Below are 55,725 nucleotides of genomic sequence, written 5' to 3'. Positions count from 1 at the left end.
TATCGTCCAGATCCGTTCGCCCAAGCTGCCGTTCGGTGACGGTTATCGCTGGCCGAGCTCGGCGCGCAAATGGGGCGCATGGGTATCGGCTCTGAACCCGGCGATTATCGAGGCAGGCGATCCTTACACGGCGGGCCAAGGGGCTATCGAGGCCGGTCAGCGGGTCGGCGTGCCCGTCATCGGATTCTGCCACTCTGATCCCGCTGCCCTTGCGGCACTTCATTTTGGTGAATGGGCCAAAAAACCCGTCCAGCGCCGCTGGGCCAAGCTGTTCTCCCAGTTCGACCGTGTGGTCTCGCCCAGCCGCTTTATTGCAAGTCGTCTGGAAGAAGCCGGCGTGCCCGATATCGTCATCCGGCCTCTAGGCGTTGAAATCGACACCTTCCGACCCGATCGTCGCGACCGCGATTGGCTGCTTAAAAAGACGGGTCTGCCGTCGCACGCTCGCTTGCTGTGTTTTGCAGGACGACCTGCGCGCGAGAAGAATATCGACGTGCTGATCGACGCTGTTCAAGCGCTGGGCGATCCCTATTACCTCGTTTTGGTCGGTGCGGGCGCGGGCCTGCCCGCCGAGGATCGGGTCATCTCGCTGGACTATGAAAAAGATCCCCGCGCCGTCGCGCGCATTGTCGCCAGTTGCGATGCCTTTGTGCATGCCAACGACAAGGAGCCGTTTGGCCTGATCGTGTTGGAGGCCATGGCGTGCGGTAGGCCAGTCGTGGGCGTCAATGCGGGCGGCGTGGCCGAAACCGTCGATTCCAGCGTCGGTCAACTGGCACGTTCGGCAGATCCTGATGATTATGCCCAGGCGATCGAAGCGCTGTTTCAGCGCGACATCGAAGCCTTGGGGCAGGCGGCCCGTCAGAAGACCGTCGAACAGTTCGCTTGGTCGCGCGTGTTCGAGGAACTGTCCATGCTCTACGCCGAGACCAGCGGCTGCGCAGAGTTTGCGATGCCGGGAGTGCAACAGCCCGTCAACTGACGGGCGAAGCCTCTCACCGAGGATCACAGCGACCAAAGTCTGATTTTAAGGAGAGGGGGAAGGGCGGTGTGCGCCACTCCGTCTTCAATCAGATTGAAGGGGAGTGGCGCGAGTGACGGGGCTCGAACCCGCGACCTCCGGCGTGACAGGCCGGCACTCTAACCAACTGAGCTACACCCGCGTTTCCCGGCCGGAGCGGCGATGCGCTGCGGCGAGGGCGGTCGTTTATGCGGGGCAGGGCTGCGCGTCAAGCGGCAACCCTGTGGATAAATGCACTTTTCTGAAATTTCAGCAGATTGTCCGCCAAAAACACGCTTCAAGGTCGGGGAGTAGACGTCGGTGAACCGTCTATTGCGGCGGCAACCCGCTTAAAAACCGCACCTTATATAAGGAACTCCTCGGCCCCCTGTGCGTCCTCTTCAGTCAGGCCATTTTGCATAACAGCGTTGCAGAATGAGCGCTCTGTTTTTGCGAACGTTTCTCAATGTGCGCTTATTGGCCAGAGGGGTTTGAACCGTGGCGGAGTTGGGTCTAAGAAGCGCCGAATCCGCCCCCTCTAACCGGCGGGCGAGGCAGCTCGAATGAACGCATTTCTTTTAGAATACCTTCCGATCGTTGTTTTCCTCGGCATCGCTGTGATCCTGGGCTCTCTCTTCATGATTGCCGCCTGGGTTCTGGCCCCGAAGAATCCGGACACCGAGAAGCTCTCGGCCTACGAGTGCGGCTTTAACGCCTTCGACGACGCGCGCATGAAGTTCGACGTCCGGTTCTATCTGGTGTCGATCCTGTTCATCATCTTCGACCTCGAAATCGCCTTCCTGTTCCCGTGGGCCGTTTCGATCTTCGATCTCTCGCACGGCGAGATGGTCTTTGCTTTCTGGTCGATGATGATCTTCCTCGGCGTGCTGACCGTGGGCTTCATCTACGAATGGAAGAAGGGAGCACTGGAATGGCAGTGATCACGCCTTCGTCGTCGGTTATCGCACCGGCTTCTCCGCTGGTGCCGGCCGGTAGCGCCGCGCGCTCGACCGTTGAGGGCTACGACCCCAAGGTCCACGACAAGTTTTTCGAGGCTGTGAACACCGAACTGGGTGAGCGCGGCTTTCTGACCACGTCTCTCGACGACGTCATCACCTGGGCTCGTACGGGTTCGCTGATGTGGATGTCGTTCGGTCTGGCCTGCTGCGCCGTGGAAATGATCCAGCTGTCGATGCCGCGCTTCGACCTGGAGCGTTTCGGCACGGCTCCGCGTGGTTCGCCGCGCCAGTCGGACCTGATGATCGTGGCCGGTACCCTGACCAACAAGATGGCTCCGGCCCTGCGCAAGGTCTATGACCAGATGCCAGATCCGCGCTACGTCATCTCGATGGGCTCGTGCGCCAATGGCGGCGGCTACTACCACTATTCCTACAGCGTCGTTCGTGGTTGCGACCGCGTGGTGCCGGTTGACGTTTACGTCCCAGGATGCCCGCCGACCTCGGAAGCCCTGCTGTACGGCATCCTGCAACTGCAGAAGAAGATCCGCCGCACGGGGAGCATCGAACGATGAGCGAACTCGTCCGCGTGGCCGAGCGTGAATCGGCCCTGACCCCGCTGGGTACGGAAATGGTGGCGGCTCTCGGTGTCGAGGCCGTCGTTGCCTTTGGTGAACTGACGCTGATCGCTCCGCGCGAACAGATCGTGGAGGTCATGAAGGGCCTGCGCGACCAATTCGGCTTCCAGCAACTGATGGACGTCTGCGGTGCCGACTATCCGGACCGCAAGGAGCGCTTCGAGGTGGTGTACCACCTGTTGTCGTTGACCCGTGCAGCCCGACTGCGCGTCAAGGTCTCGACCGATGAAGTGCAGCCGGTGCCTTCGGTAACCTCGGTCTATCCGTCGGCTGGCTGGTTCGAGCGCGAAGCCTTCGACATGTACGGCATGATCTTCTCGGATCACCCGGACATGCGCCGTATCCTGACCGACTACGGTTTCCAGGGTCACCCGCTGCGCAAAGACTTCCCGATGACGGGCTATGTCGAAGTTCGTTACGACGAAGAGCAGAAGCGCGTGGTCTATGAGCCGGTGAAGCTGGCTCAGGAATATCGTACCTTTGATTTCCTCTCGCCGTGGGAAGGAGCCGACTATCCGGCTCCGGTCCTGCCGGGCGACGAGAAAGCGGGAGCCTGAGCCTATGGCTGACGGACACAACACCCCCGCGCGTCCTCTGGGTGCCGCCATCGATCCGTTCGAGGATTACGAAGACGGCCTGACCCCGCACGCCCGTGCGATGGACGACCGCAAATTCACCATCAACTTCGGCCCGCAACACCCGGCTGCGCACGGTGTGCTGCGTCTGGTGCTGGAACTGGACGGCGAGCTGGTCACGCGCGTTGACCCGCACATCGGCCTGCTGCACCGCGGCACCGAAAAGCTGATGGAATCGCGGACCTATCTGCAGAACATTCCGTATCTGGATCGTCTCGACTACGTGTCGCCGATGAACCAGGAGCACGCCTTCTGCTTGGCTATCGAGCGCCTGTTGGGCGTGGAAGTTCCGTACCGTGGTCAGCTGATCCGCGTACTGTATTCGGAAATCGGCCGCATCCTGAACCACCTGCTGAACTCGACCATGCAAGCCATGGACGTGGGCGCTCTAACCCCGCCTCTGTGGGGCCACGAAGAGCGCGAGAAGCTGATGGTCTTCTACGAGCGCGCCTGCGGTGCGCGTCTGCACGCCAACTATTTCCGTCCGGGCGGCGTCCATCAGGACCTGACGCCCGAACTGATCGACGACATCGACCTGTGGTGTAAGGAATTCCCGAAGGCCCTCGACGATATCGAGAAGCTGGTTACGGAAAACCGTATCTTCAAGCAGCGTAACGTCGACATTGGCGTCGTCTCGAAAGAACAGGCCATGGCCTGGGGCTTCTCGGGCGTGATGCTGCGTGGCTCGGACATCCCGTGGGATATCCGCAAGGCCATGCCTTACGACTGCTACGCCGACATGGAATTCGACATTGTCGTCGGCAAGAACGGCGACTGCTGGGACCGTTACCTGTGCCGCGTCGAAGAGATGCGCCAGTCTGTTCGCATCATGGAGCAGTGCATCCATAAGCTGCGCAACTGCCCGGGTGAGCCGGTTCTGGCCGAAGATCACAAGATCACCCCGCCGCGTCGTGGCGAGATGAAGCGCTCGATGGAAGCGCTGATCCACCACTTCAAGCTCTATACCGAGGGCTTCAAAACGCCTGAGGGTGAAGTGTACGCAGCCGTCGAAGCGCCGAAGGGCGAGTTCGGCGTCTATCTGGTGTCGGATGGCACCAACAAACCTTACCGCGTCAAGCTGTCTGCACCGGGCTTCCGCCACCTGCAGGCCATGGACTGGATGAACCGCGGCCACATGCTGGCTGACGTGTCGGCCATCCTTGGTTCGCTCGACATGGTGTTCGGAGAAGTGGACCGATGAGCGTTCGTCGTCTGGCCAAAGACCAACCCGTTTTCTTCGAGTTCTCGAAGGAGACGATGGAAAAGGCCCAGTGGTGGATCAAGAAATACCCCGAGGGCCGTCGCCAATCGGCGGTGATCCCGATCCTGTGGCTCGTTCAAAAGCAGGAAGGCTGGGTCTCGGAGCCCGCCATCCGCGCCATCGCCGAGCTGCTGGGCATGGCCTACATCCGCGTTCTGGAAGTGGCCACCTTCTACACCATGTTCCAGCTGGAGCCGGTGGGTAAGGTTGCCTTGATCCAGGTCTGCGGCACCACCCAGTGCATGATCCGTGGCTCGCAAGACCTGATGCGCGTTTGCAAGGAAAAGATCGGCCCGAAGGACACCCTGTCCGCCGACGGCCGCTTCACCTGGCAGGAAGTCGAGTGCCTTGGTGCTTGCTCCAACGCGCCGATGGCCCAGATCAACGACTACTACTACGAAGACCTGACGCCCGAGAACATGGCCCAGATCATCGACGATTTTGCCGCTGGCAAGCCGCCGAAGCCGGGCCCGTACAACGGTCGTCACAACTCGGCACCGATCGGTGGGGCCAAGGTCCTGCTGGATCCGAAACTGTACGACGGTTCGGCGGCCAAGCCGATCAAGAAGCTGCCGAACTCCGAACCGGCAAAGGCTGACGCTTGATGGCACGGCCCGATCTCGAATCTCCTGAAGGCAGAGCCGCCTACCGCGCTGAACTGAAGCGCGTGGGCTGGAAGTACCGTCTGGGCGGCTTTGTGCTGATCGTGGTCGCGGCCCTGCTGGTAGTAATCGCTCGGGATGGCAAATTCGGCCTGACCGAAGATGCGGTGAAGGTTGCATACGGCATGTTGTTTGCCGGTTGGGCACTGGTTATCACGGCCATTTTCCAACGCACCCGCCACCACAAACGCCGCATGGCGGAAGGACTTTAAGGAACCATGGTCGGAATCCTCGAAGACAAGGATCGGATCTTCACCAACCTCTACGGCTTCCATGATTGGGGTCTTGAGGGGGCGAAGCAGCGCGGCGCGTGGAACGCCACCAAGGACATGCTGGACCTTGGCCGCGACTGGATCATCAACAATGTGAAGGCCTCGGGTCTTCGCGGCCGTGGCGGCGCCGGTTTCTCGACCGGTCTGAAGTGGTCGTTCATGCCGAAGGAAGTGAAGGACCGTCCTCACTACCTCGTCATCAACGCCGACGAGTCCGAGCCCGCGACCTGTAAAGACCGCGAGATCATGCGTCATGATCCGCATCTGCTGATCGAAGGCGCTCTGATCGCCTCGTTCGCGATGCAGGCCCATGCTTGCTACATCTATCTGCGTGGCGAATACGTGTTCGAGCGGGAGCGCATGGAAGCCGCCGTCAAGCAGGCCTATGAGGCCAAGCTGATCGGCGACAACAACGTCCATGGCTGGGACTTCCACGTCTATATCCACCACGGCGCTGGCGCTTACATCTGCGGTGAAGAGACCGCACTGCTGGAGTCGCTGGAAGGCAAGAAGGGTCAGCCCCGCCTGAAGCCGCCGTTCCCGGCTGGCGCAGGCCTGTACGGCTGCCCGACGACCGTGAACAACGTGGAGTCGATCGCCGTGGTCGGCACCATCCTGCGCCGTGGCGCGGATTGGTTCGCTGCCATTGGCCGTCCGAACAATACCGGCACCAAGCTGATGTCGCTGGCCGGTCACGTAAACACCCCGTGCGTGGTCGAAGAGGCCATGTCCATCCCGCTGCGCCAGCTGATCGAAGATCATGGCGGCGGCGTGCGCGGTGGCTGGGAAAACCTGAAGGCCATCATTCCGGGCGGCGCTTCGTGCCCGGTGATCACCCGCGAACAGGCCGAAGTCGCTCTGATGGACTTCGATTCCATGCGCGAGCAGCGCTCGTCGCTGGGCACCGCCGGTGTGACCGTCATGGACAACTCGACCGACATCGTGAAGGCCATCGCCCGCATCAGCTACTTCTTCAAGCACGAGAGCTGCGGCCAGTGCACGCCGTGCCGTGAAGGCACCGGCTGGATGTGGCGCGTGCTGGAACGCATGGCTATCGGCGATGCCGACCCGTCGGAAATCGACCTGCTGCTGGACGTCGCCAGCCAGGTTGAAGGTCACACCATCTGCGCTCTCGGTGACGCTGCGGCATGGCCTGTCCAAGGCCTGATCCGTCACTTCCGTCACGAGATCGAAGACCGCATCAATCTGTACCGCAACAGCCGCGCGAACTTCGCCGGTCACGCGATTGCGGCGGAGTAAACGTAAATGCCTATCGCCAAGGTAAATGGTGTCGAGGTCGAGTTCGAACCGGGTATGACCGTGCTTCAGGTGGCTGAGCGCGCGGGTCAAGAAATCCCGCGCTTCTGCTACCACGAACGCCTGTCCATCGCCGGCAACTGCCGCATGTGCCTCGTCGAGGTGAAGCCTGGACCGCCGAAGCCGCAAGCTTCGTGCGCCCTTCCGGCTGCCGACGGTCAGGAAATCTTCACCGACACCCCGATGGTCAAAAAGGCCCGCGAAGGTGTGATGGAGTTCCTGCTCATCAACCACCCGCTGGATTGCCCGATCTGCGACCAGGGTGGTGAGTGTGACCTGCAAGACCAAGCCATGGGCTATGGCCGTGACGGTTCTCGCTATGCCGAGAACAAACGCGCGGTCGAAGAAAAGAACATGGGCCCGACGGTGAAGACCTTCATGACGCGCTGCATCCAGTGCACGCGTTGTGTCCGCTTCATCACCGAAGTGGCTGGCGTTCCGGACATCGGCATGATTTCGCGCGGCGAGAGCGCCGAGATCACGACCTATCTGGAAAAGAACATCGACAGCGAGCTGTCGGGCAACGTCAACGACCTGTGCCCGGTGGGCGCGCTGACGCACCGTCCGTGGCAGTACCACTATCGTCCGTGGGAGCTGAAGAAGACCGAGACCATCGATGTGATGGACGCTCTGGGCTCCAACATTCGCGCAGACTATCGCGGTACCGAAGTCATGCGCGTTCTGCCGCGCGTCAACGAAGGCATCAACGAAGAGTGGCTGTCCGACCGTTCGCGTTACGCTGTCGACGGCCTGCAGGCGCGCCGTCTGGACCGTCCGTGGATCCGCGAGAACGGCAAGCTGCGTGCTGCGTCGTGGGATGAAGCCCTTAACGCTGTGGCCGCCAAGCTGAAGTCGGCTCCAGCGAACCGCATCGGCGCGATTGCAGGCGATCTGCAAGACGCTGAATCGATGAAGGCCGTGCTGGATCTGTTCCGCGCGCTGGGCTCGAACAATACCGATTGCCGTCAGGACGGCGCTGCCATCGGCGGCGGTCCGCGCGAAGGGTATCTGTTTAACACTTCGATCCAAGGCATTGAAAACGCTGACGCTATCCTGATCGTGGGGGCCAACCCGCGCACGGAAGCCCCGCTGCTCAACGCCCGTATCCGCAAGGCCTGGCTGAAGGGCGACGTCGAGATCGGCGTCATCGGCCAGAACGCTGACCTGACTTACGGCTACACCTATCTGGGCGAAGGCTCGAAGGTGGCTGGCAAGCTGCCGAAGGCTGCAACCGACTTCCTGATCAAGGCTGAACGCCCGGCGATCATCGTCGGCATGGGCGCTCTGATCGGTGAAAACGGTGCGGCTGTACTGAACGCCATGGGCGCGCTGGCCAAGAAGGTCGGTGCAGTCAAGGATGGCTGGAACGGCTTTAACGTCCTGCACACCGCCGCTTCGCGCGTTGCGGGTCTGGACATGGGCTTCCTGCCGGGCGAGGGCGGTCTGGCTGTCGCCGACATGCTGAAGCCGGGCGCTCTGGACGTTCTGTTCCTGCTGGGCGCTGACGAAGTGGCTGCCAACGGCTCGGACGCTTTCCGCGTCTACCTCGGCTCGCACGGTGACCGTGGCGCTCACAGCGCCGATGTGATCCTGCCGGGTGCCGCCTTTACCGAGAAGTCGGGCCTGTATGTCAACACCGAGGGCCGTGTTCAGCTGGCTGATCGTGTGGTGTTCCCGAAGGGCGAGGCCAAGGAAGACTGGGCCATCATCCGCGCCCTGTCGGAACGCGTGGGTCACACCCTGCCGTACGACACCTTGGACCAACTGCGCACCAAGCTGATGGCTGATGTGCCGTCGTTCGGCCGCATCGACTATCTGGCTCCGTCGGCTTCGTTCGCCGTGGCCTCGCTGGGTGTGAAGGGTGATGTGGGCGATGTTGCCTTCGTTTCCCCGATTGCCGATCCCTATCTGACCAACCCGATTGCGCGCGCCAGCGAAACCATGGCCGAACTGTCCCGTGAACGGGTCGCGCCGGTCGCACTGGCGGCGGAGTAAGACATGGACGCTGCGACTTCCTTCTGGGCTACTCCGGTCGGCTGGACCCTCATCACCGTTGGTGGGATCCTGCTGGTTACCGTCGGTATCCTGATTTCCCTGGCCTTCCTGCTGCTGGCCGACCGCAAGATCTGGGCGGGCGTGCAGCTGCGTAAAGGCCCGAACGTGGTTGGTCCTTTCGGCCTGCTGCAGTCCTTCGCCGACTTCTTCAAGTTCGTGCTGAAAGAGATCGTGGTTCCGGCTGGTTCGGACAAGGTGGTGTTTCTGGCGGCTCCGCTGATCACCTTTGTTCTGGCCTTTATCGCCTGGGCTGTGATCCCGTTTGCTCCGGGCTGGGTCATCGCCGACTTGAACGTCGGCATTCTCTACATTCTGGCGATCTCGTCGCTGGGCGTTTACGGCATCATCATGGGGGGCTGGGCTTCGAACTCGAAGTACCCGTTCCTCGGCTCTCTGCGTTCGGCGGCACAGATGGTGTCGTATGAAGTGTCGATGGGTCTGATCATCATCAACGTCATCCTGCTGACCGGCACGATGAACCTGACCGAGATCGTGACCCAGCAAGCCGGCTACTTCTGGAACTGGCACGTCTTCGGCGGCGGAGCAGGGACTTGGCCGACGATCATCGTTATGATCCCGATGACGATCGTCTTCTTCATCTCGGCTCTGGCTGAAACCAACCGTCCGCCGTTCGACCTTCCGGAAGCGGAATCGGAACTGGTGGCCGGCTATCAGGTCGAATATTCCTCGACCCCGTACCTGCTGTTCATGATCGGCGAATACGCCAACATCGTCTTCATGTGTGCCATGATGACGCTGCTCTTCTGCGGTGGCTGGAACCCCGGCTTCCTGTCCGAAGACTTCATGGCCAGCCTGCCGTCCTTCATCGCCTATGCGATCTATCTGCTGACCTTCATCGTCAAGACGGTGTTCTGGTTCTGCATGATCGCACTGGTTAAGGCGTTCGTACCGCGTTACCGCTATGACCAACTGATGCGTCTGGGCTGGAAGATTTTCCTGCCGGCGTCCTTGGTCGCGGTTGTGTTCGTCGCCGCATGGCGCGTATTCGCGGTCGGAGCTTAAGCCTATGATCCGTTCTGTGGTTATCCTGACTGTCGCGACCTTGGGTCTTGGGGCAGGGGCGTGCAGCTCGTTAGCGCCCTATGACTACTCCAAATCGCGTCAGGGCGAGTCGGCTGAAGCCGGTATCGCCCGTCAGGAAACCGAAGCGCGCGAGCGTCAGGAACGGACCGTTCGCTGCCAGACCATGAGCGAGCGTGATCGCCGGGCCAGCGGGGACTGTTTCTGATGAAACATCACCTCGCCGGACTGGGCGCTCTAGCGCTTTTGGGTTCGACGGCGTGCGCCGCTCCCTATGAGGCTGACCCTGTGTCGGTCTATCAGTGGGAACGTCGCCAACAAGAGATTGAACGGCGTAGCGCTGAACAACAGCGTCTGTGCCAGACTTTGGATAAGGAAAGCGCCCGCTATCAACGCGAGTGCGCCGGAGTGAGATCGTAATGCTGACCCGTATCGTTCAGGCGGCCAAGGGCGCGATGCTGACCGACGTGTTCGGTGCCGTCGGCCTGTCAGTCAAATACATGCTGAAGCCGAAGGCGACGGTGAACTATCCGTTCGAGCGCAACCCGCAGTCGCCGCGCTTCCGTGGCGAACATGCTCTGCGCCGCTATCCGAACGGCGAAGAGCGCTGCATTGCGTGCAAGCTCTGCGAAGCCATCTGTCCCGCACAAGCCATCACCATCGAGGCCGAACCGCGCGCCGACGGCTCGCGCCGTACGACCCGCTACGACATCGACATGGTGAAGTGCATCTACTGCGGCCTGTGCCAAGAGGCCTGCCCGGTGGACGCTATCGTCGAAGGTCCGAACTCCGAGTTCGCGACCGAAACACGCGAAGAACTGCTCTACGACAAGGAACGCCTGCTCGATAACGGCGACCGTTGGGAACGTTTGATCGCGAAGAATCTGGAACTCGACGCCCCGTACCGTTAAACGGAGCGTCGATTCCGCCGTACTGACCCCGTCCGTAGGGCGGGGCCGCAATTCTGGAAGGGTTCAGGCTCCGGTCTGAACCATTGGTTTTGAAGGGGGCATCGTCCCGCACATGCTGCAAGGCCTGGCCTTCTATCTTCTGGCAACGGTTGCCGTGGTCTCCAGCCTTTTGGTGGTGACCGCGCGTAATCCGGTGCACTCCGTCCTCTGGCTGATCCTGACCTTCTTCTCGGCAGCCGGTCTCTTTGTGCTGCTCGGTGCCGAGTTCCTCGCCATGCTGTTGGTGGTGGTTTACGTCGGCGCGGTCGCGGTTCTGTTCCTGTTCGTCGTGATGATGCTGGACGTCGATTTCGTCCGCCTCCGCGAGGGCTATGCCCGCTACCTGCCGCTGGCGGGTATCGTGGCCGCTGTCCTGCTGGCGGAGATGATCATGGTGTCGATCAGCGTCGCCACCTCGGGCGCAGCCAAGGACGCGGTTGAGCCGGTTCTGGCGGCCGCAGGCACCACGAACACCGAGAGCATCGGCCGTGTGCTGTACACGGACTATGTCTACTTCTTCCAGGCTGCGGGCATTGTTCTGCTGATCGCCATGATCGGTGCGATTGTTCTGACCCTGCGCAAGCGTGAGGGCGTTCATCGTCAGGATCTGGCCGCTCAGGCCAACCGCCTCCGTGTCAATGCCGTCGAGATCAAGTCGGCTGCCACCGGTGCTGGCGTGAAACCCGAGGAGCTTCTGTAATGGACATCTCGCTCCAACACTATCTGGCGGTTGCCGCCATCCTGTTCACCATCGGTGTGTTCGGCATCTTCGTGAACCGCAAGAACATCATCATCATCCTGATGTCGATCGAGATGATCCTGCTGGCGGTGAACATCAATTTCGTCGCCTTCTCGACCTACCTCGGCAATGTCGAGGGTCAGCTGATGGCGATGTTCGTGCTGACCGTTGCCGCGGCAGAGGCCGCCGTCGGTCTGGCCATTCTTGTGACCTTCTTCCGTAACCGCGGCGATATCGCTGTGGACGACGCCTCTGTGATGAAGGGCTGATTGGGACCGTGTCTATCCAAACTCTCGTCATTCTAGGCGTCTTCGCCCCGCTGCTGGGGGCGATGATTGCTGGCTTCTTCGGACGCCGGATCGGCGACATTGCCTCTCAGGCAGTGACGACCGGCCTGCTGTTCTTCTCGTGCCTTGTCTCGTGGATTGTGTTCAGCCAGTGGACCTGGGGTGGGCTGGAAGCCTTCACCGTCAAGCTGCTGCCGTTCATCCACGTCGGTGACTTCCAATCGAACTGGTCGATCCGCATCGATGCCATGTCGGCGACCATGCTGATCGTGGTGACCAGTGTCTCGGCGCTCGTTCACCTGTACAGCTGGGGCTATATGAAGGAGGACGACAGCCGTCCGCGCTTCTTTGCCTATCTGTCGCTGTTCACCTTCATGATGCTGTCGCTGGTGACGGCCGCTGACTTCCTGCAGATGTTCTTCGGCTGGGAAGGCGTGGGTCTGGCGTCGTACCTGCTGATCGGCTTCTGGTATAAGAAGCCGTCGGCCACGGCGGCCTCGATCAAGGCCTTCGTCGTCAACCGCGTGGGTGACTTCGGCTTCCTGCTCGGCATGATGACCATCTTCTGGATGTTCGGCACTATCGAGTTCGACAAGCTGTTCCCGCTGATCGAAGCCAAGGCTGGTACCGGTTGGGACTTCCTCGGCTTTACCTGGTCCGCTCTGGATCTGGCCGGTCTGCTGCTGTTCATCGGTGCCATGGGTAAGTCGGCGCAGTTTCTGCTGCACACCTGGCTGCCGGACGCGATGGAAGGCCCGACCCCTGTGTCGGCACTGATCCACGCTGCCACCATGGTGACCGCCGGCGTCTATATGGTCTGCCTGCTGTCGCCGCTGTACGAACACGCTCCGATCGCGGCCCAGTTCATCACCATCATCGGCGGTATCACGGCGATCTTCGCTGCCACCGTCGGCATGATGCAGAACGACATCAAGCGCGTCATCGCTTACTCGACCTGCTCGCAGCTGGGTTACATGTTCTTCGCCATCGGTGTGGGCTCGTACCAGTCGGCCATGTTCCACCTGTTCACCCACGCCTTCTTCAAGGCTCTGCTGTTCCTGGGCGCCGGTTCGGTGATCCACGGCATGCACCACGAACAGGACATGCGTAAGATGGGCGGCCTGATGAAGCTGCTGCCGATCACCTATGCAACCATGATGATCGGCACGATTGCCATCACCGGTCTGGGCATTCCGGGTCTGTGGGGCTTTGCTGGCTTCTATTCGAAGGACTCGATCATCGAGAGCGCCTTTGCCTCGTTCACCGAAGGCCATTCGGTGTTCGCCATGTTCGCCTTCGTGATCGGCCTGTCAGCGGCTCTGCTGACCGCCTACTATTCGTGGCGTCTGGTATTCATGACCTTCCACAACAAACCGCAGTGGAAGGAAGAGGAGGGCGCGCACCACGACGAAGCCCATGCTCACGCTCATGACGATCACCATGCTGCGCACGATGATCACGCGCACGACGTTCATCACCATGGTCCGCTGAAGCCGCACGAAAGCCCGCTGGTGATGATCCTGCCGCTGCTCGTGCTGTCTGTCGGCGCTGTGTTCGCAGGCTGGATCTTCTACCCGCACTTCGTGGGTTACGAGCAGGAAGCCTTCTGGCGTGGCTCGATCTTCACGGCTGAAGCCAACCACGTCCTTCACCAGAGCCACTATGTGCCGCTGTGGGTGAAGTGGTCGCCGTTGATCGTGACCCTGATCGGTACGTTCGCTGCCTTCTGGCTCTATGTCGTGAAGGAAGGTGCCGCCAAGGACATGGCCGCCAAGAAGGGCCCGCTGTACACCTTCCTGTACAACAAGTGGTTCTGGGACGAGCTCTATAACGTCACCTTCGTCAAGGCTACCAAGGCTCTGGGCGACTTCTTCTGGAAGGTGGGCGACGTGAAGATCATCGACGGTCTGGGTCCGAACGGCGCGGCTTGGGCCTCGCTGAAGTCGGGCGGCTTCCTGTCGCGCTTCCAGTCCGGTTTCGTTTACTTCTATGCATTCGTGATGCTGATTGGCGTGGCCGCGTTCCTTGCCTTCGCCATCTTCACGTGGGGAGCCTGAGCCTCGTGCCTCACATTCTGAGCATCGTAACCTTCCTGCCGCTTCTGGGTGCGGCGGCCATTGTGGTCGCCAGCCTCCTGAACAAGGGCACCAAGGAAGCCGCGGCCCCGGCCGCCCGCTGGATCGCGCTGGGCACGACACTCGTCGTGCTCGCGGTCTCCATTCTGCTGACGGCACAGTTCGACCCGTCGAACACCGCGTACCAATTCGTTGAGTACGCGCCGTGGTTCGCCGGTGCGGCCTATCATCTGGGCGTTGACGGGGTCTCGATCCTGTTCGTGCTGCTGACCGCCTTCCTCATGCCGATCTGTGTGATCGCCAGCTGGAAGTCGATCGAGCACCGCGTCGTCGAATATATGACCGCCTTCCTGATCCTGGAGACCCTGGTCATCGGCGTGTTCACCTCGCTGGACCTGTTCCTCTTCTACATGTTCTTCGAAGGCACTCTGGTCCCGATGTATCTGATTATCGGCATCTGGGGTGGCGCGAACCGCATCTACGCTTCGTACAAATTCTTCCTGTACACCCTGCTGGGTTCGGTTCTGATGCTGCTGGCCATGTTGTGGATGTTCCACGAGACCGGCACCTCCAGCATTCCTGAACTGAAGACCTATGACTTCGCGCCGTCGGTTCAGCCGCTGCTGTGGCTCGCCTTCTTCGCCTCGTTCGCGGTGAAGATGCCGATGTGGCCGGTGCACACCTGGCTGCCGGACGCCCACGTTCAGGCTCCGACCGCAGGCTCGGTCATTCTGGCCGGTATCCTGCTGAAGCTGGGCGGCTATGGCTTCATCCTGTTCAACCTGCCGATGTTCCCGCAGGCGTCGGAGATGTTCACCCCGCTGGTGTTCGCGCTGTCGGTGATCGCCGTGGTCTACACCTCGCTGGTCGCCTTCCGTCAGACCGACATCAAGAAGCTGATCGCCTATTCGTCGGTCGCGCACATGGGCTTCGTGACCATGGGTATCTTCGCCGGTAACGACGCAGGCGTGCAGGGTGCCGTGTTCCAGATGCTCAGCCACGGCCTGATTTCTGGCGCGCTCTTCCTCTGCGTCGGCGTGGTCTACGACCGCATGCACACCCGTGAAATCGCCTTCTACGGCGGTCTGACGGCCCGCATGCCTTGGTTCGCAGCCATCTTCCTGCTGTTCACCATGGCCAACGTTGGCCTGCCGGGCACCTCGGGCTTTATTGGTGAAGTGCTGACCATGACCGGTGCCTATCAGGTCTCGACCTGGACGGCTCTGATTGCGGCCTCGGGCGTGATCTTCTCGGCGGTGTACGCCCTGACGCTGTTCCGTAACGTCATGTACGGCCCGATCACCAATCCGAAGCTGGAAGGCATCACCGATATCGACAAGCGCGAGCTGCTGCTGTTCGTGCCGCTGATTATCGGCACCGTGGCTCTGGGTCTGTACCCGAACGCCATCCTCGACATCACGGGGCCTTCGGTTGAGGCCCTGACCACCGCCTATCGCGCAGCCATCGGCGGGTGAGAGCATAATGACTGATTTGTCCTCCGCACTCCAACTGGCCGCCCCCGAGATTACTCTCGCGGTTGGCGGTCTGGTCCTTCTCATGGTCGGCGCGTTCGGCGGTGAGAAGTCCACCCGTCTGGTCTCGGGCCTGTCTGTCCTGCTGCTGCTGGTCGCGACGGCTCTGACCGTTACCGGCCCGCTGGGTCAGGCCTTCAACGGCACCTACATCGCCGACCCGATGGCAGTGTACGGCAAGGCCGTTATCTTCCTGTCGGCGGCTGTGGCCATTGTGCTGGGCGATGGCTGGATGCATCGCAACAACATCGCCAAGTTCGAATACCCTGTCCTGATCACGCTGGCTTCGGTCGGTATGGGCATGATGGCGTCGTCGGGCGACCTGATCTCGCTGTACATCGGCATCGAAATGCACTCGCTGGCTCTGTACGTGCTGGCCGCCTACCGTCGTGACAGCCTGACGGCGTCCGAAGCGGGCCTGAAGTATTTCGTGCTGGGTGCCCTGTCGTCGGGTCTGCTGCTGTATGGTGCGAGCCTGATCTACGGCTTCGCGGGCTCGATGAAGTTCGACGAAATCGCCGCCTTCGCCTCGGCTACTCCGAGCGTTGGCCTGATCTTCGGTCTGGTCTTCCTGATTGCCGGTCTGGCGTTCAAGGTCTCGGCTGCGCCGTTCCACATGTGGACGCCTGACGTGTACCAAGGCGCGCCGACCCCGGTCGTGGCTCTGTTCGCCACGGCACCCAAGGTTGCCGCCATGGTGCTGATCGCCCGCGTGCTGGTCGACGGCTTCAATCTGGCGCATGACCAATGGGCTCAGGTCGTGATCCTGATCTCGCTGATCTCTTTCGCGGTCGGTTCGTTCGGCGGTCTGCTGCAAAAAGACATCCAGCGCCTGCTGGCGTACTCGTCGATCATCAATATCGGCTATGCCCTGCTGGGCGTCGCTACGGGTACCGAACTGGGTATCCAGGCCATGCTGATGTTCATGACCCTGTACGTCATCGACCAGTTCGGCTTCTTCGCCATTCTGCTGTCGCTGAGCCGCGGCGGTCGTCCGATCCGCAACATCGGCGATCTGGCTGGCCTGAAGCAGGACCGTCCGCTGACGGCGATCGCGCTGACTGTACTGGCCCTGTCGGCAGTCGGCATTCCGCCGCTGTCGGGTTTCTGGGGCAAGTTCTTCGTCTTCGGCGCTGCCGCTGACGCAGGCTACTGGATGGCCGGTGCGGCCGGTCTGGTCGCCTCGGTTGTGGCTGCCTTCTACTATCTGCGCATCATCAAGACGATGTGGTTCGACGCTCCGGCTTCGGACATCGCCACCGACAAGGCTCCGGCTGTCCCGCAATACGTGGGCTGGCTGGCTGCAGCCTTCAGCTTCCCGATCGTGATCGTGGCGCTGACCTGGCTGGAGCCGCTGACCAAGGCTGCGGCCGCTGGCGTGGGCGTAGGTTAAGGAGCCTTGGCGGCTCCGGTCCTGATCCTGCAGGAGATCGACTCGACCAATGCCGAAGCGCGCAGGCGCGCCGAGGCTGGCGAGTTCGGTCCCCTGTGGATCGCGGCCCAACGCCAAACCGAAGGGCGCGGGCGCAGGGGCCGTGTCTGGGAAATGCCGACGGGCAATCTGGCCCAGACCCTGCTTCTTACCCTCGATAAATCGCCTCTGGATGCCTCGCAGCTGACCTTTGTGTCGGCGCTGGCTGTCTATGATCTGGTCGCGCACTATGTGCCGCCCAGTCTGGTTTCGATCAAATGGCCCAATGATGTGCTTCTGGATGGCCGCAAGGTGTCCGGCGTGCTGTTGGAAAGCGGATCGCTGGGGGCAGGGGGGCTGTGGGTGGCCATTGGTATTGGGGTGAACCTCAAGGCCGCGCCTGTGAGCACCGAGCGCCCCGCCACCGCGATTGCCGAGCATCTGTCCGCCGATCATTTGTCGCCGCCGGATTTCGAAACCGGTGCAAAGCATTTGGCCGAACGCTTTGATCACTGGCTGTCGGTTTGGCAGACCCAAGGCTTCGGACCGGTGCGTCAGGCATGGATCGATCGCACGCCGGGCCTTTTTGGGCCGTGCATCGCGCGTCTGACCCACGAGACGCTGCACGGCACCGCCGACGGGGTAGAGGCTGATGGTTCGCTTCGGCTGAAGCTGGCGGATGGCTCGATTCGCATTATCTCTGCGGGCGATGTATTTTTCGGAGATAACGGCTGATGCTGTTGGCGATTGAACAAGGCAACACCAATACGCTCTTCGCCGTCCACGATGGCGAGAGCTGGATTGCCCAATGGCGCACGGCGACCGAAGCCACACGCACAGCCGATGAATACGCCGTCTGGCTGCACCAGCTGTTCGAGCTGATGAGCGCCAAGACCGGCCGTCGCCTGAATATGACGGACATGGACGGCTGCATCATCTCGTCTGTCGTGCCGCAATCCATCTTCAATCTGCGCAACCTGTCGCGCCGCTATCTGGAGGTTAACCCTCTGGTCATCGGCGAGAATGCCGACTTGGGTATCGAGGTGCGTATCCCCAAGCCTAGCGAGGCCGGTGCCGACCGTCTGGTGAACGCGATTGGTGCGCTGACAACTTATTCTGGTGACCTGCTGTTGATCGACAGCGGTACGGCCACCACATTTGATATCGTTTCAGCCGGTGACGCGCCGGGCCAAGGGGCCTTCGAGGGCGGCGTCATCGCGCCGGGCATCAATCTTTCCGTGCAGGCTCTGCACGAAGCGGCAGCCAAACTGCCGCGCATCGCTATTCAACGCCCTTCCGTTGTGATCGGCCGCGACACAGTCACCTCGATGCAATCGGGGGTCTTCTGGGGCTATGTGGGCCTCATTGACGGACTGGTGGCGCGCATCAAGGCGGAGTGGGGACGTCCGATGACCGTGGTGGGTACCGGCGGCGTCGCGTCCCTGTTCGAAGGGGCGAGCAACACAATTGACCGGTTTGATCCGGACCTGACCATCCGCGGCCTTTTGGAAATCTGGCGGCGGAACAACCTCCGTTAAGGACTGTATGACCCAAGTAAACCAAGACGAACTCGTTTTCCTGCCGCTGGGCGGCTCGAACGAGGTCGGTATGAATTTGAATGCTTACGGCTTTGGCCCCGAGCATGACCGCAAATGGATTATCGTCGATGTCGGCGTCACCTTCGGTGACCAGTCGACGCCGGGCGTGGATGTTATCGTGCCCGATCCTGCCTTCCTCGAAGGCGAGGAAATTCTGGGCATTGTGCTGACCCACGCGCACGAAGACCACATCGGTGCACTGGCCTGGCTGCTGCCGCGCATTCAGGCCCCGCTGTATGCCACGCCGTTCACCGCCTTCCTGATCCGTGAAAAGCTGCGCGACCGCAATCTGCTGGACGACGCAGAGCTGAACGAGGTCGAACTGGGCGGCAAGGTGAACCTCGGCCCGTTCGAGGTGACCTATGTCACCCTGACGCACTCGATTGCCGAGCCGAACGGCCTGTCGATCAAGACCCCGCTGGGCACTGTGCTGCACACCGGCGACTGGAAGCTGGACGACCAGCCGGTCGTGGGCGAGCGCACCGATGAGGCCTTCATCCGCCAACTGGGCGATGAGGGCGTGCTGGCCATGGTCTGCGATTCCACCAACGTCTTCGTTGAGGGCATGGCGGGGTCGGAAGGTGACGTGCGCCAAAAGCTGGTGGAGCTGATTACTCCGCTGAAAGGCCGCGTGGCTGTTGGCTGCTTCGCCTCGAACGTGGCGCGCATGGACAGCGTGATTCACGCTGCCGAGATGGCTGGCCGCCGTGTGGCACTGGCAGGCCGTTCGATGCACCGCATCACCGCCGCTGCCAAGACGGTCGGCATGCTGAAGGATGTGCAGTTCCTGTCCGAGGAAGAAGCCAAGGTTTGGCCTGCGGACAAGATTCTGTATCTGTGCACCGGCTCTCAGGGCGAAGACCGCGCGGCGCTATCGCGTATCGCCGATGGCACCCACCCGTTCGTGCGACTGGGGCAGGGCGACCACTGCATCTTCTCCTCGCGCGTGATCCCGGGCAATGAGCTGGCCATCGCTCGCCTTCAGGACAAGCTGGCCGAGAAGGGCGTGCGCATCTACACCGAGAAGGACAGCCCCGGCATCCACGTCTCGGGTCACCCGTGCCGTGCCGAACTGCGCCAGATGTATGAGTGGGCGCGTCCCACCATCGCCGTGCCCACCCACGGTCAGCGCCGTCACCTGATCGAGCACGCCAATCTGGCCCGCGATCTGGGCATTCCGCAAACCTGCACCCCGCGCAACGGCGACATGGTGCGGCTGGCCCCCGGCATGGTCGAGATCATCGACGAAGTGCCCGCCGGTCGTCTGTTCGTCGATGGCGGCATGATGGTGGAAGAGCAGGGCGAAGCCCTGCGTGAGCGCCGTCACGCGGCCAACAACGGCATGCTGATTGTGTCGTTCGCGCTGGACCGTCGCGGCAAGATTGTCAGCGACATCGACATCCGCTCAATCGGCCTGCCGGGCGATGAGAAGCACAAACTTGAAGACGTGCTGGACGATCTGGCCGAGCGCGTCGAAGATGTGGTCACCAACCTCAAGGGCTCGGCCCTCGAGGACGAGATGGTGGTCGAACAGGCCGTGGCGCGCACCTTGAAAAAGGCCAGCCAGAAGGTTTGGGGCCGTCGTCCTATCGTCGAAACCGTGGTGCTGAGGCTGTAATGGCGGACCGTCTTTTTCTGCTGAACCCTGACTGGTTCGATGATCAGGGCGGTCCGTGGTACTGCCCGCCCGGCGCGGTGATCGAGGGGGTGCTGAACCTCTATCCTCGCCTGAAGGATGTGACAGAGGTGATCCGTGTGGATCACCCGCGTCCGCGTGCAGCGGTCGTCGAGGTGGTGGGCGAGGCTGACCAGTCCTGCCCGATGCTGGTGTTGGACGGTGAGTTCGACTGGCCCGACGCCTTGGTCAGCGAGGCCACCGGTGCCCGCTATCTGAAGGATGAGAACATCCTGCCTTACTGGGCGGCCCGCTATGGCATTGGCCGCCCGCACCCGTAAGGCCTGATTTGGATCAGCCCGCTGTCACCTTGTGATAGTTGGGCTTATCCAGATCGACGATCTCTACAGAAATCTGGCGCGGCCCATCATACTGGGTCAGGTGCTTGACCATGGTGTCCTGCACGGCCTTGCCCAGCGCCAGTTTCTGTTCCGGCGTGCGCCCGCTGAGAATGCGCAGATCACAGTGAACCATGGCCTGATCGGGCGATCCGTCCGCAATGATCAGGTTTTCGGCCCGCACCACGCGGGTCTTGCACGACGCCAGCGTTGCACCGGTATGTTCGACGCACAGGTTATGGATTTCCAACGCCAGCGCGCGAAAATCGGCGCTGTCGAAATGGGTGGAGTGTTCGAGCGTGATTTGTGGCATGACAGGTCCTGAATAGGGGTGTCGCCATTTACGCCGAGCCGAGCGCGGCGTCACCCAAGCTTTGAACAAAGTGAGGCTGAGTTCATGCCGTTAGGCCCGTTTACGCTTGTCGCCATCTATCTGACGACGTGGTGGATCGTGCTGTTTATGATCCTGCCCATCGGGATGCGCGATCAGGTGGATGCGCCGCCGACCGATGGCAGCCAGTGGGGCGCTCCTGCGAACCCCAATCTGAAGAAGAAGTTCATCACCACCACCTGGGTTTCGGCCATTATCTGGGCCATCATTGTGGGCGTGGTGTGGACGGGCATCATGCCGATTCCGGATATCGACACCTCTCGTCTGCCGGCGTTGTAATCGGCGGAACCGAACGGTCCGCATCGCCCTTTTTCCAGTCCGCGCGTTGCCACGCCCTTCCGGCACGCGCTAATCACGCTGAACTAGTTTCAGGAAAGCCTACCCTCATGCGTCTGTCGCGCTATTTTCTGCCGACCCTCAAGGAAGCCCCCTCTGACGCCCAGATCGTCTCGCATCAGCTGATGCTGCGAGCGGGCATGATCAAGCAGGAGGCCGCAGGCATCTATGCGTGGCTGCCGCTGGGTCTTCGCGTGCTACGCAAGATTGAAAACATCGTCCGCGAAGAGCAGACCAAGGCCGGTGCCGTCGAGCTGTTGATGCCGACGCTGCAACTGGCAGACCTGTGGCGCGAGTCGGGCCGCTATGACGCCTATGGCCCGGAGATGCTGCGCATCACCGACCGTCACGAGCGCGAGCTGTTGTACGGCCCGACCAATGAGGAAATGGTCACCGACATCTTCCGTGGCTACGTCAAATCCTACAAGTCGCTGCCGCTGAACCTCTTCCACATCCAGTGGAAGTTCCGCGACGAGCGCCGTCCGCGCTTTGGCGTTATGCGTGGCCGCGAGTTCCTGATGAAGGACGCCTATTCGTTCGACATCGACGAAGCGTCGGCGCGCATCGCCTATAAGCGTATGTTTGCCGCCTATCTGAACACCTTCTCGCGTCTGGGCCTGAAGGCCGTGCCGATGCGCGCCGACACCGGCCCGATCGGCGGCGACCTGTCGCACGAGTTCATCGTGCTGGCCGACACCGGCGAGAGCGAAGTCTTCTGCGACCGCAAACTGGTGGAAATGGCTCCTCCGGGCCACGACCTGAGCGTCGAGCAACTGAACGCCGTCTTTGACGAGCGCACCGCCCTGTACGCTGCCACCGAGGAAATGCATGACGCGGCGCGCTTCGAAAGCGAAACCGCCGAGGCCGACCGCCTGTCGGCTCGCGGCATCGAGGTGGGCCACATCTTCTACTTCGGCACCAAATACTCGGCCCCGATGAAGGCCAAGGTCGCCGGTCCGGATGGCAAGGACACCGAAGTCCACATGGGCTCGTACGGTGTTGGCGTATCGCGCCTGCTGGGTGCCATCATCGAAGCCAGCCACGACAGCGCGGGCATCATCTGGCCGGACTCGGTCGCGCCGTTCGACGTGGCCGTGATCTCGATGCGCAACAGCGACGAAGCCGTCTCTGCTGCGTGTGAAGAGGCCGTCAAACTGCTGGAAGCTGCCGGCAAGGACGTGCTGTACGACGACACGGACGAGCGTCCGGGCGGCAAGTTCGCCACCGCCGACCTGATCGGTATTCCGTGGCAACTGGTCATTGGTCCCAAGGGCCTGGCCGATGGCGTGGTTGAACTGAAGCGCCGCGCCACCGGTGAAAAACAAACCCTGTCGCTGCAAGCTGCCGTGGAGCTGCTCACGAAATGACCGATAAAGCGACTGGATCCGCTCCGTCGCCGGCCGCCGCTGCCATGGCTGCAAAGCCTGCCGGTCCGTTCTCCGCATGGGAAATCGGACTGGCGCTGCGGTATCTCCGTGCCAAGCGCAAGGAAGGCGGCGTGGCCCTGATCGCCATCATCAGCTTCGTCGGCATCATGCTGGCTGTGGCTGTGCTGATTTCGGTCATGAGCATCATGTCCGGCTTCCGTGGCACGCTGATGGACCGGATCCTGTCGTTCAACGGTCATATGTACGTTCAGGGCCCTGTGCTTTGGGCCGAGGACCGCGATGCCGCGATCGAGCGCATCGGCAATGTGCCGGGTGTGGTTTCCGTGGCCCCACTGACGGAAAACCCCGCCATGTTTCGCGCCATGGGACAGGCCACGGGCGGTGTGGTGCGCGGCGTGCGCCCCGAAGACCTGTCGGGCTTCCCCTATGCCTATGAAAGCCTGAGCGAAGAGGCCCGCGCCAGCTTCGGCAAGGGCGAATGGGGCGGTGACAACATCCTGATCGGGAAGACGCTGGCCGAACAGATGGGCCTGCGTGTCGGCGATCCGATCAGCCTTTATTCGCCCACCGGTGCCGACAGTGCGTTCGGCAATCTGGGCGGTCTGGAAAAGACCTATATCGTCGGCGGCATCTACACCTCGGGCGCAGCGGACTATGACCGCGCCTTCGTCTTCATGCCGCTGGAGCAGGCGCAACTGTTCTTTGGCAAGGAAGGCGTCGTGGACGTGATCGAGTTGAAGGTCGCCGAGCCCGACAAGGTCGAAACCATGATCGGCGCAGTGGCCCGTGCGGCAGGGCAGGGCGCAGTCGTCAGCGACTGGCGTAACCGTCAGGCCGCCATCTGGGGCGCGCTGAAGGTCGAGCGCGTCGCCATGAGCATTATTCTGGGCATGGTGGTCGCCATCGCTGCCATGAACATCATCAGCGGCATCGTCATGCTGGTGAAGAACAAGACCCGTGACATTGCCATCCTGCGCACCATCGGGGCAAGCCAGTCATCGATCCTGCGCATCTTCTTTGTGTCGGGCGCGGCCATCGGTATCGGTGGCACGATTGCGGGTCTGGTTCTGGGCCTCCTGTTCTGCCTGAACATTGGCGCCATCCAGCATTTCCTTGAGGCCTTGCTGGGCGTGCAGCTGTTCAACGCCGACGTCTATATGCTGGATTCCATTCCGGCAGACGTGGACCCGTGGGACGTGACGTGGGTGGCTGTCTTCTCCTTCCTCATGAGCTGTCTGGCCAGCTTGCCGCCGTCGTGGAATGCGTCGCGTATCGATCCGGTGGAGGCTCTGCGCTTTGAATAGACTGTTGAAACGCAAAGCTTCGACCGGCCCCGTCGCGGGCGCACCGACCCTGTCGCTGCGTGACGTGACCCGCACCTATAAGATGGGGCAGGGCGAACTGTCGGTACTCAAGGGCGTCGACCTGGACATTATGCCGGGCGAGGTCATCGGGCTTATCGGGCCGTCGGGTTCGGGCAAGTCGTCGCTGCTGCACGCGGCGGGCCTGCTGGAGCGTCCGACGTCAGGCCGTGTCGCCATTCAGGGCGAGGACGTCACCGATCTGGACGAACGCACCCGCACGCGCCTGCGCCTGTCGCGTATCGGCTTCGTCTATCAGTTCCACCATCTGCTGCCGGAGTTTGACGCCCGCGATAATGTGGCCCTGCCCATGCGTATCGCCGGTTTCAGCGAGGCCGAGGCTCGCGAACGCGCCACCGAAATGCTGACGGCACTGGGGCTGGGCGAACGCGTGACGCACCAACCGGCGCAGTTGTCGGGCGGCGAGCAACAGCGCGTGGCCATTGCCCGTTCTCTGGCCAACCGTCCGGCCTTGCTTCTGGCCGACGAGCCGACCGGCAATCTCGACCCGACCACCAGCCAGACCGTGTTTGAATCCCTGCGCCGACTGGCCAAGGAGGAGGGCGTGGCCGCTCTGATTGCCACCCACAATATGGAACTGGCCGGTCACATGGATCGCGTCTTCGCCCTGAAGGATGGCCATCTGGAAGAGCGACAGGCCCAGAGCCAAGCGTGGTAATTTAATACCAATCACTGGGTATTTTAATACCAACAATGAAAAGTCGTTATAAAGCAAATGGTTGGCGCATTTCCGGCCTGTGGATTGCGTTTGACCTTTTGCGCGAGGCGCATTATCAAGCCCGCCAATGTCCAGTCCCTCGGGACGGACTGTTTTTACGTCTTTAGGACCCTCAATATGCTGAAGAGCACTACGGCTGCACAAAAGCCGGCTGAGGTCGAAAAGAAGTGGATCCATATCGACGCTGAAGGCGTCGTGGTGGGCCGTCTTGCGACCTTCATCGCTAACCGCCTGCGCGGTAAGCACCTGCCGACCTACACCCCGCACGTGGACATGGGCGACTACGTCGTCGTGACCAACGTGGACAAGGTGGTGTTCACCGGCAAGAAGAACACCGACAAAGTCTACTACCGTCACACCGGCCACCCGGGCGGTATCAAGGAAACCACCCCGGAGAAGGTCCTGAACGGCCGTTTCCCGGAGCGCGTCCTTGAGAAGGCCGTTGAGCGCATGCTGCCGAAGGAGTCGCCGCTGGCTCGCAAGCAGATGACTCACCTGCGTCTGTTCGCTGGTGCGACCCACGATCACGAAGCTCAACAGCCCGAAACCATCGACTTCAAGTCGATGTCGGCCAAGAACACCCGGAGCGCCTGATCATGACGGACGTTGCTCAAGAAACCGCCGCTGGCTTCGACGCCCTGAAGGGCCTCGGCACTGAAGCCGCTCCTGTCGTTGCCGAACCGAAGATCGACGCCCTGGGCCGCTCGTATTCGACCGGCAAGCGTAAGAACGCTATCGCCCGCGTGTGGGTGAAGCGCGGCACCGGCAAGATCACCGTGAACGGCAAGGACGTCGCTGACTACTTCGCTCGTCCGGTTCTGCAAATGATGGTGGCTCAGCCGCTGAACGTTGCTGACCGCGCGACCCAGTACGACGTCGTCTGCACCGTGACCGGTTCGGGCCTGTCGGGCCAAGCTGGCGCTATCCGCCACGGCCTGTCGCACGCTCTGACCCACTACGAGCCGGAACTGCGCAAGGTTCTGAAGCCGCACGGCTTCCTGACCCGCGACAGCCGCGTCGTTGAACGTAAGAAGTACGGCCGCGCGAAAGCACGCCGCAGCTTCCAGTTCTCGAAGCGCTAATCGCACCAGCGATTTGGTTTTGGAAAGGGCGTTCCGGAGAAATCCGGGGCGCTCTTTTCTTTTGCGGCTTTGGCGGGACGGCATTATGGAGGCCGTGTCGCACGGTTGCGGCTTAAGGATTAGAGTGAGTTGACCCACACCATCTTCATCGACGGCGAGGCCGGTACGACCGGTCTGGAAATCCGTGAACGTCTGGAAAAGCGTTCGGACCTTCAGCTGCTGCTGCTGGGCGACCGCCGACGCGATGTTGAGGCCCGACGCGAGGCGCTGAACAGCGCCGATGCCGTCATCCTGTGTCTGCCGGACGATGCCGCACGCGAGGCCGTCTCGATGATCGAGAATGATAAGGTGCGGGTGATCGACGCCTCGACCGCCTATCGCGTCGATCCTGAATGGGTCTATGGCTTTGCCGAAATGGACGCCGATCAGCGCGACGCCATTGCCAACTCGACGCGCGTGTCGAACCCCGGCTGCTATCCGACTGGCTTTATCGCCCTGATGCGTCCGCTGGTGAAGGCGGGTCTGGTGCCTGCGGATTATCCGGTCACCATCAACGCTGTGTCGGGCTATTCCGGCGGCGGCAAATCGATGATCGCAGAGTTTGAAGCGGAGGGCGCTTCGACCGCCTTCCGTGGCTATGGCCTGTCGCTGAAGCACAAGCATGTGCCGGAAATGACCAGGCACACCGGCCTGAACCGCCCGGTGTTGTTCTCGCCTGCCGTGGGCAACTATCGCCAAGGCATGCTGGTCGAGGTGCCGCTGCATCTGGCCGCCCTGCCGGAAACGCCGTCGGTCGAGCGCATCCACGGCGCTCTGGTCGAGGCCTATCAGGGCCAGCGCTTTGTCGAGGTTGTCGATCTGGACGCCAGCGAGGACATGACGGGCATCGAACCCGAAGCTCTAAACGGCACCAATATCGTGCGACTGCACGTCTTTGGTGATCGAGGCGGCGAACAGGTGCGTCTGGTCGCCATGCTGGACAATCTGGGCAAGGGCGCATCGGGGGCGGCGGTCCAGAACCTGAACATCATGCTGGGTCTGGACGAGACCACGGGCCTGATCTGACCGGACCGACCATGCATTGAAAAAGCCCCCGATCATGTGATCGGGGGCTTTTTGTATTCATAGCGGTAGAGGGGGCTTAGCCCACCTTCACGCGGACAGCGGCCTCGGGCAGGTCTTCGCCAAAGGCGCGCTGATAGAACTCGGCAATGGTCGGGCGTTCCAGCTCGTCGCACTTGTTCAGGAAGGTCAGGCGGAAGGCCAGACCCACATCGCCGAAGATCTCGACGTTCTGGGCCCAGGTGATGACAGTACGCGGCGACATGACGGTCGAAATGTCGCCGTTCATGAAGGCGTTGCGGGTCATGTCGGCCACACGGACCATGGCGGCGATCTGGCGACGGCCTTCTTCATCAGCGTATTGCGGCACCTTGGCGGCGACGATTTCGGCTTCCACGTCGTGATCCAGATAGTTCAGCGTGGTGACGATGTTCCAGCGGTCCAGCTGGGCTTGGTTGATCTGTTGCGCGCCGTGGTACAGGCCCGTGGTGTCGCCCAGACCCACTGTGTTGGCCGTGGCAAACAGACGGAAATAGGGGTGCGGACGGATCACGCGGTTCTGGTCCAGCAGGGTCAGCGCGCCCTGCGCTTCCAGCACGCGCTGGATCACGAACATGACGTCCGGACGACCGGCATCATATTCGTCGAACACCAGAGCCACGGGACGCTGCAGCGCCCACGGCAGAATGCCCTCGCGGAACTCGGTGATCTGCTTGCCGTCCTTCAGGACGATGGCGTCCTTGCCGATCAGGTCGATCCGGCTGACGTGGCTGTCCAGGTTGATACGCACCAGCGGCCAGTTCAGGCGCGCGGCGACCTGCTCGATGTGGGTCGACTTGCCGGTGCCGTGATAGCCCTGAACCATGACGCGGCGGTCAAAGGCAAAGCCCGCGCAAATGGCGATCGTGGTCTGCGGATCGAACTGATAGCTGGTGTCGATTTCCGGAACGTGGCTGTCACGCTCGTCGAACATCGGCACTTCCATGTCGGAATCAATGCCGAACACCTCGCGCAGGGTCACCTTGCGGTGCGGTGCGAGGGTCAACAGCGGATCGGCGGTTTCGAGCGGAGAGGTCATGGCAATCCCATAGAGCGGGCGAGTTCATGGCTCAACCGCCATAAACGCATACTGTTCGACGATCAGGCGGCGTATCCGGCCTTTTTGAGAGTCTTATAGGCCTTGATCACGTTCTGGAGCTTGGCTTCGGTGGCACGGTCACCGCCGTTGGTGTCGGGGTGGAAGCGTTTGAGAAGCTCGTGATAGCGGGCTTTCACCGCGGCCTTGTCTGTACCGGGTTCAAGATCCAGATCGGCCATGGCCTGACGCTCCAGACGGCCCATGCGGGCTTCGGCCTCGGACATAACAGGGCCGGTCTGCTCGTTTACGCGGCGACCGAACAGGCCAAAGCTGTCATTGAACGAACCTGTGCCAGCGTTATTGCCAGTGCCAAACTTGGCCGCAAAACTGGCTGCCTCACGCGAGTTGCGGCTGGCCTTCATGTCCCAAGTGGGACGCCCACCGGTCATGGCTTCGTTTTCCTGAGCGGCCCGAATCTGCGCCTCGGTCATGCCAGCGTAGAAGTTCCAGCTCTTGTTGTACTGCGAGGCGTGGGCCTGACAGAAGTTATAGAACTCGTTCAGGGCTTCACGCGACTTGGGGGCCTTGGCCGTGGCCGGCTTGGAGCAGTCGGCCCATTCGCAAGGCTTTTCGCCGGGCTTCAGGTGCAGTACGTCTGCCTCCGCCGCTTCCTCTTCAGGCTTGGGCGGCTTCACCCGAATGTCGGTGAAACGGGGTTTGTATTCGAAAGAAGCGGACATCCCTGCAAGTTTAGGCCTGATTTGTGTTGCTTCAAGGACTTGACCTATGGCTGACGGCCCGGTTGCCCAAATTATACGGCAAAAACTGCAATCCGCGCTTTCTCCGCAACGTCTGGAACTGGAAGATGACAGCTGGCGACACGCGGGCCACCACCATGAAGGCGGCATGGATGCCAAAGAGGGCGGCGAAAGCCACTTCAATCTGCTGATCGTGTCAGAGGCTTTTGAGGGTCAGTCGCGGGTGAATCGCCAAAGGGTGATCAATAATCTGTTGGCGGAAGAACTTTCTGGTCCTGTTCACGCCCTTTCAATTCAGGCGCTTACACCTGCAGAACACGTTAAAAGATAACGACGGTCCGCGATTCACGGTGTTTTAGAACCTTTGCCATAGCGTCCCCGTCGACATGGAAACCGGGGACGCGAGGGGGCGGCCAGAATGGTTGGTGGTGAAAGTATCGGACGCGGCTTAGAAGGAGACGCGCCCGGCACAGCGGCTCAGGCTTTGACGGCGATCCTGGAGACGCAGTATCTGCGATATCTGATCATCGCGAGCTGGGCTGTAGCGATGTGGTCGACAGTCGGGATTAAACTGGCTGTCGCATGGTTTGTAGCAACCCTTACCGCTGGGGCTGTGCGTGGATGGACCGAGCGCCGCGCAAGCCGCCGCGAGCGGCAAGGCTGGGGCACAGTCTTTCCGGTTGTAGCGACGCTGACGACCGCCGTCTGGGCGACAGCACCGCTACTGACGTGGTTCTCTTCTGCGCCGTTTGGCCGTGAGATGGCGTTGGTTCTGCTGGCGGCAGGGTATGTGCTGGTTTTTGCCCAGCTGCGAAACTCTCCGCGTCAGGCTGTTCTGATTTCGTCACCTTACGGGGGGGCGGCTTTGATCATAGCGGCTACGCTGTGGGGTAAGCCGGAGTTCTGGGGCTTTATCGCGTCCGGACCTTTGTTACTCGGCGGATTGTTCGTCCTGGTGCTGATGACGATGCTGCGCGAAGAGCGAATTTTGGCCTTTCAGGAGCATCAGACCCATCTGATCGCCGAGCTGGAAGCGGCGCGGGACAAGGCCAATGCGGCCAATACCGCCAAATCCAACTTCCTGGGCGTGATCTCGCATGAACTGCGCACGCCGATGAATGGTGTTCTGGGTGCAGCGCAGTTGCTGAGCGCCTCGCGTCTTGATCCTCAACAGCGCGAAATGCTGGCCATCATCCGCAATTCGGGTGACAGCCTGCTGTCGCTGCTGAACGACATTTTGGATCTAACCAAGATCGAGGCCGGCAAGATGGCCTTCGAAGTCGTTGATGTCGACATGCAGGAACTGCATGACAGGCTGGTATCCCCGTTTGAAGCGCAGGCCCGCGCCAAGGGGCTGGATATGGTGTCGACCTTCGAGGGCGATATTCCCGCCATCGTGCGTGGCGATCCGCTGCGGGTATCGCAGATACTCAGCAATTTGCTGTCAAATGCGATCAAATTCACCGATCGCGGCCAGATCACCTATCGCGTTTTGGGCCGCCGCTTGTCCGATACGCGCATCGCCTTCGAGTTTGCCGTGACCGATACGGGTGCAGGCATTTCGGAAGAGGATGTCAAACGCCTGTTCCAGCCGTTCACCCAAGTTGACAACTCCTCGACGCGCCGTTTTGGCGGCACAGGGCTGGGGCTGACTATTTCGCGTCGTCTGGCAAACATCATGCATGGCGATATCTCGGTGCAGTCTCAGGTCGGACGTGGCTCGACCTTCACCCTGTCGGTCGAGGCCGAAGTGGTGGCTTGGGACCGTGTATCCGACACGGCCGAGGACGCCGAGATGGCGGAGCCAGTCCGTCCCATGAAAGTGCTGGTGGTCGAAGACCATCCCGTTAACCGCATGATCCTTGAGGCATGGATGGGCAGTTCAGGTCATTCGGCCACCACGGCCGAAAACGGACAGGCCGCTGTCGATGTCGCACGGCAGTTGGCCTTTGATCTGATCGTTATGGACGTGAATATGCCCATACTTGACGGCCTGTCGGCCACACGGGCGATCCGCGCCGACAGTCTCAATCAGGATACGCCGGTGATCGTGCTGTCGGCCTCGGCCCGTGCCGAAGATCACGAAGCCGGTCTTTGTGCGGGGGCGGACGCCTATATGAACAAGCCGATCGACTTCCGCCAATTGTCCGCCTTTATGGTTCAGGCTGTCAAAGGGCGCGAAGCGCTGCAAGCGATCTCGAAGGCAATAGAGGTCAAGGATATGGCCGCCTAGGATGAGGCTGGGCTAAAATCGGTGAAAAGGTCTGGCCTCCTGCTTCCTTTTGCGGGCAGAGGCGTTAGCCTTGGTGCCATGACGACTACGCCCACCATTCCAACGGAGGGACTCGCTGCGCCGCTAGAGTCTCTCTCCCAACTCGAAACCAAACTATCTGCCGATGCCGTGGTGATTGCCAAGGCCATCGACCTGTTGGGCACGTTCGCGGTCAATCTGACGGTGGCGTTGATTATCTTCATCGTCACCCTGGTCGCGGCCAAGTGGGCAGCATCGGCGGCGCGTAAAGTGCTGTCGCGCACGCGTGCGGTTCGCCGCGATCCGACTGTGCTGGCCTTTATGGTCCAGATTGTCAGGGTGATCGTGATCGTCATCGGCATGATCGCGGTGCTTCAGCGTCTGGGCGTGCAGACGACTTCCATCATTGCCGTGCTGGGTGCCGCCTCTCTGGCTGTGGGCTTGGCCTTGCAGGGGACACTGTCGAACGTAGCGGCAGGCGTGATGTTGTTGATCCTGCGTCCCTATCGTGTGGGCGAACTGATTGAAATCAGCGGGGTTGGCGGGGCGGTCGTCAAGCTGGACCTGTTCACGACCCAGCTGAGCAATGGCGACAACGATCGCATCATCATCCCCAACTCCAAGGTTCTGTCCGACGTCATTATCAACCGTTCAGGGCAAAGCACCCGCCGTATCGCCCTCAACTTTACCGTCGGGTATGGTGATGATCTGAACAAGGCGCGCAATGTGTTGGCCACCGTGGCCGAAGCCCATCCGTCTGTTCTGAAAACGCCAGAAGTCTGGACGGGCGTGACCGGCCTGTTGGACAGCGCCGTGCAGGTCACTGTTCACGCCTGGGTGCGAGCGCCCGATCACTGGCAGACGTCTGCAGACCTTTGGCAGCAGGGTAAGGAAGCTCTGGATCGTGCGGGCGTCGACATTCCCTATCCCCATCAGGTGCAAGTTAACGCGCCGGATGAGGGAATCAGTCCACACCCTTCATCGAGTAACGATGCTGCTTGATGCGGCTGACTGAGAGATGAGTTTCTTGCGCTACGATTTTTCGTCTGACAACACCGCAGGCATGACCGCTTCGGCGATTGATGCCCTTGTGGCGGCCAATCAGGGCTTCATGGCCAGCTATGGTCATGACGACGTGTCTGCGCGCGCGGCCAAGGCGATCTGCGGTTTGCTGGACGTCGAAGCGGACGTGCGTTTTGTGTTCAGCGGTACCGCAGCCAACGCCATTGGCCTGTCCATGTTGGCTCAGCCCTTCGAGGCGGTGGCTGCGCACCACACCGCCCATATCTGCACCGACGAAACCGGCGCGCCGGGCTTTTTCGGTCATGGTGTGGGTCTGGTCGGCTTGCCGGGTTACTCGGGCAAGATAGAGATCGATGCCCTTTGCGCCGTGCTGGATGAGCCGGTCGTCGGTCACCGCCAACCATTGGCGGCGCTGAGCCTGACCCAGTGCACCGAATATGGCGCGGTCTATAGTGGCGACGAACTGGGCCTGCTGATCCGTACGGCCAAGGCCGCAGGCCTGGGCATCCACATGGATGGGGCGCGTTTGGCCAATGCCGTGGCGGCGGGCTTTGATCCCACGCTGATCGGCACGCTGGGCGTGGATGTATTGAGCTTTGGCGGTGCCAAGGCCGGCGCGCACGGCGTAGAAGCCTTGGTGGTGCTGAACCGCACCCTCACGCGCCGCCTCGACAACCGGTTGAAACAGGCGGGTCAGACGGCGTCCAAGGGGCGGTTGCTGTCGGCACCTTTACTGGGCCTGCTCGAAAGTGGTGACTGGCTGGCGGGCGCGCAGCACGCCAATGCCATGGCACAGAAACTGGCGGACGGGATCGAGAACCAAACCAGCTTTGTCTTGGCCCATCCAGTTGAAACCAATGCGGTGTTTGTTCGCATGAGCGATGAGGCATTGGCTGCTATTCGGGCCAAGGGCTGGGCGGTTTACGCCTTTGACGACGGCTCGATCCGCTTCGTCTGCTCGTGGGCGACCAAGCCGGAAGCGGTCGATGAGCTGCTCGGAGATTTACAGTCTATAGTTTAGGTGGGGGCCACAGCATGGGGGTGTTGAGATCAAGGAGCATCGTCCATGCGGGGTGAACGCAGCGGCCGTAGAGGCGACGTCACCACAAAGGCCAATCAGGCCGGAGCCGATCCGGTGACAGAGGCCCCCAAAACATGGGCGGCTCTGGCCAGCCTAGTGCAACTGGTCCGTCGCTCGCGCGCGCCCCAGCTTTACTGGCGTCTGGCCGGTGCCATTCTGTTGACGCTCGCCGGTAAGGGTTTGGGCGTTGCGGCACCGTTGATGCTGGGCGCGGCGGTCAACCGACTGGCTGCGGGGCAGGGCACCGGCGTCGCTCTCGGGTTGGGCTTTGCCGCGTTTGCTGTGGGTTGGGCCGTTATCCGCTTTCTGTCGTCGGCCACCCCCCAACTCTCCGACGTGGTGTTTGCCCCCGTGCGCGCCGCGGCCCAGCGGCAGACAGCAGCCGATACCTTCTCGCACGCGCTGAACCTCTCGCTGGATTTCCACCAGACCAAGCGTTCGGGCGCACTGTCACGGGTCATGGACCGCGGTGCGCGCGCCGTAGACTTTCTGCTGCGTATTCTGATGTTCAACCTCGGGCCGACGGTGCTGGAGTTGGTGCTGGCGGCGGCGGTGTTGGGCGGGCGTTACAGCTGGCGTTTCGCCGTTGTGGCTGTGCTGGTGGTTCTGGCGTATGCGACCGCCACCTTCATGATGGCCAACTGGCGTCTGGAGCACCGCCGCGCCATGAATACCGCCGATGCCGAGGCTGCGGGCCTGTCGGTCGATGCCCTGCTGAACTATGAGACGGTGAAGTCCTTCGGGGCCGAGAACCGCACGGCCTCGGCTTATGAAGAGTCGCTTGGCACCTATATGAAGGCCTCGCTGAAGGCCAATAATTCGCTGGCAGCGCTGAACCTGATCCAAGCCCTGATTATGAACGTGGGTCTAGGGGCTATGGCGGTGATGGCGGGCTATGAGGCCGCTGCGGGGCGCATGGGGCCGGGGGATGTGACGGCCGCCGTGCTGATCATGATTTCCCTCTATCAGCCGTTGAACATCTTGGGCTTTGCCTATCGTGAAATCCGGCAATCTTTCATAGACATGGAAGAGATGCTTAAGGTGACGCGTCAAAAGGCGCTCGTGGCGGATGCGCCCGACGCCAAGCCCTTGCCCCGCCCGGATGGCGACTGCGGAGCCGAAGTGGTGTTTGACCACGTCAGCTTCAGACATGATGCGCGCGCCAATGGTCTGGACGATGTGTCGTTCACCATCGCGGCTGGCACCACGACGGCTCTGGTGGGGCCTTCAGGCTCGGGCAAGTCGACCATTGTGAAGTTGGCGCTGCGTCTGCTCGATCCCCAATCGGGCTCGGTCAGCGTGGGCGGTCATGACGTTCGTGCGATCACTCAGGCCTCGCTGAGACAATCGGTAGCGTTGGTGCCGCAGGATGTGGCTTTGTTCAACGATACGCTGGCGGCCAATATCGCCTTTGCCAAACCCGAAGCCTCGGAGGCGGAAATTTGGGCGGCTGCCGAAGCGGCCGAGCTGGCCAACTTCATCCGCGGCCTGCCGGACGGGATGCAAACCCGCGTCGGCGAGCGTGGCTTGAAACTGTCGGGGGGCGAGCGCCAGCGCGTCGGCATCGCCCGCGCCTTGCTGGCCGATCCATGCGTGTTGATCCTCGATGAGGCGACCAGCGCCTTGGACAGCCGCACCGAGGCCTCGATCCAGCACACGCTACGCAAGGCGCGGGCAGGGCGAACCACGCTTGTGGTTGCGCACCGCCTGTCAACCATCGTGGATTCCCAGCAAATCTTGGTGCTGAAAGAGGGCCGAATTGTCGAGCGCGGTGCCCACCATGAGTTGGTGGCACGACAGGGCGGCGAATACGCGACCTTGTGGCGCAAGCAGACGCGTGGCGCGTCGGACGCCGGTTAAGCGTCCGTCTCGCCGACCTTTACGCGCAGTACGTCTTTCAGGCTGTCGACCACCTGCTGGCGTGCCTCGACCTCATCGGCGGGCAGGGACATCAGCAGGCGAAAAGCCTGCGCGTGCACGGTGACAATGCGCCAGTCGAATACTTCGGTCTCTGAAGCGGCATCCAGCAGGTCGCATAGATTGATCGCCACGGCGCACAGATCGGTGCGCGCAAAAGGCCCTGCAGCGTCGATCACGCTGCTGGATAAACGATAGGCCGTGTTCACAGCCAGTTTGTTATCTGCCAACGCTGTGGGCGCGGGCAGTGCCGACAGGTCGTGGATGGCCTGCCGGATAATTTCGAGGCTTTGGGCCTCCAGACTGGCCAGCTGGTCGGCGGCCTGCTTCAGTGCGGTACGCGTGCTGATGCCGCCCGGCTGATCAATCAGGCTGGATAGGCGCGAACGGCGTCTGTTGTGGGTGATGACGGTCATAGTGACTGCGATGCCCTCCGTTGCGCTTCGAACTGTTGCTTGCGAATTTCCTCGGCGCGGCGTTCTGGCCCGTTCCAAGGCACATCTTTGAACCGGCGGTCCGGCCCCAAATAATTTCCAACCTCAAGAAATGGTCGGTTGTCTCTGGAAACCCAGACAATTCGTTCGAGAAGAGTCAGCGAACTGAATGGCTTGGTGATCAGGAAGTTGGCACCGCAATCGCGCGCTTCGCTAACTTTGGAGCGACGTACGTGGGCGGCAGTCATGATCACGGGTGCAAAGGCATTCGGCTCCAGTTTGGAGCGGCGCAGCCAGCGTACGAACTCATAGCCACTCATGCCCGGCATATCCGAATCGACCAGTATCAGATCGATCGGTACTTCCTTGGCGATGGCGATAGCATCGGCGGCAGAGTGGCACGCATAGCGGACCTTGAGACCGAATCCGGCCAGCGCCTGAATGGTCAATTCGCGGGCAAAGTCGGAATCGTCGATGACCATGGTCACCGCGCCTTCGAAATTGAACACGGCACTGTCGCGCAATGTCTCGCCCATGCCGGGCGATCGAGACGTCAGGTAGGACACGCCGAGCCAACTCCAAGGCAAAATGAAAGTGTTGCGATTCAAGCATAGGGTTAAAATCCCTAAACAAATCGCAACGCTTCACATGTCGGCGAGGAATGTCTGTGGCTTAGCCCATACGGCCGATGGCGTAGAAACGGTCGGCGCGTTGGGCGCGCAACTGATCGGCGCTCAGCTTGGACAGTCCCTTCAGTTCTTCCTCGAGGGTGTCGCCGACAGCTTTGATGGCCACTTCCGGATCGCGGTGGGCACCGCCCAACGGTTCAGGAATTACGCGGTCCACGATCTTCAGACCCAGCAGGTCGGGGCCGGTGATCTTCATGGCCATAGCGGCTTCCTTGGCGCGCGAACCGTCGCGCCACAGAATGCCCGCTGCGCCTTCCGGCGAGATGACCGAATAGATGGAGTGTTCCAGCATCAGCACGCGGTTAGCGGAGGCGATGGCAATGGCGCCGCCCGAACCGCCCTCACCGGTAACGGTCGAGATATAGGGCACCCCCAGCGTCAGGCCGCGCTCGGTCGAGCGGGCAATGGCCTCGGCCTGACCCCGCTCTTCGGCACCAAGGCCCGGATAGGCACCGGCAGTGTCGACGAAGCTGAGAACCGGCAGGCCGAACTGTTCGGCCATGTCCATCAGGCGAACCGCTTTGCGATAGCCTTCGGGGCGGGCCATGCCGAAATTGTGCTTCAGGCGGGTCTGGGTATCGTGGCCCTTTTCGTGGCCCATGATGACTACGCCCTGACCACGGAATCGGGCCACACCGCCCAGAATCGCCTGGTCGTCGCCAAACTGGCGGTCGCCGTGCAGTTCTTCAAAGTCGGTGAACAGGCCATCGATATAGTCGATGAAGTGCGGACGCTGCGGGTGGCGGGCCACCTGCGTGCGCATCCACGGATCCAGATTGTCATAGGTCTCGCTGCGCAGGGCAGCGGCCTTGGCTTTCAGGGTCTCGATTTCCTCTTCGAAATCACCGCTGGAGGGAGCGAGCTGTGACAGCTCGGCGATCTTGGCTTCCAGTTCAGCAATCGGCTTTTCGAATTCGAGATAGTGCGTGGCCATAAAGCGCCCGTGTAACGACCGCGCCATCTTGGCGCTACGGAAAGTGGCGGACCCTAAAACCCGTCGGGCCACACCGCAAGAGCAAGCTTCATATCAGTTTTTGCGTGCCAGCGGGTGTTTGGATTGGACCACTTGCGACAAATGATCGGTCGCAAGGTGCGTGTAGATCTGGGTTGTAGAGATATCGACGTGCCCCAATAGCGTCTGCACTACGCGCAAATCCGCCCCGCCTTCCAGCAGGTGGGTGGCAAAGGCGTGCCGCAGAACGTGCGGGCTGATGCGCGACGGATCGATGCCGGCAGCCGTTGCGGCCTCGTCCAACAGCTGGGCAAAGCGGCGCGGCGTCAGGTGTCCGGACTTTCCGGTCGAGGGAAACAGCCACGGGCTGGCGGCGGTTTTCGCCTTGGTCTTAGGCTTGGCGTCAGGCGCATTACGCGCTTCCAGCCACGCCTTGATGGCCTCGCGGGCTGAACTGTTCAGCGGCACAAGGCGCTCTTTATTGCCCTTGCCGCGCACGATCAGATAGGCCGGATCGCGTTGGACGGCTTCCAGCTTCAGTCCCATAAGCTCCGACACCCGCATGCCCGAAGCATAGGCCATCTCTACCAGAGCCAGCAGGCGCGTGGCGGAGGCGCTGTCTTTCTGGGCGATGACGTCCAATAGGCGGCCGACCTCCTCGCGCGACAGGCTCTTGGGCAGGGAGCGGCCCTGTTTGGGCGCATCCAGACGCCGTGACGGATCATCTCCGCGCCAGCCCTCGCCCACAGCAAACCGATAGAACTGCCGCACCGATGCGCGCCGCCGTGCCGCCGTCGCTGCCGACAGGCCGCGCTTTGACAGGTCGGCGTACCAGGCCTCGATATCCGTCTGTGCAGCGCCTAAAAGCCCTCCTGCGTGCCCCAGATGCGTTTCGGCATCGGCCAGATCGCGCCCATAGGCCGCCAGAGTGTGCGGCGAGGCATCGCGCTCGACCGCCATCATCTCCAAAAAGGCTTCGATTTGTGGGGTCATTTCATCACGCTCGGGGGGTGTGGTGCCCGTTCATCCGTGTATAGAAGGAGGCGATACGAACATGAACTGCGCCTCGCCCGATTCTGCTATTTTAAACATGAACCGCACCATTGTTTTGGTGGGGCTAATGGGCGTGGGCAAGTCCACGGTGGGCCGCAGGCTGGCGTCGCGGCTGAATCTTCCGTTTGCGGACGGCGATAACGAGATCGAAGCCGCCGCCGGAATGACCGTTTCAGAGATATTCTCGACGCGCGGCGAAGACGAATTCCGCGCGGGCGAGGCGAGGGTGATGAAACGCCTGCTGGAAGGTCCGCCAGTGGTGCTGGCTACGGGCGGCGGGGCGATGATGAACCCGGAAACCCGCGCCCTGATGAAGGATCATTCGGTTTCAGTCTGGATGCGGGCGGATCTGGATGTGATTGCAGAGCGCGTGGCGCGCCGCGATACCCGTCCGCTGTTGCGAAACCGTGATCCGCTGGCGGTACTTAAGGATTTGGCGGAGAAACGCTACCCGATCTATGCCGAGGCCGACCTGACGGTTGATGTCGGCGTCGGATCGCACGGTGTGGCTGTCGAGGCCATGCTTCAAGCGCTGCGACAGTATGCAAAGGACAGGGCGGGCCAATGACCACTTCAATCCGGGTCGAGGGCGGGGCGTTCGCGCCCTACGACGTGATGGTCGGACACGACCTTCTGCCGCAACTGGGACAGATGGTGGCTGATCTTAGGCCCACGCGCTGTGTGATCGTCAGCGACGAGACGGTTGCGGCTATCCACGGTTCGGCAGCGCAGGCATCTTTGGCAGGTGCGGGATACGCCGCAGAGCTGGTGACTGTACCTGCGGGAGAAAGCTCCAAAAGTTTCCAACACTTGGAAACCGTTCTTGATCGCCTGATTGAACTGGGGCTGGACCGCAAGTCGCTAATCGTGACCTTGGGCGGCGGTGTGATTGGCGATCTGGCGGGTTTGGCGGCGGCGCTGTTCATGCGCGGCATCGACTTTATTCAGGTGCCGACCACCCTGCTGGCGCAGGTGGATTCCTCGGTGGGCGGCAAGACGGCCATCGATACCCCGCGCGGCAAGAACCTGATCGGGGCCTTCCATCAGCCGCGCCGCGTGCTGGCCGATATTTCGGTGCTGGCCACACTCCCGGTGCGTCAGGTGCGGTCCGGCTGGGCCGAGGTGCTGAAGCACGGCATGATCTGCGACGCGGCCTTCTTCGACTGGCTTGGGGGCGAGGGGGCTGCCGGGGCGTCGGGAGACAGGCATGCGCTGGAGCGCGCTGTCATTCGCTCGGTCGAGATTAAATCTCAGATCGTGGGCGAGGACGAAAAAGAAGCAGGCCGTCGTGCCCTGCTGAATTTGGGGCACACCTTTGGTCACGCGCTGGAGGTCGAGGTCGGCTTTGACGACACCCTGACCCATGGCGAGGCTGTCGCGGTCGGCTGCTGCATGGCCTTCCGCTATTCGGCGCGTCTGGGCCATTGCTCGGCGGAGGCCGCCGAAAAGGTGGAAGCTGGTACGCGCGCGGCTGGCCTGCCGTCGCGTGTGGGCGATATCGCGCATCGCTTCGATGCGGCCACGGTTCTGGCCCGCATGGCGGGTGACAAGAAGGCCGAAGGCGGGCGTCTGACACTGGTTTTGGCCAAGGGTATCGGAGAGGCGTTTGTGACCCGAGACGTCGATGCAGACGACCTGTTGCAGTTCCTGACCGAGGAAATCGCCTGATGCAGCTGTCTTCGAGGGCTCTGGAAAACGCCTTCGTTCGCTTGGAGCCCTTTGAAGACAGCCATAAGGAACAATTGCGTCCTGCGCTGGATCATGATGCAGACGCATGGAACGGCATGGTCAGCGCCGCCCATGGCGAGCATTTCGACAGTTGGTGGAATGCAGCGGTGACGGCGAGGGATGGCGGCAGTCGTATTCCCTATGTCGTGCGCCGCGTGCCGGATGGCGACATCGTCGGTACGACCAGTCTCTACGAGATCAAGCCCGAGCATCGGCGCTGCGAGATCGGTTCGACCTTCTATCGTCCGGATGTGCGCGGCACCAAGGTCAATCCGGCGGCCAAGCTGTTGCTGCTCCAGCATGCGTTCGATGCTGGCGCGTTACGGGTAGAGATCATCACAGACGCCAACAATGCGGCCAGTCAGGCAGCGATCCGCAAACTGGGTGCCACGTTCGAAGGCATTTTGCGCCAGCACAAGCGCACCTGGACGGGCCGTATGCGTGACACCGTACAGTTCGCCATTCTGGCTGATGAGGAATGGCCAGCGGTCAAGGCGGGGCTAGTGGCGCGTCTGGCCGCCTAGTCGATTGCGCGGCACTCGGTAGGATCACCCACGGCAGGGGTCCATGTCGCCTGACGGCCAGAGCCGCGTAGCTCTACACGGCCCGACTTGTACAGGATGCCGCTTACGGTCGGCTCTTGAACCAGATCATGGGCCAGTCCGTCGGATTTACGCACTGTCGCCATCTGGCGGGGGTTGTCGAAATCGACGGTCAGACGCTCGGCATTTTGGCAGACGTAGGTGGTGCGCAAGGTGCTGTTTAGCGCCATTTCCTGTAGTTCCGCGCCGGTCTGACGATCGTCCTTCAGCGCCTCTTGAGCGCGGGCTTGAACGGCGTCACCGTCATTGGAGGGTGGGGTGGTGGATGGACCGCACGCTGAAAGGCCAGTCGCCAATATGGCAAAGGAAATCGGCAACGGTTTCACGCCACGTCCTCGTCAAGCAGCGGACAGGAATGTCCGTTTCTTGGCTAACGCGGGGGTACCTTGGCGGTTCCTTTGCCGCGCCGTTCGCGAAAGAAGGTTTTCAACATGTTGGCGGCTGGCTCGGCCTGTACGCCAGCCTCGGTTTGCGGTCGCCAGTGGCATGTCGGCTGGTTAAAGAATTTCGGGCCATGGTGGACCGCGCCGCCCTTGGGATCATCGGCCCCCCAGACCACCCGCCCGATGCGCGCATGGCTGATGGCACCGGCGCACATAGCGCAAGGTTCCAGCGTTACATATAAAGTGAGGTCCGTGAGTCGATAATTCTCGACCGTGGCTGCAGCGTCGCGCAGCGCCACGATTTCGGCGTGAGCTGTCGGATCATGGCTTGTGATTGGGCGATTTTGCCCTTTACCTATCACTTCGCCGGTTATTTCGTTCACTATCACCGCGCCGACAGGCACCTCGCCAGCCTCAGCTGCCGCTTGCGCCAAATCGAGCGCCATGCTCATGAACCGCTCATCATGGATCGCCATCCCCGAGACAACGACAAGAAGCCCCGCGCCCGTCAAGATGACGCCTCGCGTGGTCCCCGCAAATTCGCCGATAAGGGCCCGAAATTCGGCTCCGGTGACAAGAAAGACCGCAAGTTTGACGACCGCGGCCCCCGTTCGCGCGATGAGAATCGCCCTGATCGTGGTGACCGCTTCGAGAATCGCGGACCTAAAGGAGGCAAGCCGGCTGGGAAGCCCGCGACCCCGGAACGTACTGAACGTATTGCCAAGGCTTTGGCGCGCGCCGGTATCGCTTCGCGTCGTGAGGTTGAACGCCTGATTGGCCTCGGCAAGGTTGCCGTGAACGGTCGCATCCTCGACACGCCAGCAGTGCTGGTGAAGCGCGATGACGTCATCACCGTCGATGGCAAGCCGGTCGGCGCCGCAGAGGCCACCCGCGTCTGGCGCTATCACAAGCCTGCAGGCCTGATCACCAGCCACAATGACCCTGCCGGTCGTCCGACCGTTTGGGACGCGCTTCCGGCAGATCTGCCGCGCGTGATCTCGGTCGGCCGTCTGGACTTGGCCACCGAGGGTCTGCTGCTGCTGACCAACGACGGTGAGCTGAGCCGCGCACTGGAACTGCCGGACACCGCACTGGTGCGCCAATACCGCGCCCGCGCCCGTGGCCGCATCACGCAAGAGCGTCTGGACAAGCTGAAAGACGGCTGTGAAGTGGACGGCGTCCGCTATGGCCCGATTGAAGCTACCCTCGACAAGGTCAAGGAAAAGGTCGACGGCGACGAGCGTTCGTCTGCCAACCTGTGGATCAGCGTTTCGATCACTGAAGGCAAGAACCGCGAGGTCCGCAAGGTTCTCGAAAGCGTCGGCCTGCAGGTAAACCGCCTGATCCGTCTGGCCTATGGTCCGTTCAACCTTGGCACCCTGCCTGTGAACACGGTCGAGGAAGTCGGCCCGCGCGTGATCCGCGAACTGCTGGCCGACTACATCCGTCCGGAAAACCTGCCGACCGGCAACACTGTCGCAACTCCGGCTCCGATTCCGGGCCGTCGTCCGGCTGGTGCCATCATCAAAGGCCGCTCGGGCTCGGCCATGTCCGATCCGTCGCGCAAGCCCAGCCGAGTCCGAGCCGCAAATCAGGCTGTGGAAGAAGGCGTGCCGGAGAAACCCGCCAAGCCGCTGAAGAAGGAAGGCTGGGCGAAAGCCGCGCCTAAGTTCGAGCACAAGAAAACCTTTAAGCCGCGCGCCCGTCCTGAAGGTGCTGAGGGTGAAGGCTTCGGTGGTGATCGCCCGCGCAAGCCGTTCAACCGCGAGCCGCGTGCCGATCAGTTCATTGATGACCGTCGCAAGCCCGCAGGTCGTTCATTCGGCGACAAGCCGGCAGGCCGTTCGTTCGGTGACAAACCAGCAGGTCGTTCCTTCGGTGACCGTCCGCGTGGCGCCGCCCCGCGTGGTGATCGTCCGTTCGGTGGCAAGCCTTCGGGTGGTCGCCCGTCCGGTGGCAAACCCTTTGGCGGCAAGCCGGGTGGCGGTGCAGGCCGTGGCGGCCCGCGCGGTCGCTCGTAAGGCTAGACGCTTATGAGGATTGTCGCTGGCAGTCTGAAGGGCCGCGCCATTGTTGCGCCGGAGGGGCAGGGCACCCGCCCGACCTCCGACCGCGCACGGCAGGCCATTTTTAACGTGCTGGAACACGCCGCATGGGCTGAAGACGTTCTGGACGGCGCACGGGTTATCGACCTGTACGCCGGTTCAGGCGCGCTCGGCTATGAGGCGATTTCGCGTGGCGCGGCCTTCTGCCTTTTCGTGGAAACGGACGACGGGGCCCGCGGCGCGATTCGCGAGAACATGGACGCCTACGGCCTGTTTGGCCGCACCCGCGTCCATCGTCGCAGCGCGACCGACCTAGGCCCGCGTCCGGGTTCGGCGGGTGAGGCCTTCACTCTGGCCTTCCTTGATCCGCCCTATGCAAAGGGCCTTGGCGAACAAACCCTAGCCAAGCTGCTGGAAGGCAACTGGCTGGCTCCCGATGCGGTGGTGATTTTCGAGCGCGGTTCCGACGAGCCGGAGATCGAAACTCCGGGCTATGAACGCATGGACGAGCGCGATTACGGTGCAGCACGTGTGCTGTTTCTGAAGGTCGCAGCGTCGCAGTAACGCTGATAGGCTGCGGCGCATGATGATTCATCGCCGCAGCCTGATCGCCTCTGCCGCCGCTACGGCGGTGCTCCCCAACATCGCAGCCAGTCAAAACAGCCCGCGCTGGCAGCGTCGGGCCGATATGCCGTGGGCAACGCAGGAGGTGTACTGCGCGGTGCTGGACGGCAAAATCTATGTCGCGGGCGGTCTGATCCGCGATGCGATCACCACCCGCATCAACGACCGTGTCGGCATCTATGATCCGGCGACCGACACTTGGACCGAAGGGCCGCGCCTGCCGCAACCGCGCCATCACCCGATGATGGCGGCTGTTCGCGGTCGTGTCTGGGCCTTTGGCGGCTATGACCGCCGTGAAGGTGGCGAATGGACATCCATGACCGATGTCTGGGCGCTGGATGACGGTCTATGGCAGCCGGTTACCCAGATGCCGCAACCACTGGCCGAGACGGTTGGCGTGACAGTCGGGGACCGCGTGCATCTGGTCACGGGTCGCTCGCCCAAGGACAAGAACGGCGGCTGGTACGATCAGGTCGACGTAACCACCCACATGATCTTCGATGCATCGGATGCGACGTGGCATACTGCCCGTCCGGCACCGCAGGCCCGTAACAGTGCCGCTGCCAGCGTTCATGGTCACCACATCTATGTGGCCGGTGGCCGTATGGTGGAGGGCGGACGCGGGACGGGGCAGCTGGACCGCTATGATACCGAGACCGATAGCTGGATCACGCTGGCCCCGATACCGGTGTCTCCGGCATCGGGCGAACAGGTCGGTGGCGGCCTTGCCATGGCCACGGTTGGTGATCGTCTGGTCGCCTTTGGCGGTGAGTGGCTGACGAGGCCGGGGGGCGTTTTCACCGAGACATGGATCTATGACATTGCGGCTGACCGCTGGGATCGCGGGCCGGATATGGGCGTGCCGCGCCACGGTCTGGCGGGCTGTGCGGTTGATGGCGTAGTTTATGCGTTGGCGGGCGGCGAGGTCTATTCCGGTGGTAAGGCCAGCGGTGTTGTCGAGGCGCTGAGGCTCTAATCGGGCTTTGGCAGCTGCCGCATGGCTGTTAGACGGGGCTGCATCTACCGGTTAGAGAGTTCGTGATGATTCAGCCCACCGCTTCGTTCAAAGACAATCTGCAACGGCTGCCGTCGATTGAGGGGCTGGCCCGTATCGAGCTGGCTGATTCCTCGGGCGCGGTGGTGGCAACCATCGAGAATGCGCCGGGCAAGCAAGGCTCGCTGGCGGTGTATCAATATCTGCAGCAGGTATTCGGTACGCTGAACGCCGGGGCCGCTGCGCATGGCATGGAAGTGTTCGGCGAGCATACCGCCGATGCCGAGGCCCGTCCGGGCGCGCATCCGAACATCGACCGCCTGATCGAGATCGTTGAAGGCGGCGCGCCATTGGCGATCATTCTGATCGCGGCCTGATTAGGACAGGTGGTCCGCCAAGCCCTTGGCGGCGGCTGACACGTCCGCCCAGGTGATGTTGAAGCCGCCTTCATCACCGTAATAGGGGTCTTGGACGCTCTCGCCCTTACGGCCTGCCCAATCCAGCATCAGGCTGAGTTGGGCCGTGCTGTTCGCAGGCATGATGCGTTTCAAATTGGCCAGATTATCGGCGTCCATCGCGACGATGTGGTCGAAGCGGGTGAAGTCCGCAGGCTTCACCTGACGCCCGCGCAGACCGGAAATGTCCACGCCATTGCGCTTGGCGGTGGCGATGGCGCGCGGGTCGGGCTTTTCGTTGATGTGATAGGCGGCGATGCCCGCGCTGTCGGTCACAATGGGAAGCTTGCGGCGGGCAACCTCGGTACGGAACGCGCCCTCGGCCAGCGGCGAGCGGCAGATGTTACCAAGGCAGACAAACAGCACAGACTTGAACATCACCGTCTCCCGAACAGTTTTTCGAGGTCGTTGAGTTTCAGCTCGACATAGGTCGGGCGGCCATGGTTGCACTGGCCGGAGTGGGGCGTAGCCTCCATCTGGCGCAGCAGGGCGTTCATTTCCGGCGCGCTGAGCACGCGGCCCGAACGCACCGAACCGTGGCAGGCCATGGTGCCGCACACCTCGGCCATGCGTTCTTTCAGAGACAGAGCAGAGCCATGCTCGGACAGGTCGTCGGCAATGTCGCGGATGAGACCCTGCACATCGGTATCGCCCAAAATGGCAGGCGTTTCGCGCACGAGAACTGCGCCTGCGCCAAACGGTTCGACGATCAGGCCCAGTTCGGCCAGTTCTTCGGCCTTGGCCGCAATACGCTCGGCTTCGGGGGCTTCAAGTTCGACCACCTCGGGCGTCAGCAAGGCCTGACGGGTGACCTTACCCTCGGCCATCTGCTCTTTCATGCGCTCATAGACGAGGCGTTCATGAGCGGCATGCTGGTCAACGATCACAAGGCCGTCGCGGGTCTGGGCAACGATATAGTTGGCGTGCAACTGTGCCCGCGCCGCGCCCAATGGGTAGTCGATCGGGTCAACCGGTGCGTGCGGATGGGGCGTGATCTGACCGGCATGTTCGGCCTGAACCTCGGCCAGAGTGCGGAAGGTGGGCGCGGCTTGCGGGCCGCTCCATGTATGCTCCACCCGGGCAGAACGCTCGTTCAGGCCGGGGATAATCTGGGCGGCAGCTTCGGGTTTGGACCAACCGGCCCATGCGCTAAAGCCCTGCGCCGACGGTTCGGTCGGTGTGTATTGCCCAAGGATTTGAACGCCCGTGTGCGGCTGAAAGCCGGATAGGGCGTCCGACGCCACGGTGGTCGAGGCGCGGTGGCCCGCCGCGTGAAGCGCGTGTTTCAACGCACCGACGATCAGGCCACGCACCAGTGCCGGATCACGGAAGCGCACCTCGGCCTTGGCGGGGTGCACGTTCACATCGACATAGAGCGGGTCGATGTCGATGAAGAGAACGGCTGCCGGATGGCGGTCTCTCGCAAGGAAGTCGGCATAGGCACCGCGCAGCGCCCCTTGCAGAAGGCGGTCGCGCACAGGGCGGCCATTGACGAACAGGAACTGGTGCGCCGCATTGCCACGCGAATAGGTCGGAAGGCCCGCATAACCGGACAGGCGCGTGCCGTCGCGCTCTTGATCGATCAGCAGGGCATTGGCTTCGAAGTCACGGCCCAAAATAGCGCCAAGGCGGCGCAGTCGGCCTTCATCGCCCTTATGTTCGGCAGGCAGACGCAGGGTCGTCTTGCCGTCCAGCGTCAAGGTGAAGGCGACATCTTCGTGCGCCATCGCCTGACGTTTGATTTCCTCCGAGATCGCCATGGCCTCGGAGCGTTCCGACTTCATAAACTTCAGTCGGGCTGGGGTGGCGTAGAACAGGTCGCGCACTTCGACCCGCGCGCCGTGCGGCCCGGGGAAGGCGGCTGGCGCTACGGGGTGGTGGTGGCCGCCCTCGACCGTGATGGACCAGGCGTCTTGCTGGCCCTGATCGGACTTGGCGCGGGTGGTGATGTTCAAGCGCGCGACCGAGCCGATGGAGGGCAGGGCCTCGCCACGGAAGCCCAACGTGAAGATACGCAGCAGGTCCACATCGCCCGCATCATCGGGCTCCAGCTTGGAGGTGGCGTGCCGCTCTACCGCGATGGGTAGCTCTTCTTTCGAGATACCCTTGCCATCGTCAGCGATCAGAATACGGGTCAGCCCGCCGCCATCTGCCTGTATCTCGATATGGGTCGCGCCCGCATCAATGGCGTTTTCCACCAACTCCTTGATGGCACTGGCAGGGCGTTCGACCACTTCACCGGCGGCGATGCGGTTGACGGTTTCGGTTGGGAGGCGACGAATAGGCATGTGAGTCTCAAGATAGGCCGCCCCCATCGTCTGTGCATCCTCCGTTTGAAAGAAGCGCACATTTCACTGTGATTATTTATCGGAGACGGGTTGCGCATCTAAAACTGATACATATACTGTTACCGTTAAGAGGCGGAATCATCCGTCGCTAAGGCCTTGGGCGCGTTGCTCGGGGCGTTTTTCCATGAGGCCCAACGTGAAGATCAAAGCTGCCTTTATCGCCGTGTCCGCTGCTGCCCTGCTGGCGGCTTGCAACGCTCCGGCCAACAACAATGACGCTCCGGCCGCTGCGGCTACGGCTGCTGCCGCAGGCCCGGTTGAGCTGAAGGCTCCGGCTGGCGTCTATGCTCTGGACCCGACCCACGCCATCCTGCAGACCTCGGTGCTGCACAACTCGATCTCGAACTACACCATTCGTTTCAACAAGATCGATTCAAAGGTCACGCTGGATCCGGCCAATCTGGAAAACAGCACGGTCGAGTTCACCGTTGATCCGACCTCGGTCGATGCCAACTTCCCGGGTGACTATGCCGGTACGCACGCCAACAGCGGCTTCCGTAACTGGAACGAAGACATTGCCAATAATCCGGCGCACCTGAACGCGCGCCAGTTCGGCCAAGTGACCTTTAAATCGACCAAGGTGACCAAGACCGGCGACCGTACGGCTGACGTGGTGGGCGACCTGACCTTCCTGGGTGTCACCAAGCCGGTGACCTTCAAAGCCACTTTCAACGGCGAGATCGAAAGCCACCCGTTCCTGCAGGTTCCGGCCATCGGCTTCGCGGCTGAAGGCACCTTCAAGCGTACCGATTTCGGCATGGCTCTAGGTTATGTCGGTGATGAAGTGACCGTCCGCTTTGACGGCGAGTTCATAAAACAAGCCGACGCCGCTCCGGCAGCTGCGGCCCAATAAGACCCGAAGAGCGGGGGCGGGAGGTCAAAGCCTTCCGCCCTTGTTCGTTTAACGCAATGGGCTCTCCTTGGGCGCACTGCGATGATGAGGCTCCCCCCGATGTCTGCTTCCGCTGTCGCGCGCACAGAGCGCTATTCGTCCGTCGCCATCCTGCTGCACTGGCTGATCGCCATCGCCATCCTGTCCATGATCCCCATGGGATGGTGGATGACGTCGGCTATCGAACAGCCGGATACGCAGGCCTTGGCGTATCGTGTTTTCCAGATTCACAAATCCATCGGCTTCCTGATCTTGGCGCTGACGGTGCTGCGGGTGGCTTGGCGTCTGACGCACCCTGTGCCGCGCCTGCCGCGTGAAATGCTGGGCTGGGAGCAGTTTGCGGCCCGTGCCACCCACGCCGCCTTCTATGCGCTGATGATCGGCCTGCCGCTGACGGGCTGGGCCTATGTGTCCAGTGGCTGGGCGGTTTCGACCGACACTCCGTTGGAAGTCCCGACCAGCTGGTTTGGCCTGTTCGTTATTCCGCATCTAGGCTTTATCGAGAGCGCCAGTGACGCCGTGCGCCGCTCCATCGGCTTCGCCAGCATGAGCGCACACAGCGCCATGGCATGGGGGGCGGTGGTGCTGGTGGCTCTGCACATCGGTGCCGCCCTGAAGCACCAGTTCATTAACCGCGACGGCGTGCTATCGCACATGGTTCCGGTTCTGCCGCATGCCGATGTGTCACTGGCTGACCGCCCGCGTGCGGGCACCAAATGGGCAGAGCGTTTGGTGGGGGCTTCTGCCATCGTCATTCTGGGCGTAGGTGCGGCTATTGCCTCCAAGCCTGCGCCAAGGTCGATTGATACCAGCGCCGCCGCGGCCACTTCGGAACAGGTGGTTGAGACCAGCCTGCAACCGGGTACCGCTCACGCTTGGGCCATCGTCTCAGAGGCCTCTTCGATCAGCTTCAGCGGTACCCACTCCGGTGCGCCCTTCACCGGCAAGTTCACCGAATGGACGGCGGATGTCCGCTTTGATCCGGCGGATCTGACTGGCTCGACCGCGGTGGTCACCGTCAAGACGGCCTCGGCCCTGACCGGTGATGCGACCAAGGACGGGGCATTGAAGGGCGCCGAATGGTTCAACCCGAACCAGTTCCCGGCCGCCTATTTCGAAGCGTCCGAGTTCAGGGCGCTGGGCGGCAATCGCTATGAAGCTACCGGCCAGCTGCGAATCAAATCTGACTCGGTGCCGGTGGTGCTGCCCTTCACCTTTGACGAGGCGAGCGGCAAGGCGACCGTCAGTGGCGAGGTCGAGGTGGATCGCACCGCACTGGACCTCGGCATGGCTTCTGATGCGGCAGGCAGCTGGGTCTCCAAGACCATTACGGTCAAGATCGATGTTCGCGCAGATCGTCAGGGATGAAATCTTACGCAGGTTTCACAGCCGGTGGGTTTGCTAGAGCGCCGGAGTAAAGGTAGAGCAGGGGCCTTTCATTAACTGCCCTAGCTTTAGGCCACGATCATGCACGACATCAGAGCGATCCGAGACAATCCCGCAGCCTATGTGGCGGGCTGGTCGTCGCGCGGTGTCGAGAATGCCCAGTCGGTCGTGGATCGTATTCTGGCTCTGGACATCGAACTTCGAGGCGCGCAGACCACGGGCCAAGAGGCCTTGGCCAAGCGTAATGCCGCTTCCAAGGCCATTGGCGCGGCCATGGGCAAGAAGGATATGGCCGAGGCGGACCGCCTGAAGGCCGAGGTGGAGAGCCTGAAGGCAGTCATCGCCGAAGCGGGCGACGTCGAAGCCACCAAGGGCGGCGAACTGCGTGATCTTCTCGGCGGCCTGAAAAATCTGGCCGCCGCAGACGTACCCGATGGTGCCGATGAAAACGACAATGTCGAAATCAGCAAATGGGGAACGCCGCGTACGGCGGGTCCGGCCAAGGACCACGCCGATCTGGGCGAAGCCCTGAAGCAAGTCGATTTCGAAGCCGCCGCCCGCATGTCGGGCGCGCGCTTTGCCGTGCTTAAGGGCGGCATCGCCCGTCTGGACCGCGCGCTGGGTCAGTTCATGCTGGACCTGCAAACCGGCACCCACGGCTACACCGAGGTGAATCCGCCGCTGCTGGTGCGTGACGATGCCATGTTCGGTACCGGCCAACTGCCCAAGTTCAAGGAAGACCAGTTCCGCGCCGTGGACGGTGATCCGGCTATCAGCGTCGATGAGGAAGCGGGCAACCGCTGGCTCATCCCGACTGCCGAGGTGTCGCTGACCAATCTGGTGCGCGAGCAAGTTCTGAGCGACGAATACGTTGCACAGCCGATCCGTTTGGCGGCGCTGACCTACTGCTTCCGTGCCGAGGCTGGCTCGGCTGGTCGCGACACGCGCGGCCTGATCCGCCAGCATCAGTTCCAGAAGGTCGAGCTGGTCTCGATCTGTAAGCCGGAGGATTCCGAGGCCGAGCACGAGCGTATGACCGCCTGTGCCGAAGCCGTGCTGCAGGCGCTGGAACTGCCCTATCGCAAGGTGCTGCTGTGCAAGGGCGACATGGGCTTCTCGGCGCAAAAGACCTACGATCTCGAGGTGTGGCTGCCGTCGCAGAACACCTATCGCGAGATCAGCTCGTGCTCGAACTGCGGTGACTTCCAGGCCCGCCGTATGGACGCCCGTTTCAAGCGTGCTGGCGAGAAGAAGACCGAGTATCTGCACACCCTGAACGGTTCGGGTCTGGCGGTTGGCCGTACCCTTGTCGCCGTGATGGAAAACTATCAGCAGGAAGACGGCAGCATTGCCGTTCCTGCCGTGCTGCAACCCTATATGGGCGGCCTGACCAAGATCACGGCGGCTTAAAGAGTGACCATGCGTATCCTACTGACCAATGATGACGGCATCGACGCCGAAGGCCTGACCTGTCTGGAAAACATCGCCCGCGCGCTGTCGGACGATGTGTGGATTGTCGCGCCTGCGGTGGAGCAGTCGGGCAAGGGCCGTGGCCTGACCCTGACCGAGCCACTGCGTGTCAACAAGCATGGCGAAAAGCGCTTTTCGGTCACGGGCACGCCGACCGACTGCGTCATTCTGGCGGTCAACGACCTGATGCCCGAAAAGCCCGATCTGGTGCTTTCGGGCGTCAATCGCGGCCACAATGTCGGTGAGGACGTGTCCTACTCGGGCACTGTAGCCGGTGCGCTGCAAGGCATGGCGTTTGGCATCCGCTCCATTGCCCTGTCGCAGTCGCTGGAGCGTTTCCACGATGAGGCTCGCGCCCATTGGGAAACCGCCGAGGCCTTCGGCCCCGGCATCATCCAGCGCCTGCTGGAGCAAAAATGGCCGGATGGCGTGGTGATGAACGTCAACTTCCCCAAACTGCCGCCCGAGCTGGTGAAGGAAGTGGAAATCACCCGTCAGGGCTTCCGCGACATCGGCGAGCTGCACGCCATCCGCCGTCAGGACCTGCGCGGTCGTGACTATTACTGGATGGCCTTCCGAGGCACGCCGCACGAGCATCAGCAAGGCACCGACCTGCGCGCCATGGACGAGGGCCGTATCTCGGTCACGCCTCTGCATATTGATCTGACGCACATGCCGATGATCAATGACCTGAAGAAGGTACTGGGTGGCGCACCGCCGAAGGGACCACACGAGCAATGAGTCTGGAGGACGATCGCGCCGGACGCCTGATCCTTGCGCTACGGCGGCAGGGGGTGGTGGATGCGCGCGTCCTTGCGGCCATGGAGTCGGTGGACCGCTCGCTGTTCGTGCATGAAAAGTTTCTGGATCAGGCGTGGGAAGATCAGGCCCTGCCGATCGACTGCGCCCAGACGATCAGCCAGCCCTTTATTGTCGGACTGATGACGCAGGCCCTGCAAGTGGGGCCGCGTCATCGCGTGCTCGAAATCGGAACGGGCAGTGGCTATCAGTGCGCGGTGCTCAGCCGCATGGCGCGCTTTGTCTATACGGTCGAACGATACAAGAGTTTGCTGACTGAGGCAGAAAGCCGTTTCAAACGTCTTGGCCTTGAAAATGTGTTCACGCGACATGGCGACGGCGGTGTGGGCTGGATTGAACAGGCCCCTTTTGACCGGATCATGGTCACGGCAGCGTCTCCGCACGAACCGACCGAACTTCTCAAACAGCTGAAACCCAAAGGGGTTTTGGTCTGCCCCGTGGGGCGCACCTCGGTACAAATGCTGAACCGTTATACCGGTCAGGATGACGGTAGTTTTATGCGCGAGAGCCTGTGCGAAGTGCGCTTCGTGCCTCTGGTCGAAGGCACCGCCAAAGAAGGGTGAATGGCCCGTTAACCTTTCTGCCCCACTTTTGCGAAACTTGGTCGCTTGGTTACGGACTGATTCCAGCGCCGAACGGCAAAACTGATTGAAGTATACGGAGACGGGCATGGGTAGCGTGCAGAACTGGCTCAAGGCAGGCCTGATGGCAGGGGGCGCGTTGGCCGCGGCAGCCTGTTCGACCTATCCAGAGGGGCCCCGCTATCCGACCCATCCGGTTCCGACCGGACAGTTGCCGCAGCCGTCGCCCTATGGCCAGCCGTACGGCCAGCGCCCTCNNGCCGTACGGCCAGCCCCCGCCGGTGCAGCAGCCGCAACCTCCCGTTCAGCAGCCGTCCAGCCCGTACTACAATTCCGCTCCGGTGCCCCAGACGCCGCCTCCGGTCCAGTCCGGTCCGGTGGCTCCGTCGGTCAGCATCGAAGGTGGCGGCCTGCCGCCCGCCGGTGGTCCGGCCTATCCGTCTACCAGTGCGCCGGGCACGGTGCCCTTGCCGCCGGCATCGACGGGCCCTGTCGTCGCAGGTTCGACCTATGTGATTCAGCCCGGTGATACGATTTCGGGCGTCGGGCGTCGTTTCCAGACGCCGGTTCAGGTGTTGATCGACCTTAATAATCTCGGTCCGCGCGGTTCTATTTCTGCCGGCCAGCGTATCCTGTTGCCCAACACGGCGGTCGATCGGGGAACGGATCCCTACGCAACCGGTCCGTCGCCTGTGGGCGTGACGGCAGCGACTGCCGGTGTGGCTCCGCCGCCGCCGCCGCCGCCCAGCGGCAATGCGCCGCTGCCACCTGCGCCGCGTCCGACCCAGCAAGCCGGTGCGGCTGTTGGTCAGCCGCTGGCTCTACAGTGGCCGGTGCGCGGGGACATTTTGCGCCGCTTCGGCCCTATGGGCATGGGCGAGCGTAACAACGGCATCAACATCGGGGCCTCTGCGGGCACCGAGGTAAAGGCTTCGGCCGATGGCACTGTCGCCTATGTGGGCGATGATATCGTCGGACAGGGGCTGACGGTGCTGATCGTTCACCGCGATGGGTGGCGTACGGTTTACAGCCATCTCGGCTCGGCCACAGTGCGTGACGGGGCGCAGGTCCGCGCCGGACAGGCTATCGGTACGGTGGGTCTGACGGCTGGTGATGGTCGTCCGTCGATCCACTATGAAGTGCGCCAGATGCGCGGCGACGATCCGGTCGCGGTCGATCCGCTGACAATTCTGCCGCGATAAGCGTCACAACATAAACTCGGCCGTGACTGTATTTGCGTAAAACATACAGTCACGGCATCTCGTCGCGTTGCAAAAGACTTCGGCGCACCCTAGTTTCCCCGCCTTGTTTCCAATGGGCCCTCCATGTCGGAGCGCGGCCCAGTTCGGGGAGTTTCCATGAACGCCACCCAAGATGCCGGCATGATGGCGATGATCGTCAACATCGCGCCGATTCTGCTGATCTTCGTCCTTTTCTACTTCCTGATGATCCGTCCGCAGCAAAAGCGGATGAAGCAGCATCAGGAAATGATCAAAGCCCTGAAGCGCGGCGATGAAGTCGTGCTGTCGAACGGCATGGTCGGCAAGGTGACCCGCGTCGAAGAAACCGAAGCCATGGTGGACATCGCCCAAGGCGTTTCGGTCCGCGTGGTCCGCACCATGATCGCAGAGGTGCGTAACCGCACCGCTATCGCTGCAAACGATAAGGGCTAACCAGCCCCTTTTGGCTTTAGCCACCCGGAGAGAGCTCTGACATGATTCAGCTTGCACGCTGGAAAGTCGTCCTGGTCGTGCTGTCGCTTGTCTTCGGCCTGCTGCTGGCATTCCCCAGCATGCTGTCGCCCGAGCAACGTCAGGCACTCCCGGGCTGGCTGCCCAAGAACGGTGTGAACCTTGGTCTCGACCTGCAGGGGGGCTCGTACCTCCTGCTCGAGGTTGACGTTCCTGCCATGCGCGAAAAGCGCGTTACCAACCTGATGGAAGATGTGCGCGTCACTTTGGGTGAGCAGCGCATCAACATCGCGGGAATGCAGCGCGAAGCCGGTGGCGTGGTCGTCACTGTCGCTGAAGGTGCGCAGTTCGATGCCGCCCTGACCGCCATGCGCACGCTGGCCAATACGGGTATTGGTGCCACGGGCGTATCGGACCGTCAGGTCACGCGCCTGAGCAATAATCGCATCCGTTATTCGTTCACCGACGTCGCCATGGCCAACATGGGGGCAACCGCTGTCGATCAGTCGATCGAAGTGGTGCGCCGTCGTCTGGACGGCACCGGCACCAAGGAAATCGCTATCACCCGTCAGGGCGCGGACCGTATCGTGGTTCAGGCCCCCGGTCAGAGCGATCCGGGTGAACTGGAACGTCTGGTTGGCCAAACCGCCCAGCTGACTTTCCAAATGGTCGATGTTTCCCCGTCGGGCCTGCAGGACGCTTTGGCCGGCCGCGTGCCGCCGGATGCCGAACTGCTGTTTGACGATGCGCAGACGCCTTATCTGGTGAAGCGCCGTGTGCTGGTGTCGGGTGAAAACCTGACCCGCGCAGGCGTGGGTACGGACCAAAACGGTCGTCCGGCTATCGACTTCCAGTTCGACGGCCAAGGCGCACGCCGCTTCGGTCAGGCCACGGCCCAGAACATCGGTAAGCCCTTCGCTATCATCCTCGACGGCAAGGTGATTTCGGCCCCGACCATTCAGGGCGCGATCACGGGCGGTACCGGCCAGATCACCGGCAGCTTCTCGATCCAATCGGCATCGGAACTGGTGAACCTGCTGAACGGCGGTGCCCTTCCGGCTCCGCTGACGGTGGAAGAGCGCCGCGTGGTGACGGCTGAACTGGGTGCTGATGCCGTTAAGGCCGGTGCCATTTCGACCGTCATCGGCTTTGCTCTGATTATCGTCATCATGCTGGCCTTCTATGGCTTCCTGTTCGGCGGTATCTCGGTACTGGGCCTGATCCTGAACGGCATTCTGATCATCGCGGCCATGTCTCTGGTGGGCGCGACCCTGACCCTGCCGGGTATTGCCGGTCTGGTGCTGACTTTCGCCGTGGCCGTCGACGCCAACGTTCTGATCTATGAGCGGATGCGCGACGAAGCCCGCTTGGGCCGTTCGGTCATTGCCACCATGGATGCCGGCTTCAACCGTGCCATGGGCACCATTGTCGACGCCAACCTGACCACCCTTGTGGCGGCGCTGATTATGTTCATGTTCGGCGCGGGTCCGGTTCGCGGCTTCGCCTGGACCCTGACCATCGGCGTCTTCACCTCGATGTTCTCGTCGGTGATGGTTGCTCAAGTCCTGCTCGGCTACTGGCTCAAAGTGGCCAAGCCGAAAAAACTGCCGATCGCGGAGTAATGTCGATGCGTGGATGGCCTCTCATCAAACTTATGCCGCAGAAGACCA

Annotated in this window: 61 protein-coding genes and 1 tRNA gene (2 of these 62 cut by a window edge); 50 read left to right on the top strand and 12 right to left on the bottom strand. The window is 61.9% G+C overall.

Annotated features, from left to right (window positions below; genetic code table 11):
- Positions 1–982: the 3' portion of a glycosyltransferase gene (locus tag B3B04_RS04750; protein ID WP_292040403.1), read on the top strand. Its footprint begins 263 nt before the window's first position; 982 of the gene's 1,245 nt are visible here — the last part of the coding sequence; its start codon lies off the left edge, out of view; its stop codon occupies positions 980–982.
- 104 nt (positions 983–1,086) lie between these two features.
- Here B3B04_RS04750 and B3B04_RS04745 read toward each other — a convergent pair.
- Positions 1,087–1,163: transfer RNA gene (locus tag B3B04_RS04745), tRNA-Asp, on the bottom strand.
- Between the two features lie 400 nt (positions 1,164–1,563).
- On the opposite strand from B3B04_RS04745, the gene B3B04_RS04740 reads away from it, so the two are divergent.
- The 21 genes from B3B04_RS04740 to B3B04_RS04640 all read left to right on the top strand — a co-directional run bounded on the left by B3B04_RS04740 (position 1,564) and on the right by B3B04_RS04640 (position 20,385).
- The gene (locus B3B04_RS04740) at positions 1,564–1,941 is read left to right on the top strand and encodes an NADH-quinone oxidoreductase subunit A (protein WP_292040401.1); all 378 of its coding nucleotides are present in this window, start codon (positions 1,564–1,566) and stop codon (positions 1,939–1,941) included.
- Complete coding sequence (locus B3B04_RS04735) at positions 1,911–2,531, top strand: NuoB/complex I 20 kDa subunit family protein (RefSeq protein WP_292040400.1); 621 nt, start codon at positions 1,911–1,913, stop codon at positions 2,529–2,531. Before B3B04_RS04740 ends, B3B04_RS04735 begins: the two co-directional genes overlap by 31 nt.
- Positions 2,528–3,151 carry an NADH-quinone oxidoreductase subunit C gene (locus tag B3B04_RS04730; protein ID WP_292040399.1) on the top strand — a complete coding sequence of 208 codons (624 nt, stop codon included), beginning with the start codon at positions 2,528–2,530 and terminating at the stop codon, positions 3,149–3,151. The genes B3B04_RS04735 and B3B04_RS04730 overlap by 4 nt, the downstream gene beginning before the upstream one ends.
- Before the next feature lie 100 nt (positions 3,152–3,251).
- Positions 3,252–4,430 (top strand): NADH-quinone oxidoreductase subunit D, encoded by a 1,179-nt coding sequence (locus B3B04_RS04725; protein WP_292040477.1) that lies wholly within the window; start codon positions 3,252–3,254, stop codon positions 4,428–4,430.
- Positions 4,427–5,095, top strand: a complete 669-nt coding sequence (gene nuoE / locus B3B04_RS04720) for an NADH-quinone oxidoreductase subunit NuoE (protein ID WP_292040397.1) — start codon at positions 4,427–4,429, stop codon at positions 5,093–5,095. The genes B3B04_RS04725 and nuoE overlap by 4 nt, the downstream gene beginning before the upstream one ends.
- A complete protein-coding gene (locus B3B04_RS04715; RefSeq protein WP_292040394.1) occupies positions 5,095–5,364 on the top strand; it encodes a hypothetical protein in 270 nt (89 codons plus the stop codon). Before nuoE ends, B3B04_RS04715 begins: the two co-directional genes overlap by 1 nt.
- A 6-nt stretch (positions 5,365–5,370) precedes the next feature.
- Positions 5,371–6,684: an NADH-quinone oxidoreductase subunit NuoF gene (gene nuoF / locus B3B04_RS04710; RefSeq protein ID WP_292040392.1), complete on the top strand. Its 1,314-nt coding sequence runs from the start codon at positions 5,371–5,373 to the stop codon at positions 6,682–6,684.
- Positions 6,685–6,690: 6 nt separating this feature from the next.
- On the top strand, positions 6,691–8,736 hold the full coding sequence (nuoG, locus tag B3B04_RS04705) for an NADH-quinone oxidoreductase subunit NuoG (RefSeq protein WP_292040390.1): 2,046 nt from the start codon (positions 6,691–6,693) through the stop codon (positions 8,734–8,736).
- 3 nt (positions 8,737–8,739) lie between these two features.
- Positions 8,740–9,819 carry an NADH-quinone oxidoreductase subunit NuoH gene (gene nuoH, locus B3B04_RS04700; RefSeq protein WP_292040389.1) on the top strand — a complete coding sequence of 360 codons (1,080 nt, stop codon included), beginning with the start codon at positions 8,740–8,742 and terminating at the stop codon, positions 9,817–9,819.
- Positions 9,820–9,823: 4 nt separating this feature from the next.
- Positions 9,824–10,045, top strand: coding sequence for a hypothetical protein (locus B3B04_RS04695; RefSeq protein WP_292040387.1), 222 nt, complete (start codon positions 9,824–9,826; stop codon positions 10,043–10,045).
- Entirely contained in the window at positions 10,045–10,257 is a 213-nt protein-coding gene (locus B3B04_RS04690) for a hypothetical protein (protein WP_292040386.1), read from the top strand. Before B3B04_RS04695 ends, B3B04_RS04690 begins: the two co-directional genes overlap by 1 nt.
- Positions 10,257–10,748 (top strand): NADH-quinone oxidoreductase subunit NuoI, encoded by a 492-nt coding sequence (gene nuoI, locus B3B04_RS04685; RefSeq protein ID WP_292040384.1) that lies wholly within the window; start codon positions 10,257–10,259, stop codon positions 10,746–10,748. The genes B3B04_RS04690 and nuoI overlap by 1 nt, the downstream gene beginning before the upstream one ends.
- Positions 10,749–10,860: 112 nt before the next feature.
- Positions 10,861–11,487, top strand: coding sequence for an NADH-quinone oxidoreductase subunit J (locus tag B3B04_RS04680; protein ID WP_292040383.1), 627 nt, complete (start codon positions 10,861–10,863; stop codon positions 11,485–11,487).
- On the top strand, positions 11,487–11,795 hold the full coding sequence (gene nuoK, locus B3B04_RS04675) for an NADH-quinone oxidoreductase subunit NuoK (RefSeq protein WP_292040380.1): 309 nt from the start codon (positions 11,487–11,489) through the stop codon (positions 11,793–11,795). The genes B3B04_RS04680 and nuoK overlap by 1 nt, the downstream gene beginning before the upstream one ends.
- 14 nt (positions 11,796–11,809) lie before the next feature.
- The gene (nuoL, locus tag B3B04_RS04670; protein ID WP_292040474.1) at positions 11,810–13,870 is read left to right on the top strand and encodes an NADH-quinone oxidoreductase subunit L; all 2,061 of its coding nucleotides are present in this window, start codon (positions 11,810–11,812) and stop codon (positions 13,868–13,870) included.
- 5 nt (positions 13,871–13,875) lie between these two features.
- On the top strand, positions 13,876–15,363 hold the full coding sequence (locus tag B3B04_RS04665) for an NADH-quinone oxidoreductase subunit M (protein WP_292040378.1): 1,488 nt from the start codon (positions 13,876–13,878) through the stop codon (positions 15,361–15,363).
- A 7-nt stretch (positions 15,364–15,370) separates the two neighbouring features.
- Positions 15,371–16,813, top strand: a complete 1,443-nt coding sequence (gene nuoN / locus B3B04_RS04660; protein WP_292040377.1) for an NADH-quinone oxidoreductase subunit NuoN — start codon at positions 15,371–15,373, stop codon at positions 16,811–16,813.
- 6 nt (positions 16,814–16,819) lie between these two features.
- Positions 16,820–17,566 (top strand): biotin--[acetyl-CoA-carboxylase] ligase, encoded by a 747-nt coding sequence (locus tag B3B04_RS04655; RefSeq protein WP_292040375.1) that lies wholly within the window; start codon positions 16,820–16,822, stop codon positions 17,564–17,566.
- Positions 17,563–18,369 carry a type III pantothenate kinase gene (locus B3B04_RS04650; protein WP_292040471.1) on the top strand — a complete coding sequence of 269 codons (807 nt, stop codon included), beginning with the start codon at positions 17,563–17,565 and terminating at the stop codon, positions 18,367–18,369. Before B3B04_RS04655 ends, B3B04_RS04650 begins: the two co-directional genes overlap by 4 nt.
- A 7-nt stretch (positions 18,370–18,376) precedes the next feature.
- Positions 18,377–20,047, top strand: a complete 1,671-nt coding sequence (locus B3B04_RS04645; RefSeq protein WP_292040372.1) for a ribonuclease J — start codon at positions 18,377–18,379, stop codon at positions 20,045–20,047.
- Positions 20,047–20,385 (top strand): DUF3088 family protein, encoded by a 339-nt coding sequence (locus tag B3B04_RS04640; protein WP_292040370.1) that lies wholly within the window; start codon positions 20,047–20,049, stop codon positions 20,383–20,385. The genes B3B04_RS04645 and B3B04_RS04640 overlap by 1 nt, the downstream gene beginning before the upstream one ends.
- Positions 20,386–20,398: 13 nt before the next feature.
- Here B3B04_RS04640 and B3B04_RS04635 read toward each other — a convergent pair whose 3' ends face one another.
- Positions 20,399–20,755 carry a 5-carboxymethyl-2-hydroxymuconate Delta-isomerase gene (locus B3B04_RS04635; protein ID WP_292040369.1) on the bottom strand — a complete coding sequence of 119 codons (357 nt, stop codon included), beginning with the start codon at positions 20,753–20,755 and terminating at the stop codon, positions 20,399–20,401.
- Positions 20,756–20,839: 84 nt separating this feature from the next.
- On the opposite strand from B3B04_RS04635, the gene B3B04_RS04630 reads away from it, so the two are divergent.
- The 7 genes from B3B04_RS04630 (at position 20,840) to argC (ending at position 26,804) form a co-directional block, all read left to right on the top strand.
- A complete protein-coding gene (locus B3B04_RS04630) occupies positions 20,840–21,112 on the top strand; it encodes a DUF1467 family protein (RefSeq protein WP_292040366.1) in 273 nt (90 codons plus the stop codon).
- 107 nt (positions 21,113–21,219) lie between these two features.
- A complete protein-coding gene (proS, locus tag B3B04_RS04625) occupies positions 21,220–22,536 on the top strand; it encodes a proline--tRNA ligase (RefSeq protein WP_292040361.1) in 1,317 nt (438 codons plus the stop codon).
- Positions 22,533–23,861, top strand: a complete 1,329-nt coding sequence (locus B3B04_RS04620; protein ID WP_292040359.1) for a lipoprotein-releasing ABC transporter permease subunit — start codon at positions 22,533–22,535, stop codon at positions 23,859–23,861. The genes proS and B3B04_RS04620 overlap by 4 nt, the downstream gene beginning before the upstream one ends.
- An 82-nt stretch (positions 23,862–23,943) precedes the next feature.
- Positions 23,944–24,597: an ABC transporter ATP-binding protein gene (locus B3B04_RS04615; RefSeq protein WP_292040469.1), complete on the top strand. Its 654-nt coding sequence runs from the start codon at positions 23,944–23,946 to the stop codon at positions 24,595–24,597.
- Positions 24,598–24,774: 177 nt separating this feature from the next.
- Positions 24,775–25,251, top strand: a complete 477-nt coding sequence (rplM, locus tag B3B04_RS04610) for a 50S ribosomal protein L13 (RefSeq protein ID WP_292040357.1) — start codon at positions 24,775–24,777, stop codon at positions 25,249–25,251.
- Positions 25,252–25,253: 2 nt separating this feature from the next.
- On the top strand, positions 25,254–25,739 hold the full coding sequence (gene rpsI / locus B3B04_RS04605) for a 30S ribosomal protein S9 (RefSeq protein WP_292040355.1): 486 nt from the start codon (positions 25,254–25,256) through the stop codon (positions 25,737–25,739).
- Between the two features lie 129 nt (positions 25,740–25,868).
- Positions 25,869–26,804, top strand: coding sequence for an N-acetyl-gamma-glutamyl-phosphate reductase (argC, locus tag B3B04_RS04600; RefSeq protein ID WP_292040354.1), 936 nt, complete (start codon positions 25,869–25,871; stop codon positions 26,802–26,804).
- 76 nt (positions 26,805–26,880) lie between these two features.
- On the opposite strand, the gene cobS is transcribed toward argC, so the two are convergent.
- Together cobS and B3B04_RS04590 are read right to left on the bottom strand one after the other, a co-directional pair.
- Complete coding sequence (gene cobS / locus B3B04_RS04595) at positions 26,881–27,879, bottom strand: cobaltochelatase subunit CobS (RefSeq protein WP_292040353.1); 999 nt, start codon at positions 27,877–27,879, stop codon at positions 26,881–26,883.
- Between the two features lie 62 nt (positions 27,880–27,941).
- Positions 27,942–28,619 (bottom strand): J domain-containing protein, encoded by a 678-nt coding sequence (locus B3B04_RS04590; RefSeq protein ID WP_292040351.1) that lies wholly within the window; start codon positions 28,617–28,619, stop codon positions 27,942–27,944.
- A 46-nt stretch (positions 28,620–28,665) separates the two neighbouring features.
- Between B3B04_RS04590 and B3B04_RS04585 the strand changes: the two genes are divergently transcribed.
- The 5 genes from B3B04_RS04585 (at position 28,666) to B3B04_RS04565 (ending at position 34,852) form a co-directional block, all read left to right on the top strand.
- Complete coding sequence (locus B3B04_RS04585; protein WP_292040349.1) at positions 28,666–28,968, top strand: BolA family protein; 303 nt, start codon at positions 28,666–28,668, stop codon at positions 28,966–28,968.
- Between the two features lie 153 nt (positions 28,969–29,121).
- Positions 29,122–30,870 (top strand): ATP-binding protein, encoded by a 1,749-nt coding sequence (locus B3B04_RS04580; protein ID WP_292040346.1) that lies wholly within the window; start codon positions 29,122–29,124, stop codon positions 30,868–30,870.
- Between the two features lie 78 nt (positions 30,871–30,948).
- Complete coding sequence (locus tag B3B04_RS04575) at positions 30,949–31,890, top strand: mechanosensitive ion channel family protein (RefSeq protein WP_292040344.1); 942 nt, start codon at positions 30,949–30,951, stop codon at positions 31,888–31,890.
- Between the two features lie 16 nt (positions 31,891–31,906).
- Positions 31,907–32,932, top strand: a complete 1,026-nt coding sequence (locus tag B3B04_RS04570; protein ID WP_292040342.1) for a threonine aldolase family protein — start codon at positions 31,907–31,909, stop codon at positions 32,930–32,932.
- 45 nt (positions 32,933–32,977) lie between these two features.
- Positions 32,978–34,852 (top strand): ABCB family ABC transporter ATP-binding protein/permease, encoded by a 1,875-nt coding sequence (locus B3B04_RS04565; RefSeq protein ID WP_292040340.1) that lies wholly within the window; start codon positions 32,978–32,980, stop codon positions 34,850–34,852.
- On the opposite strand, the gene B3B04_RS04560 is transcribed toward B3B04_RS04565, so the two are convergent.
- The 4 genes from B3B04_RS04560 to B3B04_RS04545 form a co-directional block, all read right to left on the bottom strand.
- Positions 34,849–35,325 (bottom strand): chemotaxis protein CheE, encoded by a 477-nt coding sequence (locus B3B04_RS04560; protein WP_292040338.1) that lies wholly within the window; start codon positions 35,323–35,325, stop codon positions 34,849–34,851. The genes B3B04_RS04565 and B3B04_RS04560 overlap by 4 nt on opposite strands.
- On the bottom strand, positions 35,322–35,951 hold the full coding sequence (locus B3B04_RS04555) for a response regulator (protein ID WP_292040335.1): 630 nt from the start codon (positions 35,949–35,951) through the stop codon (positions 35,322–35,324). The genes B3B04_RS04560 and B3B04_RS04555 overlap by 4 nt, the downstream gene beginning before the upstream one ends.
- A gap of 64 nt (positions 35,952–36,015) precedes the next feature.
- Positions 36,016–36,966 carry an acetyl-CoA carboxylase carboxyltransferase subunit alpha gene (locus B3B04_RS04550; RefSeq protein WP_292040334.1) on the bottom strand — a complete coding sequence of 317 codons (951 nt, stop codon included), beginning with the start codon at positions 36,964–36,966 and terminating at the stop codon, positions 36,016–36,018.
- Positions 36,967–37,059: 93 nt separating this feature from the next.
- Complete coding sequence (locus B3B04_RS04545; protein WP_292040333.1) at positions 37,060–37,977, bottom strand: site-specific tyrosine recombinase XerD; 918 nt, start codon at positions 37,975–37,977, stop codon at positions 37,060–37,062.
- Between the two features lie 61 nt (positions 37,978–38,038).
- Between B3B04_RS04545 and B3B04_RS04540 the strand changes: the two genes are divergently transcribed.
- The 3 genes from B3B04_RS04540 to B3B04_RS04530 are packed head-to-tail and all read left to right on the top strand — an operon-like array spanning position 38,039 to position 40,289.
- A complete protein-coding gene (locus tag B3B04_RS04540) occupies positions 38,039–38,605 on the top strand; it encodes a shikimate kinase (protein WP_292040331.1) in 567 nt (188 codons plus the stop codon).
- Complete coding sequence (aroB, locus tag B3B04_RS04535) at positions 38,602–39,705, top strand: 3-dehydroquinate synthase (protein WP_292040329.1); 1,104 nt, start codon at positions 38,602–38,604, stop codon at positions 39,703–39,705. The genes B3B04_RS04540 and aroB overlap by 4 nt, the downstream gene beginning before the upstream one ends.
- Positions 39,705–40,289 (top strand): GNAT family N-acetyltransferase, encoded by a 585-nt coding sequence (locus B3B04_RS04530; protein WP_292040327.1) that lies wholly within the window; start codon positions 39,705–39,707, stop codon positions 40,287–40,289. The genes aroB and B3B04_RS04530 overlap by 1 nt, the downstream gene beginning before the upstream one ends.
- Here B3B04_RS04530 and B3B04_RS04525 read toward each other — a convergent pair.
- Positions 40,286–40,693 (bottom strand): MliC family protein, encoded by a 408-nt coding sequence (locus B3B04_RS04525; RefSeq protein WP_292040325.1) that lies wholly within the window; start codon positions 40,691–40,693, stop codon positions 40,286–40,288. The two genes, B3B04_RS04530 and B3B04_RS04525, sit on opposite strands and share 4 nt — an antisense overlap.
- A gap of 44 nt (positions 40,694–40,737) precedes the next feature.
- Positions 40,738–41,202 carry a tRNA adenosine(34) deaminase TadA gene (gene tadA / locus B3B04_RS04520; protein WP_292040324.1) on the bottom strand — a complete coding sequence of 155 codons (465 nt, stop codon included), beginning with the start codon at positions 41,200–41,202 and terminating at the stop codon, positions 40,738–40,740.
- 12 nt (positions 41,203–41,214) lie between these two features.
- On the opposite strand from tadA, the gene B3B04_RS04515 reads away from it, so the two are divergent.
- The 4 genes from B3B04_RS04515 (at position 41,215) to B3B04_RS04500 (ending at position 44,790) form a co-directional block, all read left to right on the top strand.
- A complete protein-coding gene (locus tag B3B04_RS04515; protein ID WP_292040322.1) occupies positions 41,215–42,771 on the top strand; it encodes a pseudouridine synthase in 1,557 nt (518 codons plus the stop codon).
- A 12-nt stretch (positions 42,772–42,783) separates the two neighbouring features.
- Complete coding sequence (gene rsmD / locus B3B04_RS04510; protein ID WP_292040321.1) at positions 42,784–43,359, top strand: 16S rRNA (guanine(966)-N(2))-methyltransferase RsmD; 576 nt, start codon at positions 42,784–42,786, stop codon at positions 43,357–43,359.
- Between the two features lie 19 nt (positions 43,360–43,378).
- On the top strand, positions 43,379–44,395 hold the full coding sequence (locus B3B04_RS04505) for a Kelch repeat-containing protein (RefSeq protein ID WP_292040319.1): 1,017 nt from the start codon (positions 43,379–43,381) through the stop codon (positions 44,393–44,395).
- Positions 44,396–44,460: 65 nt separating this feature from the next.
- Entirely contained in the window at positions 44,461–44,790 is a 330-nt protein-coding gene (locus B3B04_RS04500) for a DUF2322 family protein (protein WP_292040318.1), read from the top strand.
- Here B3B04_RS04500 and B3B04_RS04495 read toward each other — a convergent pair whose 3' ends face one another.
- Together B3B04_RS04495 and mutL are read right to left on the bottom strand one after the other, a co-directional pair.
- The gene (locus B3B04_RS04495; RefSeq protein WP_292040316.1) at positions 44,791–45,246 is read right to left on the bottom strand and encodes a low molecular weight protein-tyrosine-phosphatase; all 456 of its coding nucleotides are present in this window, start codon (positions 45,244–45,246) and stop codon (positions 44,791–44,793) included.
- Complete coding sequence (gene mutL, locus B3B04_RS04490; RefSeq protein ID WP_292040314.1) at positions 45,246–47,156, bottom strand: DNA mismatch repair endonuclease MutL; 1,911 nt, start codon at positions 47,154–47,156, stop codon at positions 45,246–45,248. The genes B3B04_RS04495 and mutL overlap by 1 nt, the downstream gene beginning before the upstream one ends.
- Before the next feature lie 196 nt (positions 47,157–47,352).
- Between mutL and B3B04_RS04485 the strand changes: the two genes are divergently transcribed.
- The 9 genes from B3B04_RS04485 to secF form a co-directional block, all read left to right on the top strand.
- A complete protein-coding gene (locus B3B04_RS04485) occupies positions 47,353–48,069 on the top strand; it encodes a YceI family protein (protein WP_292040312.1) in 717 nt (238 codons plus the stop codon).
- Between the two features lie 99 nt (positions 48,070–48,168).
- A complete protein-coding gene (locus B3B04_RS04480; RefSeq protein ID WP_292040309.1) occupies positions 48,169–49,476 on the top strand; it encodes a cytochrome b/b6 domain-containing protein in 1,308 nt (435 codons plus the stop codon).
- A gap of 99 nt (positions 49,477–49,575) precedes the next feature.
- A complete protein-coding gene (gene serS, locus B3B04_RS04475) occupies positions 49,576–50,904 on the top strand; it encodes a serine--tRNA ligase (RefSeq protein ID WP_292040307.1) in 1,329 nt (442 codons plus the stop codon).
- A 9-nt stretch (positions 50,905–50,913) separates the two neighbouring features.
- Positions 50,914–51,705: a 5'/3'-nucleotidase SurE gene (gene surE, locus B3B04_RS04470; RefSeq protein WP_292040305.1), complete on the top strand. Its 792-nt coding sequence runs from the start codon at positions 50,914–50,916 to the stop codon at positions 51,703–51,705.
- On the top strand, positions 51,702–52,346 hold the full coding sequence (locus B3B04_RS04465) for a protein-L-isoaspartate(D-aspartate) O-methyltransferase (RefSeq protein ID WP_292040303.1): 645 nt from the start codon (positions 51,702–51,704) through the stop codon (positions 52,344–52,346). The genes surE and B3B04_RS04465 overlap by 4 nt, the downstream gene beginning before the upstream one ends.
- 248 nt (positions 52,347–52,594) lie before the next feature.
- The gene (locus tag B3B04_RS04460; protein WP_292040301.1) at positions 52,595–53,566 is read left to right on the top strand and encodes a peptidoglycan DD-metalloendopeptidase family protein; all 972 of its coding nucleotides are present in this window, start codon (positions 52,595–52,597) and stop codon (positions 53,564–53,566) included.
- A 156-nt stretch (positions 53,567–53,722) separates the two neighbouring features.
- On the top strand, positions 53,723–54,037 hold the full coding sequence (yajC, locus tag B3B04_RS04455; protein WP_292040300.1) for a preprotein translocase subunit YajC: 315 nt from the start codon (positions 53,723–53,725) through the stop codon (positions 54,035–54,037).
- A gap of 41 nt (positions 54,038–54,078) precedes the next feature.
- Positions 54,079–55,677 carry a protein translocase subunit SecD gene (gene secD, locus B3B04_RS04450; RefSeq protein ID WP_292040299.1) on the top strand — a complete coding sequence of 533 codons (1,599 nt, stop codon included), beginning with the start codon at positions 54,079–54,081 and terminating at the stop codon, positions 55,675–55,677.
- A protein-coding gene (gene secF, locus B3B04_RS04445; protein ID WP_292040297.1) for a protein translocase subunit SecF crosses the window boundary here: on the top strand, positions 55,677–55,725 show its 5' end (the start). The gene runs 932 nt beyond the window's last position; only the first 49 of its 981 coding nucleotides appear in the window; it begins with the start codon at positions 55,677–55,679; its stop codon lies beyond the right edge, outside the window. Before secD ends, secF begins: the two co-directional genes overlap by 1 nt.

The sequence above is a fragment of the Brevundimonas sp. UBA5713 genome, from assembly GCF_002419815.1.
Classification (GTDB): domain Bacteria; phylum Pseudomonadota; class Alphaproteobacteria; order Caulobacterales; family Caulobacteraceae; genus Brevundimonas.
This window is presented reverse-complemented; position numbering and strand designations above follow the sequence as displayed.

Coding starts and splice junctions, on each gene's coding strand:
- B3B04_RS04480 (WP_292040309.1), top strand. CDS start 48,169: ATGTCTGCTTCCGCTGTCGCGCGCACAGAGCGCTATTCGTCCGTCGCC.
- B3B04_RS04505 (WP_292040319.1), top strand. CDS start 43,379: ATGATGATTCATCGCCGCAGCCTGATCGCCTCTGCCGCCGCTACGGCG.
- B3B04_RS04735 (WP_292040400.1), top strand. CDS start 1,911: ATGGAAGAAGGGAGCACTGGAATGGCAGTGATCACGCCTTCGTCGTCG.
- B3B04_RS04540 (WP_292040331.1), top strand. CDS start 38,039: ATGAACTGCGCCTCGCCCGATTCTGCTATTTTAAACATGAACCGCACC.
- B3B04_RS04545 (WP_292040333.1), bottom strand. CDS start 37,977: ATGACCCCACAAATCGAAGCCTTTTTGGAGATGATGGCGGTCGAGCGC.
- B3B04_RS04530 (WP_292040327.1), top strand. CDS start 39,705: ATGCAGCTGTCTTCGAGGGCTCTGGAAAACGCCTTCGTTCGCTTGGAG.
- B3B04_RS04635 (WP_292040369.1), bottom strand. CDS start 20,755: ATGCCACAAATCACGCTCGAACACTCCACCCATTTCGACAGCGCCGAT.
- B3B04_RS04630 (WP_292040366.1), top strand. CDS start 20,840: ATGCCGTTAGGCCCGTTTACGCTTGTCGCCATCTATCTGACGACGTGG.
- B3B04_RS04695 (WP_292040387.1), top strand. CDS start 9,824: ATGATCCGTTCTGTGGTTATCCTGACTGTCGCGACCTTGGGTCTTGGG.
- nuoK (WP_292040380.1), top strand. CDS start 11,487: ATGGACATCTCGCTCCAACACTATCTGGCGGTTGCCGCCATCCTGTTC.
- nuoI (WP_292040384.1), top strand. CDS start 10,257: ATGCTGACCCGTATCGTTCAGGCGGCCAAGGGCGCGATGCTGACCGAC.
- B3B04_RS04500 (WP_292040318.1), top strand. CDS start 44,461: ATGATTCAGCCCACCGCTTCGTTCAAAGACAATCTGCAACGGCTGCCG.
- nuoE (WP_292040397.1), top strand. CDS start 4,427: ATGAGCGTTCGTCGTCTGGCCAAAGACCAACCCGTTTTCTTCGAGTTC.
- B3B04_RS04690 (WP_292040386.1), top strand. CDS start 10,045: ATGAAACATCACCTCGCCGGACTGGGCGCTCTAGCGCTTTTGGGTTCG.
- B3B04_RS04725 (WP_292040477.1), top strand. CDS start 3,252: ATGGACGACCGCAAATTCACCATCAACTTCGGCCCGCAACACCCGGCT.
- B3B04_RS04570 (WP_292040342.1), top strand. CDS start 31,907: ATGAGTTTCTTGCGCTACGATTTTTCGTCTGACAACACCGCAGGCATG.
- B3B04_RS04560 (WP_292040338.1), bottom strand. CDS start 35,325: ATGACCGTCATCACCCACAACAGACGCCGTTCGCGCCTATCCAGCCTG.
- surE (WP_292040305.1), top strand. CDS start 50,914: ATGCGTATCCTACTGACCAATGATGACGGCATCGACGCCGAAGGCCTG.
- B3B04_RS04550 (WP_292040334.1), bottom strand. CDS start 36,966: ATGGCCACGCACTATCTCGAATTCGAAAAGCCGATTGCTGAACTGGAA.
- B3B04_RS04515 (WP_292040322.1), top strand. CDS start 41,215: ATGGATCGCCATCCCCGAGACAACGACAAGAAGCCCCGCGCCCGTCAA.
- B3B04_RS04740 (WP_292040401.1), top strand. CDS start 1,564: ATGAACGCATTTCTTTTAGAATACCTTCCGATCGTTGTTTTCCTCGGC.
- secD (WP_292040299.1), top strand. CDS start 54,079: ATGATTCAGCTTGCACGCTGGAAAGTCGTCCTGGTCGTGCTGTCGCTT.
- B3B04_RS04575 (WP_292040344.1), top strand. CDS start 30,949: ATGACGACTACGCCCACCATTCCAACGGAGGGACTCGCTGCGCCGCTA.
- yajC (WP_292040300.1), top strand. CDS start 53,723: ATGAACGCCACCCAAGATGCCGGCATGATGGCGATGATCGTCAACATC.
- rpsI (WP_292040355.1), top strand. CDS start 25,254: ATGACGGACGTTGCTCAAGAAACCGCCGCTGGCTTCGACGCCCTGAAG.
- proS (WP_292040361.1), top strand. CDS start 21,220: ATGCGTCTGTCGCGCTATTTTCTGCCGACCCTCAAGGAAGCCCCCTCT.
- B3B04_RS04495 (WP_292040316.1), bottom strand. CDS start 45,246: ATGTTCAAGTCTGTGCTGTTTGTCTGCCTTGGTAACATCTGCCGCTCG.
- B3B04_RS04585 (WP_292040349.1), top strand. CDS start 28,666: ATGGCTGACGGCCCGGTTGCCCAAATTATACGGCAAAAACTGCAATCC.
- tadA (WP_292040324.1), bottom strand. CDS start 41,202: ATGAGCATGGCGCTCGATTTGGCGCAAGCGGCAGCTGAGGCTGGCGAG.
- B3B04_RS04730 (WP_292040399.1), top strand. CDS start 2,528: ATGAGCGAACTCGTCCGCGTGGCCGAGCGTGAATCGGCCCTGACCCCG.
- aroB (WP_292040329.1), top strand. CDS start 38,602: ATGACCACTTCAATCCGGGTCGAGGGCGGGGCGTTCGCGCCCTACGAC.
- rsmD (WP_292040321.1), top strand. CDS start 42,784: ATGAGGATTGTCGCTGGCAGTCTGAAGGGCCGCGCCATTGTTGCGCCG.
- nuoG (WP_292040390.1), top strand. CDS start 6,691: ATGCCTATCGCCAAGGTAAATGGTGTCGAGGTCGAGTTCGAACCGGGT.
- B3B04_RS04590 (WP_292040351.1), bottom strand. CDS start 28,619: ATGTCCGCTTCTTTCGAATACAAACCCCGTTTCACCGACATTCGGGTG.
- nuoH (WP_292040389.1), top strand. CDS start 8,740: ATGGACGCTGCGACTTCCTTCTGGGCTACTCCGGTCGGCTGGACCCTC.
- B3B04_RS04565 (WP_292040340.1), top strand. CDS start 32,978: ATGCGGGGTGAACGCAGCGGCCGTAGAGGCGACGTCACCACAAAGGCC.
- B3B04_RS04645 (WP_292040372.1), top strand. CDS start 18,377: ATGACCCAAGTAAACCAAGACGAACTCGTTTTCCTGCCGCTGGGCGGC.
- B3B04_RS04615 (WP_292040469.1), top strand. CDS start 23,944: ATGGGGCAGGGCGAACTGTCGGTACTCAAGGGCGTCGACCTGGACATT.
- B3B04_RS04680 (WP_292040383.1), top strand. CDS start 10,861: ATGCTGCAAGGCCTGGCCTTCTATCTTCTGGCAACGGTTGCCGTGGTC.
- B3B04_RS04465 (WP_292040303.1), top strand. CDS start 51,702: ATGAGTCTGGAGGACGATCGCGCCGGACGCCTGATCCTTGCGCTACGG.
- B3B04_RS04715 (WP_292040394.1), top strand. CDS start 5,095: ATGGCACGGCCCGATCTCGAATCTCCTGAAGGCAGAGCCGCCTACCGC.
- cobS (WP_292040353.1), bottom strand. CDS start 27,879: ATGACCTCTCCGCTCGAAACCGCCGATCCGCTGTTGACCCTCGCACCG.
- mutL (WP_292040314.1), bottom strand. CDS start 47,156: ATGCCTATTCGTCGCCTCCCAACCGAAACCGTCAACCGCATCGCCGCC.
- nuoN (WP_292040377.1), top strand. CDS start 15,371: ATGACTGATTTGTCCTCCGCACTCCAACTGGCCGCCCCCGAGATTACT.
- nuoF (WP_292040392.1), top strand. CDS start 5,371: ATGGTCGGAATCCTCGAAGACAAGGATCGGATCTTCACCAACCTCTAC.
- rplM (WP_292040357.1), top strand. CDS start 24,775: ATGCTGAAGAGCACTACGGCTGCACAAAAGCCGGCTGAGGTCGAAAAG.
- B3B04_RS04640 (WP_292040370.1), top strand. CDS start 20,047: ATGGCGGACCGTCTTTTTCTGCTGAACCCTGACTGGTTCGATGATCAG.
- B3B04_RS04620 (WP_292040359.1), top strand. CDS start 22,533: ATGACCGATAAAGCGACTGGATCCGCTCCGTCGCCGGCCGCCGCTGCC.
- serS (WP_292040307.1), top strand. CDS start 49,576: ATGCACGACATCAGAGCGATCCGAGACAATCCCGCAGCCTATGTGGCG.